Raw genomic sequence first — 57,671 nt, forward strand, 5'->3', positions numbered from 1 at the left:
TATATATGTTGACGGAGGAAAAGATATAGATATTTACGATAACTATGTTGAGAATTGTGATCTTGGAATCGAGATCGCAACAGAGCATAAAGGTGTTGTAGTTGAAGACATCAGAGTGAATAACAATACTGTAGTAAATGGTGGTTTGGCAGGAATAAGCATCGGTGGTTATGACGCTAAGAAGACCGGTGCGGCAAAGAACTGCGTAATCACAAACAATACAATATACAACACGAAGGGTGCATGCTTCCTTGTCCAGTTTGCATGTGATTCTTCAAATAAGTTCCAGAAGAACCTTCTTATTGCAGAGAATAAAGCTGATGCGTACGAAGAGGCTTGCAAGGATAAGAGTCGTGGAAACGATGTTTCAGATAACCTTTCAAACCAGGAATTCAAGGGTGCAAAGGCAGTAAAAGCTGAGTTCGGCTCTGCAGACAGAGAATCAGGAACAGCAACAATAATATCATACAGTGACCTTTCAGGTTACGGATCCGCAAAAACAGTAGTTAAAAATAAATAAATCGTTTATAATAATATTACCCCCGCTTTAAATCAGCGGGGGTATTTTGTGCAAAAATATATGACTCTTCCGATATTTTAACCATATGCGGATTATGGTAAAATATATAGCAATGATTTTTAAAAGCTATGTATATAGCGGAGGAGATGAAAAAGTGAAAGATTTTCTGAAGAAGAAAGACATTGAAATTTCTTTAAAGCGTTACGGAATTGACGCTTTGGGGGCTATGGCGCAGGGACTTTTTTGTTCATTGCTCATAGGAACTATCATAAATACGTTTGGCAAACAGTTTAATATTCCGTTTCTTATGCAGACTGTTGCGACAGTTTCCGATACGGAATATACGGTAGGCGGACTTGCTTCTGCAATGAGCGGTCCTGCAATGTCTGTGGCAATAGGCTACGCGCTTCATTGCCCGCCACTTGTTCTTTTTTCAATGATAACGGTAGGATTTGCCGCAAATGCACTCGGTGGTGCGGGCGGTCCTCTTGCAGTTTTGTTTGTTGCAATACTCGCGGCAGAATTTGGTAAAGCGGTATCAAAAGAGACAAAAGTGGATATTCTGGTAACACCTCTTGTGACAATAGGTGTCGGAGTTTTCTTCTCATGGCTTATAGCTCCCGCTCTCGGAAAAGCAGCTATGGCGTTTGGAAATCTTATCATGTGGGCTACAGAGCTTCAGCCATTCCTTATGGGAATACTGGTATCTGTAACAGTAGGAATCGCACTTACACTTCCTATATCTTCGGCAGCAATTTGTGCGGCACTTTGCCTTACGGGTCTTGCGGGCGGTGCAGCGGTAGCAGGATGCTGTGCGCAGATGGTAGGTTTTGCAGTGATCTCTTTTAAAGAAAATAAATGGGGCGGACTTGTTTCACAGGGTATCGGAACATCAATGCTTCAGATGGGTAACATTATCAAGAATCCGAGAATCTGGATCGCACCCATCGTAACATCGGCTATCACGGGACCTCTTGCTACATGTCTATTCAAGCTCAAGATGAACGGAGCGCCTGTTTCATCAGGAATGGGTACTTGCGGATTTGTCGGACAGATCGGTGTGTACACCGGATGGGTTCAGGATATCGCAGACGGAGCCAAGACAGCAATATCCGGATTTGATTGGGCCGGCCTTATACTTATCTCATTCGTACTTCCTGCAATTATCGCTCCTGTAATTCATGCCGGAGTTGTTAAGCTCGGATGGGTAAAAGAGGGAGATTTGAAGCTTTAATAAGCGGAGATTCCTATGGTGAAAATATATATTTATATAGCGGTGGGAGTGGCAATAATTGCGATTGCGGCTTTCATCGTAAGCTATATTAAGAAATACAGGATGAAGCCTCTTCCAATGGATGAGATGGAAGGGCATGATTTTGAGTATTATTGCGCCGATCTTCTTAAAGCTAACGGTTTTGCCGAAGCAACCGTCACAAAGGGAAGCGGAGATTTCGGAGCGGATATACTTGCCGAGAAGGACGGTATAACTTACGCGGTTCAGTGTAAGTGTTACGACAAGCCGATCGGAGTTAAGGCGGTTCAGGAAATATATGCGGGAAGAGATTACTACAGCAGGATGGTCGGTGTTGTAATGACCAATCAGTATTTTACTCAACCTGCAGTGGAACTTGCCCAGAAACTTAACATTATGTTGTGGGACAGAGGATACCTCGACAGTATGGATAAGACATAATGAAGATAGAAATATTTGATGATTTTGATCTGAAAAAAATTGCAGACAGCGGACAGTGCTTCAGATTTAACGAGCACGGCGACGGGTATGAGGTTACAGCTTCTTCCAAGCATCTTTTCATCAGAAAATGCGGCGAGTATGAATATGAACTTGACTGCGAACCGGATGAATATGAGAGCTTCTGGAAGGATTATTTCGACCTCGGTCTTGATTACAGAAAGATCCGGGAAATGATAGATAAAGATACAGACAGGTATCTGTATGATGCCGCAGAGTATGGCAAGGGTATAAGGATCTTAAAGCAGGATCCGTGGGAAATGCTTATTTCTTTTATAATTTCCCAGAGAAAAAACATTCCGGCCATTAAAGCTTCTATCGAAAAGCTCTGTGCTGCGGTATCGAGGGAAATAACCACAGACGGTGACGGGAAAAAGATCTATGCTTTTCCGACACCTGAAGAATTAGCGGGTTTATCTGATGAAAAACTCGCATCCTGTAGCCTTGGTTACAGGGATAAATATGTCAGGCAGGCTGCGCTTGATGTGGCAAGCGGAGCGGTAGCGCTTGATGAATGGGGAAATGCCTCGGATGAGGAACTGATGACCGGACTTTTGGGGTTGTTCGGCGTTGGGGTTAAGGTGGCAAACTGTGAGATATTATTTGGGTATCACAGACTTGATGCCTTTCCGAAGGATGTTTGGATAAACAGGGTTCTTGAGCTTAAGTATCCAAACGGATTTAGTTTTGATAAATATGCTCCGTACAACGGTATAATGCAGCAGTATCTGTTTTATTATTCCAGAAATAGCGGACTTATTTAATAAAGGGTTACAAATTATATGATAAAAGGAGAAGGAGTTATGAGTGACGCAAAAAAGGCAATTGCCGAAGGCAGTACGTTTCTGGGAATAGAGTTTGGCTCTACCAGAATCAAGGCAGTTCTTACGGACAAAGAGTACAATTCTCTTGCATCAGGGTCATTTAGCTGGGAAAACAAGCTTGTTGACGGTATCTGGACGTATGGACTTGACTACATCCAAGAAGGTGTAAGAGCATGTTATAAAGGCCTTAAAGAGGACGTGAAGAACAAGTATGGCGAGGAACTTACCACAGTCGGTGCTATGGGTGTTTCCGCTATGATGCACGGATACATGCCTTTTGATAAGGATGGAAATCTTCTTGTTCCATTCAGAACCTGGAGAAATACCATAACTGAAGAGGCCTCTGAGAAACTTACAGATGCTTTGGGATTCCACATTCCGCAGAGATGGAGTATTGCACACCTGTATCAGGCAATTCTTAACAAAGAGGAGCACGTTGGAAAGATTGCTTTCTTTACAACTCTTGCAGGTTATATACATCTTTTGCTTACGGGTGAGAAGGTTCTTGGTATTGGTGATGCTTCGGGTATGTTCCCTATAGATTCCGAGACATGCGATTACAACGCAGGAATGCTCGATACTTTTGATAATCTTTCGGAGGTAAAGAGTGCGGGAATCAAGATTCGTGACATCCTTCCTAAGGTGCTTTGTGCAGGTGAGCGTGCCGGTGTTCTTACTAAAGAAGGAGCTCTTTTCCTCGATCCCGAAGGAACGCTCAAAGAGGGCGTGCCGGTATGTCCTCCCGAGGGAGATGCGGGAACGGGTATGGTTGCGACTAATTCTGTTGCAAAGAGAACAGGAAATATTTCTGCAGGAACATCTGTATTTTCAATGGTTGTACTTGAGCATGATCTGTCCAAGGCATATCCTGAGCTTGATATAGTTACAACACCTTCAGGTGAGCAGGTTGCCATGGTACATTGTAACAACTGTACTTCCGATCTTAACGCGTGGGTATCACTTTTTAGAGAGTTTGCAAAGACATTCGGACAGGATATCAGCGATGACGAGCTCTATGGCGGGCTCTATAGAAAAGCTATGGAGGGAGATCCCGATTGCGGCGGACTTCTTGCATACAACTATTTCTCAGGAGAGAGCATCACGGGATTCAATGAAGGAAGACCTCTTTTCGTCAGAAAACCCGACGATGTATTCAATCTTTCAAACTTCATGAGAACACATCTTTATACAGCTCTTGGTGCACTTAAGCTTGGAAATGACATCCTCATAAAAGAAGAGAAAGTTAATGTCGATTTCTTCTTCGGGCAGGGCGGATTCTTCAAGGTAAGAGGCGCAGGAGACAAGACTATGGCCGCAGCTCTGGGAACAACAATAAAGCTTATGGAGACTGCAGGAGAAGGCGGTCCCTGGGGACAGGCAATCCTTGCGGGTTACATGATGCAGAAGCAGGACGGCGAGAGTCTTGAGAAGTATCTGAATGATAAAGTATTTACCAATGTAAGCGTGGAAACATGCGAGCCTGACGAGAAAGATGTCAAAGGCTTTGATGAGTTCATCAAGAACTATTCTGCAGGACTTGCCGTTGAGAAGGCAGCGGTTGATTCACTCAGATAAACAAAGATTACGGGGTATAGAAATGTTAGAAGAACTTAAAAAGAAAGTATATGAAGCAAATATGCTTCTTCCCAAGTATGGACTCGTTCTGTTTACATGGGGAAATGTCAGCGAGATTGACAGAGAAAAAGGACTTTTTGTTATAAAGCCGAGCGGAGTTGAGTACGATAAGATGACTCCCGATGATATGGTTGTAATGGACCTTGACGGAAATAAGGTTGAGGGAGAGCTTTCACCTTCATCGGACACTCCGACACATCTTGAACTTTATAAGGCATTTAAGGAAATCGGCGGTGTGGTACATACACATTCACCTTATGCTACAAGCTGGGCGCAGGCAGGAAGAGGAATTCCCTGCTACGGAACAACGCATGCGGATTATTTCTACGGAGAGATTCCCTGCGTAAGAGCACTCACAAAAGCTGAGATAGAGTCTGAATATGAGAAAAACACAGGACTTGCGATCGCAGCAGAGTTTGAGCGTCGCAGTATAGATCCTATGGCGGTTCCCGGTACACTGTGCCAGAACCATGGTGTCTTTACATGGGGCAAAGATGCGGCAGAAGCGGTTCACAATGCAGCCGTTGAAGAAGAAGTCGCAAAGATGGCATTAAGAAGCGAATTCTTAAATCCTGAGATCAGCGTAATTTCGTCTGACCTTCAAGATAAGCATTATTTTAGAAAACATGGTGCAAATGCCTATTATGGGCAGAAAAAGTGACAATGATAAAACTTAGACAAACTGCGCTGTAGACGAAACAATGTGGCATGTGATACATTGAAAATGCAGTTTGTCTTTGAATATTACGGAAAGGAAATAATTCAATATGGCTATGACCAATCAGGAACTACAAAAGACGGCTAATGAAGTAAGAAAAAGTATAATAACAGCACTTCATGCAGCCGGAGCAGGACATCCGGGCGGATCTTTATCTTCAACAGATATTTTCACATATCTGTATTTTGAGGAAATGAATGTAGATCCCAAAAATGTTTCAGATCCGGACAGAGATCGTTTTGTCCTTTCAAAGGGACATTGTGCACCGGGACTTTACTCTGTAATGGCAGAGAAAGGTTATTTCCCTAAAGAGGAACTGACAACGCTTCGTAAGCTTGGTTCAAGACTTCAGGGACATCCCAGTATGCAGTATCTTCCGGGACTTGATATGTCAAGCGGATCACTTGGACAGGGTATTTCAGCAGCTTGCGGAATGGCACTTTCTGCAAAGCTTGATAAAAAAGATTTTAGAGTATATACACTTCTTGGCGACGGTGAGCTTCAGGAAGGTCAGGTATGGGAAGCAGCTATGTTTGCAGGTTTCCGCAAATTAGATAACCTTGTTGTTATCGTGGATAACAACGGTCTTCAGATTGACGGACCTGTAGATAAGGTATGTTCACCTTATCCTATCGATAAGAAATTTGAAGCATTCAATTTCCATGTTATCAATATAGACGGACATAACTTTGATGAGATCAAGGCAGCTTTTGAAGAGGCTAAGAAAACAAAGGGTATGCCCACAGCGATCATAGCGCACACTGTTAAGGGTAAAGGCGTTTCATTCATGGAGAACCAGGCAGGATGGCACGGAAAAGCTCCTAACGACGACGAGTACAAGCAGGCTATGGAAGAATTGGAAAGGATAGGTGCAGCACTATGAGCGAAGTAAAGAAGATTGCAACAAGAGAAAGTTATGGTAATGCTCTTGCGGAGCTTGGTGATGAGTTTCCAAATCTCGTAGTTTTGGATGCGGATCTTGCAGCATCAACCAAGACTGCTGTTTTTCAGAAAAAATTTCCTGAGAGACATATAGATTGCGGTATCGCAGAGTGTAATATGATGGGAATCGCAGCAGGACTTGCAACAACAGGAAAGATTCCTTTTGTTAGTTCTTTTGCCATGTTCGCTGCAGGACGTGCATTTGAGCAGGTACGTAACTCAGTGGGATATCCCCATCTTAATGTAAAAATTGGCGGAACACATGCCGGAATCACAGTAGGTGAGGACGGAGCCAGCCATCAGTGTAATGAAGATTTCGCTCTTATGAGTGTTATCCCCGGAATGGTTGTTATGTGTCCTGCAGATGATATTGAAGCAAAGGCTTGCGTTCGCGCAGCTCTTGAGCATGAAGGACCTGTTTACATCAGATTCGGACGTGCTGCATGCAGTATCATCAACGACAGACCCGATTACAAGTTTGAAATCGGTAAGGGTTCTGTTATCAAAGAAGGTACCGATGTAACTATTATTGCAACAGGTATCTGCGTTGATTCAGCAATCGGTGCAGCTGAGAAGCTTGCTGCTGACGGAATTTCCGCAGAGGTTATCAATATCTGTACTATCAAACCTCTTGATAAGGAACTTGTTATCGCTTCAGCAAAGAAGACCGGCAAGGTTGTAACTGTTGAAGAGCACTCTGTTATCGGCGGACTCGGAAGCGCGGTTAGTGATGCACTTTCAGAGAGCGCACCTACTCCTGTTAAGAAACTCGGAATGCAGGATAAGTACGGTGAGTCGGGAACAGCAGGTGAACTTGTTCATAAGTATGGACTTGATGCAGATGGAGTATATGCTTCAGTAAAGGAATTTCTTAAATAATGAATATATTGAGTTCTTCAATTCTGTCAGCGGATTTTACACGACTGGGATCGCAGATCGAAGAAGTCGATAAGGCTGGCACCCACTACATACATATTGATGTCATGGATGGAATGTTTGTTCCTTCTATTTCGTATGGAATGCCGATAGTTAAGAGCATAAGAGGGATAACCGATAAGCTTTTTGATGTGCATTTGATGATAGTGGACCCGATACGTTACATAAAGGACTTTGTGGACGTTGGGGCAGACTCCGTAACTTTTCATCAGGAGGCCACCGATGATCCCGAAGCGGTCATTGACGAGATACATAAATATGGGAAAAGAGCCGGCATAGCAATTAAACCGGGAACTCCCATAGAAGCAGTCCTGCCTTATCTTGAGAAGGTTGAGATGGTTCTTGTCATGACGGTTGAACCGGGATTTGGCGGACAAAAGCTGATACCTGAAAGTCTCGATAAAGTCAGGGAGCTCAGAAAGCTCATTGATGAAAGAAAGCTTGATGTTGATATTCAGGTGGACGGCGGAGTATACATCGATAATGTAGAGGAAATATTGGAGGCTGGTGCGAATGTGATTGTATCCGGTTCAGGTATTTTTAAGGGCAATATTTCTGAAAATATTATAAAATTCAGGAAGATATTATCGGAATAACAACCTGCACATTGACAAAAAAACATAAATAAAATACAATTTCAGTATAAGCTGCAAGTGGGCTCATGTGCATAGCGCATGAGCCTTTTTTTCCAAAAAATACCATATTTCTATCATGGTGTGGAGGCGTTATGAGGAAATTTACGTCGTTAGCTGTTGCTGTTTTTTTATGTCTGACTACGTTAGTTGGATGTAGTTGTGCACCGCCGTCACAACGAGCGGAGAAGTCTGTTCAAAGGCTTACTATAGGTTTTGTTAAATCGGTTGATGAGGAAGAAATTCTTGGTTCAAGCGATGCGCTCAAGAACATGTTCAAGAGCGAAATGATAAAGCAGGGCTATTATGTCAGGGATGTAGAAGTGGAAGTAGGATCTTCATATGAAATGATAGGCAGAAAACTCGCTATCGGGGAAGTTGATATAGGCTTTGTTCCCGGAGCAACTTACGTACTATATGAGGAGTATTGCGATGTTATTCTGACGGCACTCAGGAAAGGATTGTCGATCGAAAGCGATGAACCGAGAGTGTGGAATGACAATACACCGACATCTACAACGGATAAAACGGTAACATATTACAGAGCGCTTATTTTGGCAGGTCCATCGGCAAAGGGACAGGCCATGGCGGAAAAAGTAAATAACGGGGAGCCGCTTACATGGGAAGAACTCAATATGCTCAGATGGGGAGTAATGAATTCCACGTCACCCGCCGGATATTTGTATCCGTCTCTTTGGTTAAAAGAGAAATATAATAAAAAGATCACCAACCTCAAATATGTAACTGAAGTTGATACATACAGTACGGCATTTGAGGGACTGGCATCTGAAGTTCTTGATGTTATATGCATATATGCTGATGCAAGGCGCGATTTTGAAGACAGGTGGCGCAGTAAATACGGAAGACCTTTTAATATCTGGGATGAAACGGCTGTTATCGGCGTCACAAGCGGAATTTATAATGATACCGTTTGCGTCAGCAAGACAGCGACTGTAATGGATGAATCGTTAAAGGAAGCCATTCAGCAGGCATTTATAAATATCGGTAACACAGAGGAAGGCAAGAAAGTATTGTCTTTTTACAAACATGAAGGATATGTGGCGGCGGATCCTGAAGATTATGAGCCGATAAGAGCTGCCAGAGAAGTAAATAATTTAAAATAATAATTATAAGACGCCATAGGCACGGGAAGGATAAGTGTCTGTGGCGTTAATTGACATTTGGGAGGCGAAAAGGCATACTATATTTGTTAAATTAAGAAGAGGTAAGAAGGCATAGAATGTATAAAAGACTAGAAAGAAACGATCCGTGTTGGTGCGGAAGCGGCAAAAAATATAAAGCATGTCACGCCGCATTTGATGATAAGCTTATTGCACTTGAACATAAAGGTTTCAGGATTCCTTCCAGAGACCTGTTAAAAACTGAAAAAGATATTGAAGGAATAAAAAAGAGTGCGGTCATAAATATGGCTGTACTTGATGAGATCGGTGATAAGATACGTGCAGGAATGACAACTCAGGAAATCGACGACATCGTATATAAAACAACCACTAAGATGGGAGGAATACCGGCTGATCTTAATTACGAGGGATTCCCTAAGAGCGTATGCACTTCAATAAATGAAGAAGTTTGCCATGGAATCCCGTCTGAGGATGTGATCTTGCAGGACGGAGATATAATAAATGTCGATTGTTCAACAATTCTTGACGGATATTACTCTGATTCTTCGCGAATGTTTTGCATAGGAAATGTATCCCCGGAAAAGAAGAGACTTGTCGATGTTACAAAAGAGTGCCTTGAAGTGGGCCTCAAAGCGGTAATTCCATGGACTCCTATCGGAGATATGGGACACGCCGTACATCAGCATGCTCTTGATAACGGATATACTGTCGTAAAAGAGATTGGCGGACATGGTTGCGGAAATGGTTTCCACGAGGAACCTTTTGTAAGTTATGTCAGCAAACCGGGGACTGGAATGATAATGGTTCCCGGTATGGTATTTACGATAGAGCCTATGGTGAACATGGGAACAGATGAGATCTTTTGTGATGAAGAAAACGAGTGGACAGTTTATACAGCAGACTTAAAGCCTTCGGCACAGTGGGAAGTGGAACTTCTTGTGACCGAAACGGGATATGAGTTGCTCTGTTGGTAATATATCAGGAAGGAATGGATAGAATGCAGAATAAGGGAAAGTACTATATAACTACAGCAATCGCGTATACATCGGGTAAGCCTCATATCGGAAACAGTTATGAGATCGTTCTTGCAGATGCTATAGCAAGATATAAGAGAAGAGACGGATTTGACGTGCATTTTCAGACAGGATCTGATGAGCACGGTCAGAAGATAGAGACAAGAGCTATCGAAGCAGGATGCAATTCTCCTAAAGAGTTCGTTGACGGAGTTTCAGATACTATCAAAGGACTTTGGAACCTCATGGATACATCTTATGACAGATTTATCCGTACAACAGACGAAGACCACGTTAAGCAGGTTCAGAAGATCTTTAAGAGATTCTACGATCAGGGAGATATCTATAAGGGATCTTACAAGGGAATGTACTGTACAGAGTGTGAGGCCTTCTATACAGAGGGACAGCTCGTTGACGGTAAGTGTCCCGAGTGTGGCGGCGAAGTTCATCCTGCAGAGGAAGAAGCATACTTCTTCAAAATGAGCAAATATGCTGACAGACTTATTGAGCATATCAACACACATCCTGAATTCATTCAGCCTGTTTCCAGAAAGAATGAGATGATGAACAACTTCCTTCTTCCCGGACTTCAGGATCTGTGCGTATCAAGAACATCATTTAAGTGGGGAATTCCCGTAGACTTTGATGATAAGCATGTTGTATATGTGTGGCTTGATGCACTTTCAAACTATATAACAGGTATCGGATACGATGCAGAGGGCAACAGCTCAGAAGAGTACAAGAAGTGGTGGCCCGCTGATCTTCATCTTATCGGAAAAGATATTATTCGCTTCCATACAATTTATTGGCCTATTTTCCTTATGGCACTCGGAGAGCCTCTTCCTAAGCAGATTTTTGGCCATCCATGGCTCTTGCAGGGCGGCGAGAAGATGAGCAAGTCAAAAGGAAACGTTATCTACGCCGATGACCTTGTAAGCTTATTCGGAGTCGATCCCGTAAGATACTTCGTCCTTCATGAGATGCCTTTTGAAAACGACGGTGTTATCACATGGGACCTTCTCGTTGAGAGATTTAATTCAGACCTCGCAAACACGCTCGGTAACCTTGTAAACCGTACTATCGCAATGAGTAACAAATATCTTGGCGGAGTATTGGCCGATAAGGGTGTGAAAGAGGCTGTTGACGATGACCTTAAGGCAGTTGTTACAGGCTGCTACGATAAGGTTGAAGCAAAGATGGACGAGCTTCGTGTTGCAGATGCACTTACAGAGATCTTTACACTCTTTAAGAGATGCAACAAATATATAGATGAGACTGAGCCTTGGATCCTCGGAAAGGATGAGAGCAAGAAGGACAGACTTTCAACTGTTCTTTATAACCTTGTTGAGGCTATCTCAATCGGTGCGGCTCTCCTTGATCCGTTTATGCCTGAGACTGCTGCTAAGATCAAGAAGCAGATCAATGCGGCTGACAGAGATTTTGATACTCTTAATAAGTTCGGATTGTACAAGAACGGAACAAAGGTTTCAGAGAATCCTGAAATGCTTTTTGCCCGCAAGGATCTCAAGGATGTTCTTGAGAAAGCTGCAGAGATAACAAAGAAGCAGAAGGCTGAGTATGAAGAAGCTCAGAGAAAGGCTGCAGAGAACCTTGCAAAAGCAGGTCTTGCTCCCGCTCCTGCAAAAACAGCAGGTGATGCTGACGAAGCAGTTATCGATATCCCTGCAAAGGATGAGATTACATACGAACAGTTCGGAGCTATGCAGTTCCAGGTTGGCGAGATCATAAAGTGTGAGGCGGTTGCAAAATCCAAAAAGCTTCTTTGCTCACAGGTTAAGATCGGAAGCCAGGTAAAGCAGATTGTATCAGGTATCAGAAAGTATTATTCTCCTGAGGAGATGGTGGGCAAGAAGGTAATGGTACTTGTGAATCTTAAGCCCGCAAAGCTTGCAGGCGTTATGTCGGAAGGAATGCTCCTTTGTGCGGAGGATGCGGAAGGCAATCTTGCACTTATGACACCTGAAAAAACAATGCCTTCGGGAGCAGAAATCTGTTGATAATTTAATAGGGATTCGTGTTATCATATATATATGATATAGGTGTTTAATAATCGGAAATTCGCATATCATAAAATGTAAAACCACACACGTTGGGAGGGATTTCTTATGGTACGTAAAGAGGAACTGACTTACAAATCACGTGACAGACAGACCATGCTTAACGCAGTAAGATGGATTCCCGAGGGACAGCCGATTGCAATTCTCCAGGTTATTCACGGGATGCAGGAATATACCGACCGCTATGATGAATATGCCCGTTTTATGGCAGAGAACGGCATAATGGTTATAGGTAATGATAATCTGGGCCATGGTAAGTCGGTTAATCCACCCGGCAGTATTTACGGATATTTTTGTAAGAATGATCCCGCAACGGTTTTGGTGCGCGATGCGCATAGATTAAAGAAGATGACACAGGAAGAATTTCCGGGAGTTCCGGTATTTATCCTTGGTCACAGCTTTGGTTCATTTATAGCCAGAGAGTATATGACACGATACGGAACAGGAATAAAAGGTGCGATAATCCAGGGAACAGCGTACACTACAAGAGGTACACTCGGTGCGATGAATTTCTGGGTATCCCTGTTGCAGTTCTTTTTCGGTGAAAAGCATCGCTCGAAGATGATCAATGATATGGCCTTCAAGGGATATCTGAGGAAGATTGAGAAACCTGCCACACCTTTTGACTGGTTATCACATAACGAAGAGAGTATAAAAAAATATATCGCAGATCCTGCGTGCAACTTTATTTTTACACTTAATGGATTTAAGACAATGGCTGAGCTGTTAAAGAGAATACAGGATGAGGACAGGATGGAAGATATTCCGAAAACTCTTCCCGTGCTTATAACCGGCGGAAGCGAAGATCCTGTGTGTGGCTACGGAGAGGCACTCAAGAGACTTTACGATATTTACAGGCTTCAATTACAGATGAAGAATGTTGATATAAAGATTTATGACGGATTCCGCCATGAACTTCAACAGGAAATCGGAAGAGAAAAAGTATTTGCAGATCAGCTGGATTGGATCAAGAAAGTGTTGAGCAGTGATAATTGATACATCAAAAGTGATCGTTAGATGTGCATACAATTCTGATTGGGAAGGGGCGATGAAACTTGCGTGGGAAACTTTCGCCAAGTTTGACGCCCCTGATTATTCAGTAGAGGGTATAGGTAATTTTCGTAACTTTGTGACGGATGAGAATCTTCACAAGATGTTTGTAGCAGGGCATTATCAGTTGTTTGTTGCGGTATATGGCAATAAATGCCTGGGAATGCTCACAATAAGGGAAAAATCACACATATCGCTATTGTTTGTTGATGGGGACTACCATTACAATGGAATTGGTAGTGCCCTTATTAAATTTGTTTCTGATTATGTTTTGACTGAAGAGGGGATAGACAAACTCACAGTCAATGCATCACCGTATGCGATCGATTTTTATCACAGACTGGGATTTAGAGACACGCATAAAGAGACGGTTGCCGACGGAATAAAATTCACACCGATGGAATTGAGGTTATGAAAAATGGGAAAATTTTTTAGTTTAGACAGCCCTTTTGTGGCTGGACTTACAAGACTTGCCGATGTTATGTGGCTCAACATATTGACACTGTTATTTGCTGTTCCGCTTATGATCGAGCAGGTAATGATCTTGGGACCGGCTGTTTCACCGCTTATGACAGAGGGTGGACAGTTTAGTTATGATGTTTTTGTAGCAGCGGTAATGTGGTCGTGGATAATAGGAATTCCGTTGTCTGCAATATGTGGCCCTGCATGCACTGCTATGCATTACGTTCTTTTGAAGATGGTCAGAGAAGAAGACAGCTATGTGACGAAGACATTCTTTAAATCGTTCAAGGAAAACTTTAAACAGGGAATAGTTCTTCAGGTTATAAAGTTTTTTGTGGGCGGAATGCTTATTCTTGATTTCCTTATCCTCAGAAGCAGAGGTGGATTCTACAGATATGTTGTGTTTGCAATGTTCGTCTTTTTGTATATGGTGGGACTTTATGTTTTCCCGCTCCAGTCAAAATTTGAAAACACTATTGTGAAGACGATAAAGAATGCATTCATATTGACGATAATCGCGCTTCCAAGATCTTTGGGAATGGCGTTTGTTTCGCTTCTTCCGATTCTTCTTGCTTATTTCTTTGACATGAAATTTATTCCCATTTATGTACTTGTGGGAATAGCGGGCCCTGCGTATCTTTGTGCGGTTCTTTATAATCCTACTTTCAAGAGATTCGAGCCCAAAGAAGAAGAGGTTTCCGAAGAAGAGGAGATGAATGCCGCTATCAGAAAACTTGACGAGCTTGATGAAGAAGAAAAAGGTGAATAATTAGCAAGTTGCATATGGATTTTTAAAATTATTCGTCAACATTACGGAATTGGAAATGTATTTTGAGGTCAATGAGCACATTGGCCAATGTATTATAAAAATTTTGTGAAATTAGTGAATAGTAAATAAAGTGAGCCAAAGCTATACTAAGTTCTATCATAAGCTATGTAATGAATTAGGAGGAATTTAAGGTTATGGCAAGTTTATCACTTGAGAATGTATGCAAAGTATATCCCAACAAGTTTGAAGCTGTTAAAAACTTCAACCTTCAGATTGAGGATAAAGAATTTATTATTTTCGTAGGACCTTCAGGATGCGGAAAGTCAACAACTCTTCGTATGATTGCAGGACTTGAGGATATCACATCAGGTACTCTTAAGATCGGTGACAGAGTAGTTAATGATGTAGAGCCCAAGGACAGAGATATTGCGATGGTATTCCAGAACTACGCTCTGTATCCTCATATGACAGTATATGATAACATGGCATTCGGACTTAAGCTCAGAAAGGTTCCGAAGCCTGAAATAGATAAGATGGTTAAAGAGGCAGCTAAGATCCTTGATCTTGACAAACTCCTTGATCGTAAGCCTAAGGCTCTTTCCGGTGGACAGAGACAGCGTGTTGCTATGGGACGTGCTATCGTTCGTAATCCTAAGGTATTCCTTATGGACGAGCCTCTTTCAAACCTTGATGCTAAGCTCCGTGTACAGATGAGAACAGAGATCGCTAAGCTTCACCAGAGACTTGGCACAACAATCATCTACGTTACACATGACCAGACAGAGGCTATGACTCTTGGTACAAGAATCGTAGTTATGAAGGACGGTCTCATTCAGCAGGTTGACACACCTCAGAACCTCTATGAGAAGCCCGCTAACCTCTTCGTTGCAGGATTCATGGGATCACCTCAGATGAACTTCATCGATGCTGAAGTTGTAGTTTCAGGTGACACAGCAAGCCTCAGAGTAGCAGATCAGCTTATTGAGCTTCCTCCTGCAAAGGCTAAGAAGGTTATCGAGGGTGGTTACGCAGGAAAGACTGTAACATTCGGTATCCGTCCTGAGGATGTTGATGATTCAGAGGTAGTTGTTAGCACATCTAAGGCTGTATTTGAGTCAACAATCAACGTATACGAGCTTCTTGGTGCAGAAGTTTATCTGTACTTTGATCTTGATCAGTTCCCTATCACTGCAAGAGTTGATTCTCGTACAACAGCAAGACCCGGCGACAAGGTTAAGTTCGCATTTGATGTTGAGAAGATTCACATCTTCGACAAAGAGACAGAAGAGACAATCACAAACTAATATTGTGAATATACTATTAAGGAGCCGTGCAAACGCATGGCTCCTTTTGTGATATACTTAAGGTAGTTTCTTTTGAAAGGAGAAAGCATGATTTCAACGCAGACGATAAAAGGAAGTATAAGTGAACTTGGAGCTATAACCAAAGTAGAATTATGTGTTATGGATCTGGGTGGAGAAGTTGTGGCGTCTACAAGTGATCTTGGATTTTCCGATATTTCTATAATTACAAGTTTTGCTTCATCACCCGTGGATTCACAGGTGATAGGTGACATCCATCTTTTTAAGGTTATGGACGATGGAGATCCCTTGTATATTCTACTTTCAAAAGGCGACAATGAGCAGGCATATATGGTGGGAAAGATTGCGGTGAGCCAGCTTCAGGCTCTTGTTCTTGCCTACAAAGAAAGATTTGACAGGAATAATTTTTTCCAGAATCTGCTTCTTGATAATATGCTGATGATTGATGTGTATAACAGGGCAAGGAAGCTCAAGATTGAAGTGACGGCTCCCAGAACTATAATCCTGGTTGAAACGGGACGAACAAAAGATAACAGCGCAAGAGAGCTTTTGTCCAGCATGTTTTCGTCTACGTCAGGTGACTATGTAACGGCAGTTGATGAGAACAGCATTATCATAGTAAAGTCACTTGGAAAAAATGAGTCATATGATGACATAAACCGCGTGGCAACAACAATAGTGGATATGATGAATACAGAGGCCCTTTTAAATGTAAGAGTTGCGTACGGAACCATAGTTGAAGAGATACGCGATCTCAGTAAATCATTCAAAGAAGCAAAGATGGCGCTCGAAGTCGGAAGAATCTTCAATGCCGAGTGCAGGGCAAACGGATATAATACGCTCGGAATAGGAAGACTTATATATCAGCTTCCCGAGAGCCTTTGTAAGATGTTTATAGATGAGATTTTTGAGGATAAGGAAGTACCCAGTAATCTGGATGAAGAGACTTTGAATACTATTTCGAAGTTTTTTGATAATAACCTCAATGTGTCTGAGACTTCAAGACAGCTTTTTGTTCATAGAAACACTCTTGTGTACAGGATTGAGAAGCTTGAAAAGAGCTGTGGACTTGATGTGAGAAAATTCGATGATGCGCTTACCTTCAAGATCGCACTCATGGTCCTTAATTACATGAAATATCTTAAGGAAAGAGAATAAAAGAAAGCGGTCCTGTGAGGGATACATGCACGTTGACTTCCGACGCAGCGCAGGCAACCTTACAACACATGAAAGGTTCTGCTTAGTGCTGCTTCGTTCCCGACCTGACACGGTTCGCAGATTTTCATTGCATAAGACCCACGCTTGTACAAAAGGACTGCTACATGCACCCTTCACAAGACCGCTTTGATTACTATACTTTTTTTTGACCGTAATGTCAATTTGTTATTGCTGGATAAGATCCTTAAGGGTGTAGCTGTCGATGTATTTGTTTACGACTTCGTCCAGTCCTTTCCAGAAGTTAACAGAATTGCATGAATCGGTTCTGGGGCACATAACCCCGTTTTCATATGCGACGCATTCAACGGGCGTGAGATTTCCTTCAACTGTTCTGAGTACGTCACCGATATTATATTCCTCGGAGGGCTTGGAAAGACGGTATCCGCCGTTACTTCCACGCATGCTGTTGAGGTATCCTGCTCTATTTAAGGTCGAAACAATTTGTTCAAGATATTTTACAGGTATGTTTTGTCTCTGAGAAATGTCTTTAAGTGAAATGAAATTGTCGTTACCGAAGCTGGCAAGATCTATCATTACTCTCAAAGCGTATCTTCCCTTTGTGGATATTCGCATAAAAAACCCCTTTTTATAGATAATTTGGTATAATATAGTGATATAATGTAGAATTGCAAAAATGACTTAAGTCATGAAGTAATTCGTATATCATATATTAACAGAATTACTACCATTTCGCTAGGAAAGAAGTATATTTATGAAAATGCAGCCAAAATCCGCAGGTGTGAACATGGAAAACTGCACTGAGGATGAGCTTAAAGATATCAAGTACATGAGAGCCGCCATTAATCAGGCGAAGAAAGCGTTTGCTCTTGGAGAAGTTCCGATAGGATGCGTAATAGTTTATGAAGACAAGATAATCGGACGAGGATATAACAGGCGCAACACAGACAAAACACCGCTCGCACATGCGGAAATAACCGCTATACGCAAGGCGGGAAAGGTGATAAAAGATTGGAGACTTGAGGGATGTAAGTTGTATGTTACTTTGGAGCCGTGTCAGATGTGCGCGGGAGCCATAGTACAGGCAAGAATACCCGAAATCGTTATGGCAGCGGAGAATCCCAAGGCGGGATGCGCCGGATCGGTCATGAATATTTTGAACAATCCGGATTTCAATCATCAGGTTGTTGTGAAAAAAGGCGTATTGGAAGAGGAATGCAGTAAACTGCTGAAAGATTTTTTTATAGAGCTGAGAGCAAGAAATAAAGCTGAGAAAGAGCAGAAAGGAAATCTTTAAGTGAAAAGGAAGATTCTCGCGCTGGTTATGACAGCGGTAATGACAATTAGTACAGTAGGCTGTGGAAACAGTAGAAAAGTAGTTTCGGATTTTCAATACCGTAATATAGATGTTTCAGGCCCTCCGGTTACAATTACTTATCTGACTATAGGAGATAAGCCCATAAACGGAATGACCGAGAAGGTTTTGGACAGACTTAACGAGCTTCTTTTAAAGAAGGTAAATGCGAAGCTGGATATCTATTATATTGGCTGGAACGATTATCTGGAAAATTATAACAAGACGCTTAGTTTGGGAAACGTTAATGTAGATCTTATCGCTGCGGGAAGCGACTGGCTTGACGCATGGCCTAACGCGGCTAAGGGATATTTTTTACCCCTTTCTGAAGATATGCTTAGAACATATTGTCCGCAGACATATAAATATGTGTCATCCATGGACTGGAGTTGCTGCACTTATGAAGGAAAGATATATTTTATTCCGGAAAATGAGTATACCCAGTGGATAAACTATGGTTTTGTTTACAGATTGGATGATGTAAAAAATGTAGAGAAAGCAAAGAGTAACGATCTCGGAAGAGATTTCAACATAGGTGAGATACAGGACTGGGATACGCTTGATGCATTTTTTACGCTCTATAGAGAGCAGAATCCCGAGAAGCTTTTCTGGGATGCTGACGGAAAAGAAACAAAGCAGGCTCTTGGATATATCATGTCCGAAAGTAATTATATTCCTATATATGAGCTTGGCGAATACGGAGTGTGGGGCATTTTTAAGAATGCGCAGAGTCAGATAGTTTCACCTTATATGTCGGGTAATTATCTTATTAACTATGCCAAGCTCATGAAGAAATGGAATGAAATGGGCGTATGGAGAAGTGATTTTTCGGATTACAAGGATAACTATGAGGCTTTCTATAACGGAGATACCTCGGTTGTTCTTGCGACTACAGAGGACTATTACACTACGATAAAGCCCAATATGGAAATTTATCAGCCTGAGGCAAAGCTTAAGTTCTTCTGGTTTGGAAAAGAAAATCTGTTAAAGACTAGTATTTTGCACGGAGCAATGGCAATCTCATCAAAGTCAAAGAATCCTGAGAGAGCTCTTATGGTGTACGATATCTTAAGAAATGATGTGGAGTGCTACAGACTTATAAGATATGGAATTGAAGGTGTGCAGTACCAGATAAATCCCAAAGACATGCTTGAGAGACCTAACGGATATAATGACGAAAAAGATGGAATAACAACCAACTTCTGGTGGGGAAGAAGAGATTCCTATGAAAAAGCAGACTCGAACTATGCCTGGGATGATTATAACGAACTTAAGTCAGAGTATAACAAGATTGCAATAGACTATCCTTGGGACAGATACCGATTTATGACGACCAATATCAACAATACGATAGAAGCAGTCACCAAGGTGTGCGATAAATATATTCCTGAGATCACGTATGGCAGATATGAAGGAACTCCGGAGGCTGAGGTCAATGAATTCAGGACTGCTCTACAGGCCGCGGGAGTAGATGAGGTAAAAACATATCTGCAGAATATTTATGATGCCGATAAGGATAAGAACGGACATTAATAAATATCATACAAAGAAGACGAAAACTATGATAAAATAACGCCTGTAAATTGTATACATGTATAGCGTAGTAAAAATGGGTAGGAGGAATGGTAATGGTAACAACACTTGAACATGGGTGTTATCTCATAAACGGTAACACTGTAGTGCCTGATAATGCAGAGGCTGCAGCGGTTCTCGCATCTAACGGTGTATCAGAGGATGCGGCAAAGAGTGCGAAAGAGAACACAATAGCATACGGAATACTTAAAGAGCATAATACTTCCGGAAACATGGAAAAGTTATGCGTTAAGTTTGATAAACTTACTTCACATGATATTACATATGTCGGAATCATTCAGACAGCAAGGGCATCGGGACTTGAGAAATTCCCTATTCCTTATGTACTTACAAACTGCCACAATTCACTTTGTGCGGTTGGCGGAACAATTAACGAAGACGATCATGTATTTGGTCTTACAGCTGCTCAGAAGTATGGCGGAATCTATGTACCCCCTCATCAGGCGGTTATCCACCAGTTTGCAAGAGAGATGCTTGCAGCAGGCGGAAGCATGATTCTTGGATCTGATTCACATACAAGATACGGTGCTCTCGGAACAATGGCTATCGGAGAAGGTGGCCCCGAGCTTGTTAAGCAGCTTCTTGGACAGACTTATGATGTTGATATGCCGGGAGTTGTAGCAATTTATCTTGAGGGTGAGCCTAAGAAGGGCGTAGGACCTCAGGACGTTGCACTTGCAATCATCGGAGAAGTATTCGGAAGCGGTTACGTAAAGAATAAAGTAATGGAATTTGTCGGACCCGGTGTTGAGAAGCTCAGTGCTGATTTCAGGATCGGTGTTGATGTTATGACAACAGAGACAACATGTCTTTCATCAATCTGGCAGACAGACGATACGATCAAAGAGTTCTATGAGATCCACGGAAGAGTCGGTGATTACAAAGAACTTAAGCCAGGAAAGGTTGCTTACTATGACGGTCTTGTTAAGGTTGACCTCAGCTCGATCAATCCTATGATCGCTATGCCTTTCCATCCAAGTAACGTATATGAGATCGCAGAGGTTAATCGCAATGCTGCCGATATTCTTGCAGATGTTGAGAAGAGAGCAAGAGTAAGCTTTGGTGACAGCATTGAGTATTCGCTTCAGGATAAGCTCAAAGACGGTAAGTTCATTGTTGAGCAGGGAATAATCGCAGGTTGCGCAGGCGGTGGATTTGAGAACATTTGCGCAGCAGCAGATATCCTTAAGGGACACTATATCGGAAACGACAGATTTACACTCAGTGTATATCCTGCTTCAACACCCATCTTTATGGAAGTTGTTAAGAACGGCGCAGCTGCTGCAATTCTTGAGACAGGAGCAATCCTTAAGACAGCATTCTGCGGACCTTGCTTCGGTGCAGGTGATACTCCCGCAAACAATGCGTTCAGTATCAGACATTCAACAAGAAACTTCCCTAACCGTGAAGGCTCTAAGGTTCAGAACGGCCAGGTTGCTTCAGTTGCACTTATGGATGCAAGATCTATCGCAGCAACAGCAGCTAATCAGGGTGTTCTTACACCTGCAACAGAGTTTGACGGAGAACTCAAGAAATACAAGTATCACTTTGACAGTGAGATCTATAAGAACCGTGTATTTGATTCACACGGAGTTGCAGATCCTTCCGTTGAGCTTCAGCTTGGCCCCAACATCAAGGATTGGCCTAAGATGTCAGAACTTCCTGAGAACATGGTACTCAGAGTTGTATCAGAGATCCATGATCCTGTAACAACAACTGATGAGCTCATCCCTTCAGGAGAGACTTCATCTTACAGATCAAATCCTCTCGGACTTGCTGAGTTTACATTATCAAGAAAAGATCCTGCGTATGTAGGACTTGCAAAAGAAGTTCGTGCGGCACAGGATGCTCTTGTAGAGGGCAAAGATCCCATTGCGGCATGGGGCGAGCTTAAGGGCGTAATGGATGTGATCGGTAAGAAGTTCAGCGGTGTCAATAATGACAACGTTGGATTCGGATCAACAATCTTTGCTGTAAAGCCGGGTGACGGATCTGCCAGAGAGCAGGCTGCATCATGTCAGAAGGTTCTTGGCGGATGGGCTAACATTGCCAATGAATACGCAACAAAGAGATATCGTTCAAACCTTATTAACTGGGGTATGCTTCCTTTTGTTATTGAAGAGGGTGAACTTCCTTTCAAGAACAAAGACTACATCTTCCTTCCCGGAATCAGAGATGCGGTTAAGAATAAGGATGAAGTTATTAAGGCATATGCTGTTGCAGGGGACAGCATGACTGAGTTTGAACTTAAGCTTGGTAATCTCACCGATGACGAAAGACAGATAATTCTTGACGGTTGCCTTATAAACTACAACAGAGTTAAATAAAAGGGACTGGTATTGGTATGTTTTCTGTTATGAGGCGGAAAAACAGGATAATTGCGGCAGTGCTGACACTGTCGCTTATTGGAAGCGTCGCAGGCTGCGGCGCTTCTTCTGCTGAAAAACAGGTTGATATGGTCGAGGCAGGTTCAAAAGGCCCGGAAAACGGAGGAGGCGGTGATTACAGCGTTCCTAATCAGATCCCGAGCGTCCTTGCCGACCAGGTCGGATATAAGACAGACTCGGTTAAAACAGTTATATTACACGGAAAGAAGCTCCCAAAGACATTCAGTATAAAGGAGCTTGGAACAAAAGAAGAAAAATACATTGGAGATGTGGTCAAGTCTGTCTATAACGAAGAGACAAAAGAATTTACCGGCATAGGATACTTTACAGATCTGAAGGAAGAAGGAACCTATTATGCATGCGCGGATATAATCGGAGAATCATATTCTTTTACCGTATCGGAAGATGTGTACGCGAACGTATTTAATGAGGCGTGCAAAAAATACTACATTAACAGGTGCGGAATGTCATTGTCCGAAGAATATGCGGGTGAAAATGCGCACAGTGCCTGTCACACTACACCTGCTCATCTTCAGGAACATCCTGAAACAGAGATAGATGTTACGGGCGGATGGCACATGGACGAGCAGGCTGACAGAGATACGACGGTCGGATGTAAGGTTGCGGAGAATCTTCTTCTTGCTTATGAGATGAACGAAGCGGCTTTTACTGATGAAGCGGGAATTCCCGAGAGCGGAAACGGTATACCTGATATTCTTGATGAGGTTAGGTATGAAGTTGAATGGCTTTTAAAGATGCAGGATGCAAAGACAGGAGGAGAGTACGGTGCGGCGCTTACCGACAGTTCGGGTGGCGGAGATGTAATGACATACCCTGTCACAGTTACACCGGTTTCTATGGATGCGACGATAAATTTTGCATCGGTGCTTGCCAAATTCAGCTATATCTATCAGAAGTATGACGGCGAATTTGCGACAACATGCCTTAAAGCAGCGGACAGAGCGTGGAGCTGCTATTTTAACAACCAGAAGGCGCAGGACAGCACCACGGTATTTAAGGCTGCGGCAGAACTATACAGAGCAACGGGAAACTCAGGGTACGTGACAGTTCTTGAGGATTACTTTGGCAGAACTAATTTTGACCGGATTTTCAATACGGATGAGAATATACTGATCGGTTCGGTGACATATCTTTCTACAAGTCAGCAGGTTGACGTTGCAAGATGTGAGTACCTTATGAAGCTTCTAATGAAGCGTTCTGAGGATATTGCGCAGAAGGCAGGACAATCGGCCTATCTGGTAACAAAGACCGATGAGAAGGCTTTTGATGAGCTTTTGGATGATATGAGATGTCTTACCATAACCGACCATATAATATATAACCATGAGTACACTACTATCATAGAGAACCATGCGCATTTTTTGATGGGTATGAATCCGGGAGCCGTTAATTACGTTACGGATGCAACGGAGAGGACTTATGCAGATGAAGCAGGAGTCGGAATCCTGAACGATCCGCAGGCTGATGCGCTGTTAGTATTTATGCTCAGTGTGCTTGAAAAAAAGGGAGAGGAATAGCACTTCGATATAGAGCATTTTTTGCAATGTTTTTGCAAACTGTGGGATTTGCATGGGCAGAATCATGGTGCTATAGTTAACCAAATGAATGTTAATATAAACGGACTAAATATAAACTACATAGATGAAGGAACAGGACCTTTACTTGTTATGCTTCACGGATGGGGCTCCAACATAGATCTTTTTGCGGGGGTTATTAATTTTGCAAAAAGAGGCTATCATGTTGTTGCAATGGATATGCCCGGCTTTGGAAAAAGCGATGAGCCCAAAGAACCCATGAGCGTTGAAGATTTCATGAATTTCGTGATCGACTTTATAAAGACTCTTTATCCCGATGATAAAGAAGTGATCTTCCTCGGTCATTCCATGGGCGGAAGAATAATAATAAAACTTGCTTCCGGAATAAATGAGGGCAAGCTTTCTCCGGGATTTACGATCCCTAAGATCGTACTTACAGATTCAGCCGGAGTTATTCCCGTTAAGACCAAGGCTCAGTTAAAGAAGTCAAGAAGATACAAGTTCTATAAGAATTTCATCACAAAGAGCGGATTGCTTAAGCTTGATCCGAAAGCACTTGATAAGCTTCAGAAGAAGTTTGGAAGTGCGGATTATGCAGCGGCATCTCCTGTAATGAGAAAGAGCCTTGTAATGGCGGTAAATGAGGATATGGTTCCGAGCATGCCGTCAGTTACGCAGCCGGTTCTTCTTATCTGGGGTGATAAGGATACGGCTACACCGTTATCTGACGGACAGAAGATGGAAGAACTTATGCCTGAGGCGGGACTTGCGGTCATAGAGGGAGCAGGTCATTACTCATTTCTTGATAATCTCTATGTATATAACAAGATTCTGGGAAGCTTTCTTGGAATCAAGAATTAAGGAGAGGGATATTTGGGAGCGATACTTATAATATTTATCATAGTATATCTTTGCGCTGCGGTATTGGGGCTTCGTTACTACACGCACATGCTTCAGTTATCGAGCTATCAGTTTCAGGGGTATTTTAGATTTTTAAAGACCACTGTTACTAAATACGGACTTCATGCAGGTGCGGCTGCGGCTATCTTCGGTGCGGGATTTTTTGAATATGCGGAAGCTCTGGAAGAGACCGATATGAACAAGATAGCGGGAGGGCTGTTTGTTCTTGCTATCGTTTTTCTGGCGCTTATGGCGGTTATGTATATTCCCAAGAAGGCGAAGAAAAAGTTTGTAGTTACACAAAGGGTTCAGAGATTATTTGTAACCTATGCCGTTCTGTTAGTGATCGTGGCACTTATAGCAGGTATCTGCGTGGCTTTCGGTGCTGATTGGAGCGCAGGTAAGCATGCGGTTGCTGCATTTTTTGTTGCGGCTTATATAGGTTGTTTGCCTCTTGTAGTTGCACTTTCAAATCTTATTAACAAACCTGTCGAGAACAGGATAAATCAGTGGTTTATCGATGATGCGAAAAGAATTCTTAAAGAGCATCAGGGACTTAGAATAATCGGTGTTACGGGAAGTTACGGTAAGACAAGCGTTAAATATTATCTGACAACACTTCTTTCAGAAAAATACAGAGTTTTGATGACTCCCGAGAGCTATAACACTCCGATGGGAATTGTCAGGACTATCAGAGAGAAGATGGTTCCCACACATGAGATATTTGTTTGCGAGATGGGAGCAAGACATCTTCATGATATAAAAGAGATAACGGATATTGTTCATCCGGATGATGGTATACTTACATCAATAGGTTATCAGCATCTTGAGACGTTCCATTCACTTGAGAATATCGTCAGCACCAAGTATGAACTTCTTGATGCGGTTGACGAGAAGGAAAAGGCAGAGGGCGCAGCAAAGGGTAAGCACCTTAAGTTTGCAAACGGTGACAATGAGATAGTCATGGCAAACATGAAATATAAGGATGCCATAACTTACGGTGTTTCAGAAGGATGCGATTACAGGGTTTCCGCTATTTCCGTTACGGGAGCGGGAACGACATTTAATGTGACTACACCTGAGGGCGAGACTTCTGAATTCAGTACGAAGCTCGTCGGAAGACATAACGTGGAAAATATTGCGGGTGCTATCGCAGTTGCGGCAAGCTTCGGAGTTCCGATGAATAAGCTTCGCATGGCGGTAAGAAGAATACAGCCCGTTCCACACAGACTTGAACTTGTAAGACACGGCGCTGTTTCAATACTTGATGATGCGTATAACTCCAATCCTAACGGAGCGAAAGTTGCGCTTGAGACACTTGCTCTTTTTGAGAACTCGGTAAAGATACTTGTAACACCCGGAATGGTAGAACTCGGGGCAAAAGAGGATGAGTACAACGAAGAGTTCGGAAGACAGGCTGCAGGCGTTTGCGACTACATCATACTTGTAGGTGAGAAGCAGACTCATGCGATCAAAAAGGGAGCACTTGGTGCAGGATTTGCAGAGGATAAGCTCTTTGTAAAGAGCAGCCTCACGGAAGCTACACAGCTTATGTACGAGCTTGAAGCGGGAAGAGAAAAAGTAATACTTCTTGAGAATGATCTTCCCGATAACTATACATGATCAAAAAAGAAATTATGAAAGAGGGATACTATGAAGCTTAAAGTTGCGGTTTTATTCGGCGGAAAAAGTACAGAGCATGAGATTTCAATTATCTCTGCGATTCAGGCAATAGGACATATCAATAAGGAAAAATACGATGTTGTGCCTGTTTACATCACAAAAAACAACGACTTCTATGTTGGAGATGACATCGATAAGATTGAGGAGTACACTCACATTAACCAGCTCCTTGCCAAGAGCACACAGGTTGTATGGGTAAAAGAGAATGACAAGGTTAATCTTGTAAGATATCCTATGAAGAAATTCGGAAATAACGTTATGACTCAGGTTGACGTTGCATTCCCCATCGTTCACGGAACAAACGTGGAAGACGGAACACTTCAGGGATTCCTTGCAACACTCGGTCTTCCCGTTGTAGGATGTGATGTTCTTTCATCCGCGGTCGGAATGAACAAATATGTAATGAAGACTGTTCTTAAGGACAATGATATTCCTGTTCTTGATTGCAAATGCTATACATGGAAAGACTATGAGGACGTTGACGCGCTTGTAGCAAAGATCGAGGGAACATTTGAGTATCCCGTTATCATAAAGCCTCTTAACCTTGGTTCAAGTATCGGAATCAAGAAAGCATCTGACAGAGCATCTCTTCTTGAAGCTCTAGATCTTGGATTTGAGTTCTCCAAGAAGATTCTTGTTGAGCACGCTATTTCCAAGCTTAAAGAGATCAACTGCTCGGTTCTCGGCGATTATGAGTCAGCTGAGGCATCTGAGTGTGAAGAGCCTATCAACTCAGATGATATTCTTAGTTTTGAAGATAAGTATATCGGCGGTGGATCAAAGGGATCCGCTAAGGGCGCAAAGTCAGGCGGAAGCAAGGGAATGGCTTCTCTTAAGAGAAAGATTCCTGCAGACATTTCTGATGAGATGCGTGACAAGATCAGAAAGATGGCTGTAGATGCGTTCATCGCGCTAGGCTGTTCGGGAGTTTCAAGAATCGACTTCATGATTGATATGGAGACTAATAACGTATATTTCAATGAGATTAATACAATTCCGGGATCGCTTTCATTCTATCTTTGGGAGCCCCTTGGAATGAAATATGAGCATCTTTTGGACAACATGATCCAGCTTGCACTCAAGGCTGACAGAGAGAATCACAAGGTTGTTTATTCTTTCGAGACAAACGTACTTGAGGGCGTAAAGCTTGGCGGAGGTTCCAAGGGAAGCAAAGGCTGATAAATAAAAATAAACCGCTGTAACATGGTAACATGCTACAGCGGTTTTTCTCTAATCAAATATTGATTTATAATAGATTACAGAGGAAGTTTTTCGTTTTTAATGTAAGTTTCTTCGATGATATTTTTCACATAGCTGTCGATATTTCTCTGATCTTCCTTATCAAGTTCACTGATGACAACGGGTTTACAATACTCGATAACAACGTGAGTAGGTTTGATAAAAGGAATGTGATTTTCGAAAATGTCACGCGAGTGGTTGATTACCATAGGAACAATGGGACATCCTGATTTCTGGGCAATCTTAAAGCTTCCTTTGTGGAAATCGAGCATAGGAGCGTCAGTGCTGTTTCTTGTTCCTTCGGGGAAGATACACATTGAAATGCCGCTCTTAACTTTTTCGATAGCTGCAAGTACCATCTCGAGACCTTTTCTGATATCAGATCTGTCGAGGAACAGACAATCGAGGAAGATCATCCAGTAGCCAAGAATGGGAATCTTTTTGATGACATCTTTTGAAATATAACCCGTAGGTCTGGGAACTCTGGGGTAAGTAACTACGATATCAAAGTAGCTTCTGTGATTTCCGACATACAAAACGGAACGATCCTTGGGGACATTTTCTTCGCCGATAACGGTAACTTTTATGCCGCATATCAGCATAACGGTATTAAATGCAAAACCGACGATTTTTAAAGAAGCTGTTTTGACAGCGTAAGGATTGGATTTTTTGATTATCAAAAGAACAAGCTGAATCGGGATACTCACGATCAGGAATATCACGATGAATAGTATTGCAGCGATAAAACGTATCATAAAATGTAAAACCTCGTTTCTATAAATGATTCTCTGATTCAAAACATATTTTACCATATAATTTAATGCCATTATTATTTATTTTGTCGTATAATGGGGCAGAGTAATATGCAAAACAAAAGCAGCCGAGGAGAAATGTAATGCTGATTATTAAGAATGGATACCTTATCGAGCCCGAATCAGGCTATGAAGGATATAAAGATATAATAATAAATGGTACAAAAATTGTGGATATTGTGGATAAAGATTGTGTAAAAGTGGAAAAACTTTTGCAGGATACCGCAAATCAAGTGATAGATGCAGACGGAAAAATAGTAACGGCGGGACTTGTTGACGGACATGTTCACTTCAGGGACCCCGGATTTACGTATAAAGAAGATATAGAGACAGGAGCGAGAGCTTCGGCAAGAGGCGGATTTACATCGGTTGTCATGATGGGAAATACCAATCCGCATATGGATAATGTCGAGACAATAAAGTATGCTCTTGATAAGGGCAAGAAAACGGGAATCAACGTGTATACCTGCGCAAATGTGACCATGAACATGGAGGGAAAAGAGCAGGTGGATATGGAAAAGCTGCTTGATGCAGGAGCAGTTCTTTTTACAGATGACGGAAAACCCATAACCGATGAGAAGATAATGGAGGCTGTTTGTAAAAAAGCTGCGGTACTTGATAAAGTTGTTAGTCTCCACGAAGAAGATCCTAAGTTTATTACAGACAACGGAATCAATGCGGGCGCTGTTGCAGGGAAGCTTGGAATCACAGGCTCACCCAGAGAAGCAGAGATTTCAATGGTGAAAAGAGATATTGAGATAGCTGAGAGGACGGGGGCAAAGATAACCGTGCAGCATATAAGCGCAGCTGAGTCAGTCGATCTTATAAGACAGGCCAAAAAGAGAGGCGTGAAAGTTTATGCCGAGGCAACTCCGCATCATTTCACACTTACGGAGGATGCGGTTTTAAAGCACGGAACTTTGGCAAAAATGAATCCTCCGCTCAGACTTGAGTCTGACAGACTTGCAATAATCGAGGGCCTTAAGGATGGCACGATAGAGATGATCGCTACCGATCATGCGCCTCATTCAAAGGAAGAGAAGGATAAGCCGATAAAAGAGGCTCCGAGTGGAATAACCGGAATAGAAACATCTCTTTTGCTGGGAATAAGAGAAATTGTCGACAAGGGATATATGACGCTTTCTGAGCTGTTAAAGCGCATGACAATCTGCCCTGCCAAGATCTACGGTCTGGATGCGGGAAGTGTGAAAGTCGGAGGAAAGGCAGACCTTGTGATATTTGACAATAAGACAGAGTGGGTGTTTGATAAGACATATTCAAAGGCCTCAAATACACCGTTCTTGGGAGAGAAATTCCCGGCGCGTGTTTTATATACAATATGCTGTGGAAAAGTGGTATATGAAGCAGATTGATAAAGGAATGAAAGAATGAAGAAAAGATTTATTTTAGCACTTATGGTGTCCGTTTTTTTGACAGGATGTCGTACAGAAGCAAGTGCGATCAATGGAAGCAGAGCCGGTGAAGAGATAGCCACAGATGCCGTTGATATTCTTGGTGCAGATGCGAGCTTGGCTTCGAACAGCGAAAATAGCGAATCCGGTGAAGACGGAGCTTCCGAAGAAGTTGATGAAGAGAAGTATGGATCGTACGAGCAGTTTATCGATGACATAAGGTATTGCGTCGAAAAAGGAGATCTCAAAGGGCTGGATGTTTCTTCAAATGTATATAATACATACAGAAGTGAGGCCGAAGATCTGCGATATGGCTATGTGATAAGAGATCTTGACGGTGACGGGATAAAGGAGCTTATCATTGGCGCTAATTCATGTATAAAAGACACCGACATACCGGGAAAAGACAGATATCATACGCTTATTTTTGATATCTTTACATTACAGGAAAGTGTAATGGTACATGTATTAAAAAGCGAAGAAGACGAAACTTATTATTTTGGAACAGACGGAACAATCATCAAGGAAGACAGCAAACCAAGTACAATGCCTTCAAAATCGGTATTGGAGGTTGCTACATTTTATAAATTTGTCAATGATGAGCTTGAAGTTGTCGAAGGACTCCGTGATGAATATCTGGTGAATACAGAGAAAATCAGGTATTTTTATTCTGACGAAAGTCCTTATTGGGATACTACCAATGAGATTTCATATGATAAGTGGATGGAGATTGTCGATAAGCACGGCAATGAGTACGTGAAATTTACAGATTTTGTGGATCCGAAGAGGACAGGAAGAAAAGCCACCGTATACATTCGCGAGAGAGAAGAAGATTATCAGGATTCGAGGATGCAGTATAAGTGGAGAGATTATATTGTATTTTACAGTGACAAAACCGGAATACATAATTCGGGAAATGAAAGTGATTACTGGTTTGTATGGAACGATGAGAGAATACAATATGATAACGATCCTTCACAGGCAATCAAGTATTTCATTAAAGATGACGTGCTTATGCTTGGGGATACAGAGTATACTTTAGCGCAGTAATTTTATATTTGATAGGAGATTCCTATCAAATATAAAGCGCTTCGCTATGGAAGAAATATATAAATGAGGAGAGTTCTTAATGGCTAAAAAAATGAAAAAAGAAGCGAAGGTTCTCAGTCAGAAGCTTCTTGCGGACGGAATATATGATATGTGGCTTGAAACGCCATTTGCTGGCGATGTTAAGCCCGGTCAGTTTGTTGGGGTATATCCTGTAAATAAATCTACATTACTTCCAAGACCTATCAGTATATGCGAAGTTGATGCAGAGAAATCGGCAATTCGACTTGTTTACAGAGTTGTCGGATCCGGAACGGCGGAGTTTGCGCTTTATCAGCCGGGTGATTATATAAATGTCCTCGGACCTTTGGGAAACGGCTTTCCGCTTGAAGCTGCCGAGGGAAAAAAGGTAGTTGTAATGGGCGGAGGAATCGGCGTGCCACCGCTTCTTGAGACAGCAAAGAGGCTTTCTTCCGAAGACGTCAGTGCAGTTATGGGATATAGAAACAGTGAGACATTTTTGTCTGATGAATTTTCTAAGTATGCCAAGATGTACATCGCAACCGAAGACGGTAGTGTCGGAACAAAGGGAAATGTCATTGATGCAATGAAAACAGAGAAAATAGAGTGCGACGTTATTTTTGCATGCGGTCCTATGCCTATGCTCAGAGCAATAAAAGCATATGCATCCGAGGTTGGGGCAAAGGCATATCTTTCTCTTGAAGAAAGAATGGCATGCGGCGTAGGTGCTTGCCTTGGCTGTATCTGTAAGACAAAGGAAATTGATGACCATTCTCACGTTCATAATGCGAGAATTTGTACCGACGGCCCGGTTTTTGATGCTGACGATTTGGAGATGTGATATGAATACAACAGTTGAAATAGCAGGAGTTAAATTTAAAAATCCCGTAATGACAGCTTCGGGAACATTCGGTTCGGGAATGGAATACTCGGACTTTGTAGATCTTAATAAACTTGGCGCAGTAGTAACTAAAGGTGTTGCAAACGTGCCGTGGCCCGGAAATTCGGTTCCCAGAGTTGCTGAAGTGTACGGTGGTATGCTCAATGCAATCGGACTTCAGAACCCCGGAATAGATGTGTTTGTAGAACGAGATCTTGAGTTTTTGAAAAAATATGACACAAAAGTCATTGTAAATGTATGCGGAAAGTCCGTAGAGGATTACCTTGAAGTAGTAGAGAGACTTGGCGATGAGAAGCGCGTAGATATGTTGGAAATCAATGTTTCATGCCCTAACGTTAAGGAGGGAGCTATCGCTTTTGGCCAGAACAAAGATGCTCTTTTTGACATAACAGAGAAGATAAAAAAGGTTGCAAAGCAGCCCATTATCATGAAACTAAGTCCCAATGTCACAAGCATTTCCGAGATGGCTAGGGCGGCAGAAGCAGCCGGAGCGGATGCAATCTCACTTATAAATACGATCACGGGAATGAAGATTGATATTTATAAGAGAAAGTTCGCGCTTGCAAATAAGACCGGAGGAATGTCCGGCCCTGCGATCAAGCCTGTTGCCGTAAGAATGGTATATGAGGCATCTCATGCGGTTGATATTCCCGTTATAGGAATGGGCGGAATTGCCAATGCTGAGGATGCAATCGAGTTCATCATGGCAGGAGCAACAGCGGTTGCAGTCGGAGCAATGAACTTCCACGATCCTTATACTACGGAAAAAGTAGTGGATGGCATCGAAGAGTACATGAAGAAGTACGATGTTAAGGACATAAACGACATACGTAAGATTGTATAAATAGTTCTTTTATCTATATATAATCAATCCTTTAACGTTTTTTAATATTGTGATGATAGAATAAAAAACAAACAGACAAGGGGACGCAGGGAAGCGGTCTGTAAAGGAAAGATTATGATTATAAAGAAGATATTGGAAGCGTTATTATATGCAATAGGTGCGTTGATCGCATTGGTTTTTCTTATTATTTTCATATGCACGGTCAGTCCGTGGGCACATGATATGCTTAGCGGCGTTGCGACAAATGTTTCGGTAATGAGGATTCAGCGGATGGCGGAACTTGAAGAGAGCGCTGCAGCTTCTGTTACTGAGGCGGCAAGTACCGATGCATCGGAAGAACCAAGGTCGGAAGCAAAAATATACGAAGAACATATGAATAACATGAAAAAAGGACTTCACTTAGATGAGTGATCATCTAAAGTGACAGTCCTTTTTTGTTACTAGCAACGTATTATTCAGTCATTGTCTTGCCGGTTAATTCGTCAAAGCCTTTCATAACTGCGTCGAAGGTGTTTTTTGAAATCTCGGGAAGCTCGCCTCCCCAAGTTTTCTCTGCCTGAGCATAACCCTTCTCAAAAGCAGCTCTCATCTTTTCCAGCTTTTCAGGATCGTTTCCGGCCAGTGTGGTGGCAAAATCGAGGATTCGCTCGGATGTCTGCTTGACGCCCCAGTAGCCGTCCTCGGCAATGTCAGCCTCTGCCTGTGCCTTAGTTGCTGCATCCACTGTGAAATCCCCTTTTGCAAGGAACTTCCACATTGAATCCTCATCGTTGTCAGAGTTGGCGATGCCGTAGGCTCTGGCCTGCTTGCCCATCATCTTCTGAACAATGTTCAAAAGTTGCTGCTGGCGCATTGCTACATCTGCCTGCATCTGCTTGATGATCTTGGTCCGGTCCGCTTCTTTGGAAGATACGTTTTTTGTATCACTTTCCTCAGATTTTTCGTACACGGCTGCAGCTTGGGTCTTTTCCTTTACTTCATCGTTTTTACTCTTCTCGTCTACTGACGGATTAACTGATGAAGCATAGGTGGTTGCGATGTTGTTAGTAACCTCGGTAATTCCGTTTACGCCCATATCGAACTCCTTTTCTGCGACAGGGTACTAAATACCGCGCTGAAACGAAACTATGGTTTACCTAATCCTCATATCGGTAATTATACAAAAAACTTTAGCGAAATATCGAAAATTTTTAAAAATTTTATTTTTTCCTTGAGTTTGATCCTTCGGAGTGAGAAGATGAAGAAAAATAATTTCGGAGTATATAATTATGAAGCTTGAGAGAAAAGCATATGCAAAGATTAATCTCGGACTTGATGTTACGGGAGTTCGTGAGGACGGATATCACATTGTAAAGATGATAATGCAGAATGTGGATCTGTACGATACGCTTACATTTGAGGATAATGACAGCGGCGATATCATTTTGACCGCGTCTACGGATAAGATCGAAACTGATGAAAGGAACCTTATCTGCAAGGTGGCCGGGCAGCTTAAGGACAAATTTAATGTGAAAAAAGGTGTTACCATGCACCTTGTAAAGAGAATCCCTGTAGCTGCGGGAATGGCAGGTGGAAGTACAGACGGTGCGGCAGCATATCTGGCTTTGAATGAGTTATGGGGACTTAACCTCAGTAAAAAAGAGCTTTGTGAGCTTGCTGTGTCTCTGGGTGCCGATATCCCGTATTGTATAATCGGAGGAACGGCGCTTGCAGAGGGAATCGGTGAGGAACTGACAACTATAAGCGACATGCCGGATTGTTATCTTGTTATCGCAAAGCCTGCGATAGATGTTTCAACAGGCTGGGTTTATAAAGAGCTGGACAGCAGGGAAGTGATAACACATCCGGATATAGACGGAATCAAGGTTGCAATAGAAGCAGGTAATCTTAAGGAGATGTGCTCTCTTATAGGAAATGTTCTTGAAGATGTCACTGCATCCAAATACAAAGAGGTAGGGCAGATTGAAGAGATACTCAGAAATGAGGGCGCTGTAGGTGCATTCATGACAGGAAGCGGTCCCACAGTATTTGGCGTATTCGACAAAAAAGAAGCGGCAGAAGCGGGGTATAAGGCAGTTGTTGAAAGTAAGCTTGCGCCGGAAGCTTTTTTGTCCGCACCCATTAATCCCGGTAAAGAGGACTGAGATAGTAAAATGAAGAAAAAAGTTGATATAAACGTGGCAGGAATCCACATAAGAGACGGAAACGAAGAAGAGCGCATTGATACAAACTCAAGAGGAATCTACGAGGCGCTTTCGGACGGTTCTGTATGTATAGAATATGATGAAGTGCAGGATGTGGGCGGCCAGAGAATAAAGGTGGCCAACAAAGTCACTGTACCTGCCGATTTAAAGTGCGTAGAGATCGTGCGCACAGGCGCTATGAATTCGAAGATGGTATTTGGCGCCGAAGAATATGTCATGGATTACAAGACACCGTACGGATCGATGCAGATGGAAGTTATCACCAAGAGCCTTGATTTTAAGAATGAAGAAAACGGTGTGATCGGTGAAATTTCTGCGGAATACATAATTAAATCCGGAGATGAGGTTTTATCCGACTCTAAAATGATAATAGAAATAAAAGCAAGATAAGGCAAAAAAAGAGCTCTCATATCGCGTGATATATTATCATCGCTTGCGAGAGCTTTATATTTTGAGCAAATATTATTTAACCATCTTAGCGCCGGCTTTTTCCTGAGCCTTAGCAACAAGGTTCTTAAAGAAGCCTTTCTTTTTCTCAGGAGTAACAGTCTTACCACGAAGGCCTTTAACTTCTGTTACGTAGATACCGCTGACAGAAGCCTTAACTTCCTTCTTAACGGGAACTGAATCGAAAATCTTTTCATCACAGATAAGGCTCATAACCCTGTTTCCGACTCTTACCTTAAGGATTGGAAGCTTGGATCTGCGAAGAAGCTTGGGAGTCTGGTCGATAACGGCCTGCGGAAGACCTGCTTCGTTGATCTTCATTCTCTTTTTGTCAATGATAAGCATAGACATGCTCTGCTTCATGGAATCGAGCTGAACCTGCTGTTCTTCCTGCTTCTTCTGGGCTTTTCTTCCGATTATCATAAGTGCAATGATTATTGCGACTAAAATTACTGCTATTACGATAAATACAATTAAACCGGTACTCAATCTATTATCCTCCGAAAATCAATATACTATATTATAGCAAAAAGTATTGTAGCATTCTTTAGGAAGATAGGCAAATAAAATACTTTAATCATTTTGGAAGGTGTGGTAGTATAAGAAATATTGTTTTGATATGAAATAGCAAGATATTCTATATTCTTGAATATATCAAATTATTTTAAAGGAGAAAGCATTATGAAAAAGAATCTTTCTGTATTGTTGGTCGTGGCAATGGCAGTAACTTCACTTACAGCATGTGGCTCAAAGTCTAAAGAGGCTGCAAGCGATGCGGCATCTGAGAGCTCATCTACAGAAGCAGTTGCAGCAGCTGCTGCAGCAGGCTCAAACGACATTGCATCTTTGCAGAATTTGGACAAACTTGAAGTGAAGACTCTTAATGATATAAATCCTATGGATTACATCACATTGGGCGAGTATAAAGGGTTTACTGTCGAGGTTGCTCCCGTATCTGTGACAGATGAGGATGTTGACGGATATATCAATAATCTTATTGAGTCCAATCCTGCCAAGACAGAGATTACAGACAGACCTATACAGAAGGGTGATATTGCAAATATAGATTACGAAGGAAAATACGCTGACACCGGAGTTGCTTTTGATGGCGGAACAGCGAAGGGATTCGATCTTGATATCGGATCCGGTATGTTTATCCCCGGATTCGAAGACGGACTTGTCGGTGTAAAACTTGGAGATACAGTAGATCTTGACCTTACATTCCCTGAAGAATACGGTTCAAAGGATCTTGCAGGTAAGAAGGTTGTATTTACAGTTAAAGTTAACAAGATAAGTGAAAAGTCAAAAGAGCCTACAGATGAGTGGGCAGCCGGCCTTGGAATGGAAGGTGTTACAAATCTTGAGCAGCTTAAGGAAACATCTAAGCAGCAGCTTACAGAAGAAGCAGAGGCAACACACAAAGCTGATGTTGAGTCTGCAGTTATTGAGAAAGTTATTGAAATCTCAGAGTTTAAGGATTTCCCTCAGGAACTTCTCAATTATTACCTTGTTCAGGAGAATGAGCAGCTTGAGAATTATGCTCAGATGTACACAGCATACGGACAGCCTACAACAGCAAGCGATATTGTTCGCATTATGATGCAGAATACCGCTCCTGATCAGACAGATGCCGATGCATTTTTGAAGAACATGGTAAATGAGGTAGCTCAGCAGTTTATTGCATTCGCAGCAATTGCTAAGAATGAAAATATTGCAATTTCTGATGAGGATGTTGAGAATTATCTTAAGGAAGCTTTTGATGCAGGAACTACAGGATACAGCTCACTTGATGAACTTAAGGGTGATGTTGATCCCAAGACTATTAGGGAAGGCCTTATGGCAGATAAGGTTGTAGCATTCCTTGTTGATAATGCAAATGTGGTTGAGCCTGCTAATTGATAAAGCGTTTTATTTGTTGGGAAATATTTTTAATTGGAGGATGTCATGGAACTTACAGATATAAAAGCATTATTTACAGAACAAGAAAAATATGTCGGACAGAAAGTGACAGTCGGAGGATGGATCAGAAGTATCCGTGATTCTAAGGCTATCGGATTTATAGTTTTGAATGACGGTACATACTTTAAACCACTTCAGATCGTATATTCGGATGCACTTTCAAACTTTGCACAGATCAGTAAGCTCAACGTAGGTGCTGCGGTTATCGCAACAGGAACAATCGTTGCAACACCCGGCGCAAAGCAGCCTTTCGAGATGCAGGCTCAGGAAGTTGAGATTGAGGGAACATCTACTTCAGATTATCCTCTTCAGAAGAAGAGACACACTCTTGAGTTCCTCAGAACAATTCCTCATCTTCGTGCAAGAACAAATACTTTTGAGGCAGTATTCAAGGTTCGTTCAGTTGCTGCATATGCTATTCATTCTTTCTTCCAGGAGAGAAATTTCGTATATGTTCATACTCCTCTTATTACAGGAAGTGACTGTGAAGGTGCCGGAGAGATGTTCCAGGTAACAACTCTCGATCTTAACAACGTTCCCAAGACTGAGGACGGAGCTGTTGATTTCTCAAAGGATTTCTTCGGAAAGCCTGTTAACCTCACTGTTAGCGGACAGCTCAATGTTGAGACTTATGCTTTTGCATTTAAGAACGTATATACATTCGGACCTACATTCCGTGCTGAGAACTCCAATACAACAAGACATGCCGCTGAGTTCTGGATGATCGAGCCTGAGATGTGTTTTGCAGATCTTAAGGATGATTGTGACACAGCAGAAGCTATGCTTAAGTACGTTATCAACTATGTTCTTGAGCATTGCCCTGAAGAGATGGCATTCTTTAACGAGTTCATTGACAAAGGGCTTATCGACAGACTTAACAACGTTGTAGGTAACGAGTTTGGTCGTATCACTTATACAGAAGCTATCGATATTCTTACAAAGAACAATGATAAGTTTGATTACAAGGTATCATGGGGATGCGATCTTCAGACAGAGCATGAGAGATATCTCACTGAAGAAGTATTCAAGAAGCCTGTTTTTGTAACAGATTATCCTAAGGATATCAAGGCGTTCTATATGAAGCTTAATCCCGATGGAAAGACTGTTGCAGCGGCAGATTGTCTTGTTCCCGGAATCGGAGAGATTATTGGCGGAAGCCAGAGAGAAGACGACCTTGAGATTCTCGAGAAGCGTATGGATGAGCTTGGAATGAAGAAGGATGATTACCAGTTCTATCTTGACCTTAGAAAGTACGGAAGTGTAAGACACGCCGGATTTGGTCTCGGATTTGAGCGTTGCGTAATGTACCTCACAGGAATGGGAAATATCAGAGACGTTGAGTCATTCCCGAGAACAGTCGGAAATTGCGATCTTTGATGTGAAGAAACAAGGAATTTCTTGATATCACGTGTTATAATTATATAGAGATACTGAATAATGAGGGACAAGGAGGATGAAATGAAAAAAGGTAAATTTTTTTCTGCTATAGCTCTTTCCTTAGTCCTTAGTATGCTGGTGGTGGACCCTGTCTGGGCTACCACCAGTACTGATTTACAGCAAAAACAGAACAAGCTGGAACAGGAAGAACAGACATTAAAGAATCAGAAAAAAGAGCTTGAGAAGAAAAAGAACGAGAGTCAGAAAAATCTCAATAACGCAAACGGCAAGGTAAATTCGATTGCTGCAGATCAGGGAAAGACAAAAGCAGCCATGGATGAAACTTCAAGTGCAATTGTTTCCATGATGGCTGATATAGATCTTATAAAAGAAGAAATTGAGCGAACCGAAGAGCAGATAAAAATTAAAACAGCTGAGTACGAGGAAGCAAAGAAAAAAGAAGACACTTTGTATGAAGCAATGGTGCAGAGAATAAAGTATTTGTATGAGCAGGGAGAATCATCTTATATACAGATTCTTTTGACCGCTGCAGATTATTCGGATGCACTTAATAAAGCTCAGTACATTGAGCAGATTTATGAATATGACAGAGAAAAGCTTAAGGAATATGTTGAGGTGAAGACGGCTGCTGATAAAGCAAAGACACAGCTCGAAGAGGAGAAGGGACAGCTTGAAACTTCTAAATTTGAGATGGAAGAAGAACAGCAGCAGATGGAAGAAGTCCTTAAGGAGTACAAGGCTAAATACTCGGATTACGAGGTAAAGCTTGCTAAAGCCAAACAGGATGCTGCGTTATATACGGCACAGATCAAGAGCCAGCAGGCTGATATGGCGGCTCTTCAGAAACAGATTGCATCCAAGCAGAATGAGGTCAATGAGACCAAGAAAGCAGCGCAGGCTGCCCGTGAGGCGGAAGAAGCTGAGAGGAAGCGTAAGAGTGAAGAAGCTCAGAGAGCAAGCGCAGATAACGGAGGTGGCTCGGGAGATTCTACATCTTCAGGCGGTTCCAAGAACTCATCTCCTCCACCGGCACCTTCGGGAGGCGGTTCAGGCTCTAATATTGCGAGCTATGCTTGCCAGTTCGTCGGTAATCCATATGTGTCCGGCGGAACAAGTCTTACAAACGGCGCAGATTGTTCAGGATTTGTATATTCTGTTTACAAGGCGTTTGGAATATCGGTGCCCAGAACATCATGGGAGCAGGGAAATTACGGAACGGAAGTTTCATATTCCGATGCACAACCGGGAGATGTTATCTACTACGGTGGGCATGTCGGAATATATATAGGCGGAGGACAGATTGTTCACGCAAGTACGCAGAAGACGGGAATTAAGTATAGTTCAGCGATGTACAGACCGATTATCTGTGTCAGAAGATTTGTGTGATGTGCCAATTGTTAGCCTTTATACCATAGTGTATAATCGAGCATAATTATTGTTGTAAAATTTTTTTCGGGAGGAACCATGACTGCAGAAGAGAAAGTAATAGTTCTTGATTTCGGCGGACAGTACAATCAGCTTGTAGCTCGTCGTGTCAGGGAATGTAATGTCTATTGTGAGATTTATTCATATCGCACTCCGATAGAGCAGATAAAGGCGATGGAGCCTAAGGGAATTATTTTGACGGGAGGTCCCAACTCATGTTATGAGGATGGAGCGCCTACATATACCAAGGAATTGTTCGAGCTTGGCATTCCTGTTTTGGGACTTTGCTACGGAGCACAGCTCATGATGCATGTGCTTGGCGGTAAGGTTGAGAAAGCGCCTGTAAGAGAGTACGGTAAGACACAGACATTTATTGACGGATCTAAGGATAAGTTGTTTGCAGGTGTTGAGGATGACACTATCGTATGGATGAGTCACTTCGACTATATCAGCAAAGTTGCACCGGGATTTGATATCATTGCTCACACAGCGGATTGTCCCGTAGCTGCAGCGGCTTGTGAAGATAAGAAACTGTACGCTATTCAGTTCCATCCCGAAGTATTACATACAGTTAAAGGCAAAGAGATTCTCCATAACTTCGTAAGAAATATCTGCGAGACTGCAGGTACATGGAGAATGGATTCTTTCGTAGAGAATACAATTAAAGATATCAAGGCTAAGGTTGGAGACGGCAAGGTGCTTCTTGCTCTTTCAGGTGGTGTTGATTCATCTGTTCTTGCAGCACTCCTTGCTAAAGCAATCGGTAAGCAGCTTACATGCGTATTCGTAGATCACGGTCTTCTTCGTAAGAATGAAGGTGATGAGGTTGAAGGCGTATTCGGTGAAAAAGGAAACTTCGACATCAACTTTATCCGTGTGAATGCTGCGGACAGATATTACGCAAAGCTTGCAGGTGTAGAAGAGCCTGAGCGCAAGCGTAAGATCATTGGTGAAGAATTTATCCGTGTGTTCGAGGAAGAGGCCAAGAAGATCGGCGCAGTTGACTTCCTTGCACAGGGGACAATATATCCTGACGTTGTAGAATCCGGACTTGGCGGTGAGTCAGCCGTTATCAAGTCACATCACAATGTAGGAGGACTTCCTGATTTCGTTGATTTTAAGGAAATCATTGAGCCCCTTAAGACATTGTTTAAGGACGAGGTTCGTAAGGCGGGACTTGAGCTCGGACTTCCCGAGTATCTTGTTTTCCGTCAGCCCTTCCCCGGTCCCGGACTTGGTATCCGTATCATCGGCGAAGTTACGGCCGATAAGGTTCGTATCGTTCAGGATGCTGACTACATCTACAGAGAAGAGATCGCGGCAGCCGGCTTATCAAAGCTTCCCGATCAGTACTTCGCAGCTCTTTCAAACATGCGCTCTGTAGGCGTTATGGGCGATGAGAGAACTTACGATTACGCAATTGTTCTCCGCGCAGTTGAGACGGTAGACTTCATGACAGCCGAGGCTTCCGAGATTCCTTTCGAAGTTCTCCAGAAAGTCATGAGCAGAATCATCAATGAGGTTAAGGGCGTTAACCGCGTAATGTATGACCTTACTTCTAAGCCGCCGGGAACAGTGGAATTAGAGTGATAACGAGCCGGGCACGAGACAATTTTAAATGAAAAACACGTAGTGTTTTAGCATAAGATAGGAGGTAGGACAAATGCTTGCATTTATGTCCTGCCTCCTATTTTATGCGTGAAATCCCGAAGGGATTTTCATATAAATTGTCGAAGCATCCGGCGACAACTCCTATAATAGAAAACGCTGTATTTCAAGCGATTTCTATTATAGGAGTAAAGGAGCAAAGCCCGCAACCTCTAGTATTTATAGGGGATGCGGGCTCTTTGGCGCGAGGCTGAAAACTTGTAGTTGCTTTTTTGTATGTGTTGGAGTATATTCTTATTCAGTTTCAGGATTTCTATAATTTTTTCTTTGAGTGGTTATATTTGTCTTACCACAAAAATCCTTGATATGTGATGTGTTGTGATTTTAGTGTTGCGTGCTGAGAAGCCGAGATTGAGGGTGCTGTTGGAAAAAGCACATAAGCTTTATATATGGCGGCGGAAAAGCTATTTTTTAATATTCCGCTGTCGGAAATTAAGTAAATAAAACATCTATGACAGCGGAAAAAGTAGGTTTTTATAATCTCGCTGTTAGAAAATGCGAATGATGCTTATATACGGCGGCGAAAAAGCAATTTTTTAAAATTTCGATGTTGGAAACTAGGTAGATAAACAATTTATGACAGCGGATAAGCCAGCTTTCATAATCTCGCTGTTATAAAAAGTAAATGATGATTATCTATTGCAACGAAAATGCCATTTTTCACAATTCCGCTGTCCGAGCATGAAAGGCATGATTGACAAGTGGCAGAAAAAAAGAACAACTTAGCTGCATAGTACAAGCTTTTATAATTTTATTTGCAATTTAGGCTTTTATAATTCAAGTCTTTTTATATTTTTAAGGAGGAATCATTACGAAGAAGCAACGAAATTTATTAACGACTAAATATACCAATCTATATTCTGAAGCAAAGCGGAGGTACAACGAGCTGCTTTTGATCAAGAATTCAAAAGAGGAAGCATTAGAAAAAGCGCCGCCGGGGAAAATACATGTGAGCAGAACTGCGCATGGAGTCCAGTTTTATTTGCGAAGAGAAAGTTCGGAAAAATCCGGAAAATATATTCATAAATCTGAAATTTCTATGATTAAACAATATCTTCAAAAAGCTTATGACGAAAAGATTAATAAGCTTGTCACGGTAGAGGTTCAATGCCTGAAAAAACTCATCGACAAATCGGAAAATACAATAGATAAGATTCAAAAAGCATATTCATCGTTTCCTACTGAAGCGAAAGAATTAATAACACCTATTGATGTCTCGGACGAGGACTATGTGCAACTCTGGTTAAAAGAGCCATATCAAAGAAAACCTATTCCGGAATATCTTCCTTTTTTTGAAACTAAACGAAAAGAAAGGGTTCGATCAAAGTCAGAACTCAATATAGCCAATGCACTTGCGGACAAGGGGATTCCATATAAATATGAATGTCCATTAAAACTAAGTGGCGGGGGAATAATTCATCCTGACTTCACTGTTTTGGATGTCAAAAGAAGAAAAGTATTATATTGGGAACATCGTGGCATGTTAGACGATAAAGAATATGCGAAGAATTCAGTACAAAGGTTAAAATCTTTGATGAAGGAAGATATTTTTATAGGAGTAAATTTGATAATTACAGAGGAAACATCAATCAGTCCCTTAGGAACTAATGAGATTGATGCTATAATAAAAAAGTTCTTTCTCTAAGTATTCGTTAGAATATGCATAAAAATATGGAATAAGCTTGATTAAGGAGCAACGATGGACTTTCAGACGGCATTGAAACAAGAAAAACTTGATGATATCCGCAAATGCCCAAAGGCGGATCTACACAACCACTTTGTACTTGGCGGAAGCAGGCGATTTTTGAAAGAACAGACAGGAAAAGATATACAACCAATCAAAGAGCCACTTAATTCCATGGATGAAATGCATGCTTGGAATGCGCAGAATATAGGAGAATTCTTTAATTCACCTGAAGGGCGTAGAATGTTGATACGGGCTACATTTGTGCAGGCAAAGGAGGACGGTGTCAGCGTACTTGAAATAGGAGAAGATGTCTGGGGGCTGGGTGAGTTTTTTCATGAGAATATAGATGAACTTGTTGAAGCGTTTGAATTATCACATAAAGAAATCGCACCGGAAATTGAGCTTAGGCTTCAGATTGGGTTATCCAGGCATTGTGATGTAGCGTATTTGGAAGATTGCCTTTCTCATTTCTGGGGATGTAAAGCGTTTTATTCAATTGATCTGTATGGAGATGAGTTGGCACAGCCAATAGAGAATTTCAAACCAATCTATCGACGCGCAAAAGCAGAAGGGCTTAGACTTAAGGCGCACGTAGGCGAGTGGGGAACAGCTGAAGATGTGCGTAGAGCGGTTGAGTGCCTTGAACTTGATGAGATACAGCATGGAATTGCGGCGGTGGAAGATCCTTCTGTGATCCGCTTTATAGTGGATAATAACATCAGACTGAACATTACGCCTACAAGTAATTATCTTCTTGGAAGAGTTAAAGACTTTAAAACTCATCCAATTGCGGAACTTTATCGTAGCGGTGTTGATGTGACAATTAATTCCGATGATGTGTTGATCTTTGATTCAGATGTATCTAAGGAGTATCTGAGACTTTATCAGAGCGGTTGCCTGAATGCAGAGGAATTGGACAACATTAGAAAGAACGGATTGAAAAAAGTTATAAATCAATTGCGGGGGAGTTTATGAAAAAAGCATCAGGAATAGATGGTTCCAGAGATTGGGGATCGGAAAAGGTATATTTACATAGTACAAGGCAGAACCTGTGGAATAATGATTATTTTGAGTTCCTTGTAAAATGCGTATGGAAGATAGATAAGCCGGTGAAAATAATTGATTTTGGCTGCGGATATGGATTCTTGGCGCAGATGCTGTTGCCGTTAGTCCCGAAGGAAAGCTTATATAAGGGAGTTGATATATCTGAAAATCTTATCGATGAAGCGCGTGAAATCTTTTCTGGCAGCAAGGAGGTATGCTTTGAAGTTGCAGACTTAAATGAGTATAAGCCTGATGCTGAATATGATATAGCTATATGCCAGGCTGTACTTCGGCATGTTACAAAACCGGAAGATATAATGAAGAAGATGATCGGGGCTGTAAAAGAGAACGGATTGGTAATATGTATCGAACCAAGCAGGCGTATGGAGAATGCAGGGATTTATATAGACAATAGGACATATGATCCGTTTGAAAACGATGATTTTCTAAAACAGAGGTGGCTATCAGAGGAACAATCCGGTGGAAGAGATTATCAAATTGGGATGAAAGCGCCGGTCTTTATGGAGAAACTTGGGCTAAAGAATATCGGAGTGAGAATCAATGATTATGTTGATTTCGTTAGCGCAGGTACTGATGATTTTGAATCAGAGCAAAAGAGATTCATGATTGACCACGGAGTGGATGAAAAATATGCTGGTTCAAACGGATACTTGGCTGCGCGATGTCATGTGATTTCTTATGGTTATAAAAAATGAAATTGTTTTATTTGTGAGGTGACATCCATGAGAACAAAACATGTAGTAGTGCTTCCGTATGATGAGAAGTGGAAGCAAGATTTTATAGATATAAAGAATGAGCTGTCAGCGGTGCTTGGCGAAGTTGCAATTTCTATTGAGCATGTTGGAAGCACATCTGTTGAGGGACTGGCAGCGAAGCCGGTTATTGATATTGACGTGGTTGTAAAGCCAAATGATGTCAAAAAGGCTATCGCGGCGCTTGAAACCATTGGATATACACATGAAGGAAATCTTGGGATTGAAGGACGCGAAGCCTTTGCATATGAGGGAAAAGAGCATTTGCAGACACATCATTTATATGTATGTCCGGAAGATTCTGCAGAGCTTAAAAGACATCTTGCGTTCAGGGATTATTTGAGAAGTCATCCGGACGACAAGGAAAAATATGGAAATATAAAACTTGAGGCAGCAACGCTATACCCTGATGATATAGATAAATACATTGAGCATAAATCGCCGGTAATAGAGAAGATTTATGCTGCTTTAAATTGAATTTTTTCCATCCTTATAAATTCCTTATAATTACCATCTATCCTGTATTCAACAGGAGGATGACGGAAATGTTTAATATCAAGGAAAAAGGTCTTACAGGTTTTGGTTTGAAATATCTTGCGCTGGTGTTTATGGTGCTGGATCATATTCACTACTTTTTTGAATTTACGGGAAAGGTGCCGATCGCGTTTTCGTGGATAGGTCGATTGGCGGCGCCGCTGTTCTTGTTTTGCTTTGTGGAAGGTTTTATTCACACACATGACAGAAAGAAATATTTTTTGAAAATATATCTGATCTCAGTTGTAATGGGAGTGATTCAGTCTGGATTTTATTTCGTCTTGTCGCCTGCGGTCAGAGGCGATGGATTCTTTCCGCAGAACGGGATGTTATCAAGCTTTGCGATACTGTTTGTTGTAATGCAGGGGATAGAGTGGATCAGGGAAAAGAAATGGGTAAAAGGCCTGACAGCTTTGATAGTGCCTTTGATATGGCCGATAATCGCATATTATTGCGTGTTTGTACCATTTATGAATGCGAATAACAGTACCGGATTGGCATTGGCAAATATGTGTGCACTTTCATTTTTGCCAATGCATACGGCAATTGCTGATGGCGGAACTATCACAGTGATTGAGGGAATAATACTTCTTCTTTTCAGCTATTGTAAGAATAAGAAAATTCGCATTTATGCATGGGCTGTTATGTGCCTTTTGATAAATGTGGGCGCTCTTGCGGTAATGGGAATGCAGCTGAATGTGCAGACACTGTTTTTTGATGCATATGAATGGCTCAGCGTTTTTTCAATAATACTCATGTTATGCTACAATGGTGAGCGTGGAAAGGGAAATGCCAAGTTGTTCTACTGGTTTTATCCCGCACATGTCTATGTTTTATATGGACTATCATTTATTCTTTACATGGTGATGCGATGAGAATTTTAGCAATTGATGATGAAAAAGAAATTTTGATTCTTATAGAAAAAGCATTAAGAGGGCAGTATCAGGTAGATACTGTCCTTTCTCCGACTCAGGCTCTTCCGCAGGATCTGTCTGTATATAGTTTGATAATAATGGATGTTATGATGCCCGGCGAAAGCGGATACGATCTGCTGGCGAAGATAAGAGCAGTCGTTGATTGTCCGATTATTTTCCTTAGTGCGAAGGCGCTGGAAGAAGACATAGTATACGGGCTTTCGATAGGAGCGGATGATTATATCAGGAAGCCTTTTTCCATAGCAGAGCTTAGAGCCAGAATTGTGGCTCATATCAGAAGGGACAATAGAGATTCCGCAGGTGTGGTGTTAAGAGATGAAAATGTTTTGCTATATCCAAATGAGTGCCGCTTGAAGGTCAGAGGCGAACTCGTGGAGCTTACGAAAAGTGAGTTTGATATTGTGACACTGTTGTTTAAGAACAAAGGGCAGGTTTTTTCGAAAGGTCAGATTTATGAGATCATATACGGATATGATAAAGACGGCGATGAATCGGCCATCACGGAACATATTAAGAACCTCAGAAGAAAGCTTAAACAGTACGAAATTGAACCTATAGAAACGGTGTGGGGTGTTGGCTATCGATGGAAAAAACAGATGTAAAATTCAGCGGAGTTTTGGGAATATATTTTTTGATAATTTCAAGCTTATTATGTGTTGTGACGGTAGTTGCCGTAATCGTCTTTCAAAATATGACGGCGGTCAGGGCAGACGATACCGAAAAGAAGGTTGAGACATGGATTAAAAATGCTGAAGCTACGGGCAAAATTGATACTAATTCTTTTCCCGAAAATGCGGATTATGTTGCCGAAAAAGACGGCGAAGAAATTGCTTCAGGGATCAATGACGGAAATGAAGAGAAGCTAAGAAAGTACATTTCACAGTATAAATCGAATGGGAAAGAAAAATATCTTGACGGTCAGGAAGCTTATATGGCCAAAAAGATAGGCGATTCTATAATCTATATCCATTACAGCGTTGGCGTTTCGGGAGAGTGGACGGCGTTTGGACTTACGGCTTTGGCATATATTCTGGTTATCCTGGTTCCTTCTGTCGTTCTGATAAACAGGCTAAAAAAGCTTATATATACTTTGGCTGAGGAAAAGTGGCGCAAAGATTATGAGACAAAACAGGAGATGGCGCAGATAGCGCACGACCTTAAAACTCCGCTTACTATCATCAGGGGGAACGCGGATCTTCTTTTGGAAAAAGACCCTGACGAAGACAGCAAAGAGAGTATTGATGCGATAATTAGCAGTGCTGAACGCATTGCAAAAAGCGTTTTGGAAATTCTTGAAAAATAAACGCTTCGCAATATCGCTCGCACGCTAGCATTTAGAGAATAAAAGAGTAAAACTCATTCGTTAGATCTTACATCACTGCGACTAAGATACAGGATAGAAATCATGATAAACACTACAATAAATATCACAGACGAGAGTGTAAATGCGCCGATATTCGCATTTCCCAATTCCCGCTGATTCATGGCAAGGTCGAACAAGGAGAACGGTGTCAGGTAAGGCATATCCTTTGCAATACAGGAAAGACCTGCGAACCCTCCAAGGAATGCGACAGTTATGGGAAGGACAAAGTTTCTTATAACAAGCGAAACAAGAACCTGGAAGGCGCAAATAACCCACGAACTAAGGATTCCCAAGCCAATCCACTGAATGATTCCCGAAGGCAATTCTCCGTCTATGTGAATCATTGATCCGGCAATGAGATACAAGGCAACGACCCAGATCAGTGAAACAGATGTGATAAAGCAAGTGGCCGCATATTTGCCGAGTACTATCATTGCAGGCCTTTGATGAGTCATTAATAGGTTCATATTTGTTCCGCTGTGTTCAACTCGCCAGATACAGACTGTAAAAATCCCAATGATGACAGGCATGAAGAAATAGCACAAGAACAGCGTGTGCTGAGTCCACAGTGAGTACCAGCCTTCTTTTAAGATGCTCAGATTGGCGAGATAGTTCACGGTTCCGATTGCCGCCGATATTGCAGGAACTATGAAAAAGGCAATCCAAGCAGGTGACCCCTTCAATTTCAGAATCTCAACAGGACGTCTGTGTAGCGCTATCTTCGTTGTCTTTCGTTTGCTCTTTATTTTTTCCGCCTCTTCAACACCGGATTTCTTGAGCAGCATAAGTGTGATACAGGTTAAAAGAACTATCCATCCAATGCAGATGATTGTTGATGTGTAGTCGGGGGTTCCAAGCGCGTATTTTACTTCCCTCGTGTTACGATTCCAGTCCATTGTGACAAAGCCCGATGTCACGAAAGTTGCCCAGGGGAGGAACTTCTGTATGATTGATTCAGGAAGGACCAATGAGAAAAATGCAGTGAAACTTCCAAGAATTCCCACTGAAATACTAAGAGCCTGATTCCTGTAAAAAAACGACAAAAGCAAGTGTATGCTTAGCAGAGTCATGCTGGTTATATAAGTGATCAGCCCGTGTATAAGCAGATATTTAAGCGGGAAGTCGCTGTCAAAACCAAGAATTCCGCAGCAGAGTATGATCGAGCCGCATTGCATTGCGACCAGGATAAGTGTGCATATCGCTCCATAAAGATATTTTGTGAAAAAAATCTTTTGCGGTGTGGAGAAGGTGTATAGGCATTTCAGCATCTCGCCCTTGTGCTCAATGTCCATTAGCCTGGAAGCAAATCCAGCGATCGCAACCGGGAAAAACACGCAGTTTATGATGGGAATATTATAAAAGAGGAGCATCCATCCGGCGGAAGTAGCTTCTTTTCCATGGAAATTTCCGTATAAAAATGTCATCTCGGCAACAATCACCGCAATGAATAACAGCAGATTACAGCGGCGTTTATGTTTTTTGAGTTCGATAAAAAGATTTCCTATAATGCCCATTTTTTAAGCTCCTTTTGTCATTTCGAGGAAGACTTCTTCAAGAGAAGCATCTCCGATTTCAAGTTCCGATAAGAGTCCCTGGTAGATTATTTTTCCTTTATTTATAATGCCCACATAATCGGCAATCTGCTCAACTTCAGAGAGAAGGTGACTTGAGATGATAACCGTTGAACCATATTTTTCGGGAATACTTTTTGCCAGATTCCTGATCTCGTTTATTCCTGCGGGATCGAGACCGTTTGTCGGCTCATCCAGAATAATAAGCTCGGGCTTTCCCATAAGAGCCATTGCTATACCAAGCCGCTGCTTCATTCCAAGCGAATAGTTTTTTACCTTATCATCCTTTCTGTCATAGAGACTGACTGTGTAAAGAGCCTCTTTTATGTCGGCGGAACCAAGATTTTTATAACGAGCGATTATCTCAAGGTTTTCCTGTCCGGTGAGATGCCCGTAGAAGCCGGGACTTTCTATAAGGCTTCCTGTTCGCATGTTTATATCGAACCTGCTTCCGGGAGACATCTTTTGACCAAGAATCTCCACAGTTCCGCCATCGGGCTGTATAAGTCCCAGAAGAAGCTTCATTGTTGTGGTTTTACCCGCGCCGTTGGGGCCGAGAAAGCCGTATATACATCCTTTTGGAACCGCCAGATTTACGTCTTTTACCCTGAATTTATGACCGCCTTTTTTGCATAGATCATAGGTTTCGATTATATATTTCTTCATGATTTTTCCTCCGCATATTGTTGATAAATACAGTATAAAAAGGAAAGCTTACCTGAACATGACAGCTACATTACAATTACATTACGCTGTGGGCACGGTTATTTCATTGCAAAAGATATGTGTGTATACTGATTATTGAAAAGAAAAAGAGGAAAAAATATGGTTTTAACAGATTGCAGCATCCTTCTCGTAGATGATGAAAAGCAGATATTGGAGATTAACGACAGGCTCCTGTCAGAGAATGGATTTAAGAATATATTGCGCGCTTCAAACGGGAAAGAAGCAGATGAGATTATGGGAAAAAATCAGGTGGATCTGGTTGTTCTGGATATAATGATGCCTGATATCAGCGGACTTTCGCTCTATGAGCAGTGGACGAAGCAAGGACTTAATGTACCGGTGATTTTTCTTTCCGCGAGGGATGAGGAAACAAGCAGGTTAAAAGGACTCGGACTTGGTGCCGACGATTATGTGACAAAGCCCTATACGCCTGAGGAACTGCTCCTTAGGATAAAAGCGGTTTTGCGAAGGACGTATCACTTAACAGAGAATAAGATTGTCAATCTCGGGGCTGTGAGAGTGGATCTTTACTCGGGAATCGTGATAAGACCTGACGGAGAGGCGGAGCTGACCGCAAAAGAGTTTCAGCTCTTTTCCAAACTATATGATAATCAGGGAAAAATTGTGTCGCTGAATGTCCTGATGGATACACTATGGCCGGATGGGAGCTATGGACTTGAGAATTCGCTTATAGTACACGTCAGAAGGCTTAGGGAAAAAATTGAAGAAGATCCGTCGAAACCTGAGTATCTGCAGACTGTTCGAGGACTGGGATACAGGCTAAACATAAGAGGTAGAAAGTAATGAAAAAATTATCCGGATACATCTTTTCCATGATGCTGGTTCTGGTGTCACTTATAGTGATCGATGTTTTGGTGATGTTCTTTATATGTGTGCAGAAAGAGAAGGAATATCTTGATACGTATCGAATAGAAAAAGTATCGGAGAAGATCGTTAACGAAGGCGGCGTGTATAATGTGGATCAATCCATATATGACCGTTTGGACAGGACAGGCTCTTTTGCCATGATAATTGATGATTCCGGGAACGTGATCTGGAATTATAATAAGCCGGCGGAAATTCCGGATTTCTATGGGATAAAAGAGGTGGCTTCTTTTTCACATTGGTATCTGAATGATTATCCCATTTATAACTGGGCGAGGGACGACGGCATTTTGGTGGTCGGACATCCCAAGGGCAGCATATGGAAGTACATTTTGGAAATAAATATGGAAACTATGGATGGCATGATCAGATTTGGTCCGTATATGCTTATTGCAAATATGCTTATCCTGTTGCTGTTGCCGGTTCTGATAACGCGTAAGTGGATGCTTGCAAGAGAGAAAGCAAGGACTGAGTGGATTGCCGGAGTTTCGCATGATATAAGGACGCCGCTCAGCATAGTTATGGGCTCTGTGGAAAAGGGAAGCATCGAGGAAAAGCAGTGCTTTAAGATAAGAGACCTGATAGGGAATCTCAACACCGAGAACAAGCTGGAGTCGGGAACGGGTAAGTGGAGTAGCGAAAAGATAAATCTCACATCGATCCTGAGAGATATATTGTGCGATTATATAAATACTTATGAAGATTATTCTTTTGACCTGGAAGTGGATGAGCAGCTTGAGAACTACAGTATCCAGGCGGACGTAACGCTGATCAGGCGCATGATCGAGAACCTTATTACAAATTCAATTGTTCATAATGAAAAAGGCTGTGAGATGAAGGTTACGTTATCTGAGCGCGGTAATGGTAAGGCTAAACTTGCTATATGTGACAACGGACAGGGCGCACCGGAGCAGAAAATCAAGGTACTTAACGAAAGAATAAAGAATGCATATCTTCCCGAGCATGGCCTTGGAATCCGCGTTGTTAAGCAGGTGGCAAAAAAATATAAATATGCCGTAAAGTTCTCGGCAGAGGAAAATGAGTACTTTAAATGTGAGATAGATTTGTGAGACTATTATAGGTGACAAAATATTACCGGCATGGGAGGACAAACACATGAAAGAAATCTCGGCAAGACACAGCATCAGGAAATATAAAGCAGATGCGGTTAATAAGGATGATATAAAAAAGATAATTGAAGCGGGAATTCTTGCGCCTTCTGCGAAGAACAGACAACCGTGGAAGTTCATTGTGATGGAAGGCGAGAAGAAAGAAGACGCTCTTAATGTTATGGAGAAGGGACTTGAAAGGTCTCGCGAAGAGCTTAAGGATGTGCCCGGAATCGAACCGCTTATTTCGGATGCCTTCAATACTTTGGGGATAATGAGGCAGGCTCCTGTGGTTATCTTTGTGGAAAACTCCAACGGAAAAATCCCTTTTGTGGATATCAATGTCAATGACAGAATTACGGAGATTTGTGATTCACTTTCCATAGGTGCGGCAATTCAAAATATGCTTCTTGCTGCGACAGAACTTGGATATGGAACGCTTTGGATCGCCAACACATTTTATGCTTATCAGGAGCTTGCAAGCTATCTTGGAATAGCGGGACAGCTAATAAGCGCCGTTATAGTGGGAGTTCCGGATGAGACACCAAATCCCAGACCGAGGAAGAGTTTTGACGAGGTGGTGGAATTTAGATGATAGTACATCCGATACCGCCTCTTTTTGACAAGGATTCGAGAGTGCTTATTCTTGGGAGTTTTCCTTCGGTGAAATCACGAGAAGCGCAGTTTTTCTACGGACATCCGCAAAATAGATTCTGGAAAGTCATTGCGGCGGTTTTTGAGGAGGAAGTTCCGAAGACAATAGATGAGAAGAAAGCGCTACTTAAGCGAAACAACATAGCGCTCTGGGACGTCATTCATTCGTGTGATATAACGGGATCCTCGGATTCCAGCATAAAGAACGTAACGGCGAATGATCTTAAGATAATCCTTGATAACGCTGATATTGAGGCAATATACGTAAACGGTAAGACGGCAGAGAAGTATTACAAGAAATACACCGAAAAAAATATAGAAAGATCCGCAATCTGCCTGCCATCCACAAGCCCAGCCAATGCGGCGTGGAATGTGGATAAGCTGGTTGAGGCATGGAAGATTATAAGGTGAATCAGTTTCCCAGCTCCATTTCTGCATTCATGGGAACAAAGCCATATTTTTCATATAGTGGTCTCCCCATGTCTGTTGCTTCAAGTGATATCTGCGTAATTCCGCGCTTTTTGGCATCCTGAACGAGCATATCCAAGGTTTTAAAGGCAATTCCCTGCCGACGATATGCGGGATTGGTGTACATGTTCATGATATAGGCTTTCTTGCCGCTTGGATTGTGATATGTCGGCATGACTTCATAGTAGCTTACTCCGCCTGCGCCGACAAAAGAGTTGCCTTCCATGACGAGGATAGCCACATGGGTTCCGTTTGCCAGAGCTCTTTTATAATATTCTTTTGAAGAAGTCTCAACCTCAGACATATCTACTGAGTCGTCAAGCTTGTTGGCTGCACGTAATACCTCAATTCGTGAAGTGGTCAAGAGGTCTATATCTTCTAAAGTAGCTATTCTATAATCCATGATGCAAAATCCTTTCAGCTGAATAAATGTAAAAACATTTTATATCACCGTATCATTTGATGTCCATACATCAGAGAATATGAATAGTTGAAGATGATGACTATGGATGTAATGAAAAATCGCGTATAATAAATTATAAACCTTAAGGGAGGACACCATGGTACTACTTGTAATCGACACGCAAAAAGGGATAACGGATGACAGGCTCTATGAGTTTGAAAAGCTAAAATCCAACATCAAGGATCTTATCGCTCTTGCAAGAGAGAACAACAAAGAAGTAATTTTTGTTCGGCATGATGACGGCCCCGGAACGGGATTCAGCGTAGGGGATGAAGATTTTGAGATATTCGATGAATTTGCACCAAACGATGGGGAAAAGATATTTACTAAGAACGTAAACAGTGCACTTCACCCGTCGACAGGTCTTTTGGATTATCTTAAGGGAAAAGGTGTAAAAACTGTGATGATGGTGGGTATCATGACAAACTTTTGCATAGATGCGACGATCAGAACAGGTTTTGACAACGGATTTGAGGTTCTGGTTCCCGAATATACCAATTCGACCTATGACAATGAGTTTATGGACAGGGCATCGTGCTACCGCTACTATAACGAATTCATGTGGCCGAAAAGATATGCAAAATGTATCACTATGGAAGAAGCAAGAAGCCGTATGCAGGGTAAATGAGCGTATTGATACGCCTGAGAGCCTCGAATCTAGCCGCAGAGTATTGTATGATAATGTATAAATATTAAATAACGATAAAGAATACAGCAAGTGTTCGTTGCACAACCTAAAACGTGCTAAAATATTTACGAAAAGTTGATTATTTCAGTTTTTTTATGTTGCATTTTTTTAGGGTGACGAAGTTATGTTGTTTTTTCAGAGTCGAATCTTGCGATTTGTTATATATGATTATGATATGCCAAGAGATGGAGAATGTAAGAAATTTGTTCCATCTTTTGGCATTTTGCGTTTTTTGGAGGTATAGGGGTTGAAAATTACTTTACAAAAAACAAATCATAATAGATTACTTCGCGTGTTGACCATCTTTTTCGGAATCGCAATGAATGTAGCTATGTCATTTGTTGCCCGCAAGTATGATTTGCCTATTTACCTCGATGCAGTCGGAACTATATTTGTATCGCTGATTGGAGGTCTTTTTCCGGGAATAGTAACTGCGGTACTGACGAATGCGGTCAGCACTATATTTAACAGAGAGGCGATTTATTTTGGCTTTATAAGCGCGCTTGTGGCAATTTATACGGCGTGGTTTGTAAGAGAAAAAAAGTTCGATCATATAAAAAAGATACTTATATTTGTATTTACCGTTGGAATAGGAAGCGGTGCTCTTGGCGCGGCTATTCAGTGGGGCGCTATGGGAAGGCCACAGACCCAGTCGTTTGATGCTTTGGTCGAGGCCTTTACAATACAGTTTGGAATCGGCGATTTTTGGTCCTATTTCATCATCGATATTTTGCTGAATATTCTGGATAAGGGCGTGTCAATTTTTGTGGCGCTTCTTCTGCTACATTTTATTCCTGACAGAACATGTGAAAATATTAGGAACAGCGGGTGGAAACAGAGGCCGCTATCGATAAGCGAAGTAAAAAGAATAGGTTCACTTAGTTTTTCTTCGATACATTCTCTTAGGATAAGAATAACAGTGATGCTTGTCGGATGTTCATTGGCACTTACCGTGATAATGGGAATCGTTGGAATAACTCTGTACTTTAAAAATGCAAAAGCGGAAAAGGCAGAAATTGCCTTAAATGTGGCACGTTTCGCAGCTCAAAAAGTCGATCCCAATATCATAGATGAATGTATTGCCAAGGGCATATATGCGGATGCATATGAGGGAACGGAAAGAGAACTTATCAGTATCAAAGAAGCAGTTACGGGAGTTGACCGTATCTATATAAATCAGCTCAGTAGTGACGGCTGGTACATCGTATTTGATATAGTTCCGGATGGCGTAAGAAAGCACATTCCGGGCGAAAAAGAGAAATTTGATGAAAATATGCAGCCGTATGTCGGAGCGCTGTTTAAAGGAGAAGAGGTTGCGCCTGTTGAAATTCTGTCGCATTCCGGTTGGTTTATGAGCGCATATTGTCCGATCATAGACAAAAATGGAATCTGTATGGGTTATGCGGTAGCAGAGACATCACTTGCGTTTCTTTCAGATTATATGCAGGGCTTTTTGCTACGTGTGTTATTCATAATGACATCTTTTTTTATCCTGATAATAGCGTTTGGTCTGTGGAGTACCGGAACAGGTATGGTATACCCGATAAACAGTATAGAAAAGAGTGTTGAGAACTTCATCAAGGCCGGAGATGACCAGGTGGAACTTGATGAGGCGGTAAGACAGATGAGAGCCATTGATATTCAGACAGGCGACGAGATTGAGAAGATGTACAGGATAATATGCGATATGGCGCTCAATCAGACAGAGAAGATCCGTAGTGTAAGAAGATTTTCAGAGGCAACGCTGAAGATGCAGGACGGACTTATCATCACAATGGCGGATCTTGTCGAGAACAGGGATTCCGATACAGGTGCGCATGTCCAGAAAACTTCCGAATATGTAAAGATAATCGTGGAGGGCCTTGAAAAGAAAGGCTACTATCCCGAAAAGATCAGTGCCAAGTTTAAGTCCGATGTTGTCAGAAGTGCTCCTCTTCATGATGTGGGTAAGATCAATATATCCGACAAGATCCTTAATAAACCAGGCAAACTGACACCTGAAGAATTTGAAATAATGAAAACTCACACCACCGCAGGTAGAGAGATTATCGAGAAGGCAATCAATACGGTAAAAGGTGAGGTATATCTTAAAGAAGCAAGGAATATGGCTGCATACCACCATGAGCGCTGGGATGGAAAAGGCTATCCCGAAGGACTACACGGAGAAGTTATACCGCTGTCTGCAAGGATCATGGCTGTTGCGGATGTTTTTGATGCGCTTTCTTCGCCGCGTGTATATAAGGAGGCATTCCCTTTGGATAAAGCGCTGGATATCATAAGCGAGGGTGCGGGAACTCAGTTTGACCCCAAGTGTGTAGAGGTATTTATGGATTCAATCCCTGAGATAAAGGTAATCCTTAATAAATATAATCAGAAGGTTTGATGGAGGTTGCCTGTGAAGAATGTACACAAAAAAATAGCATTCATGGCTATAGTAGCAGGCTGCCTAATGATGCTGATGCATATAAACGTATATGCTAAGTATGATACGGTAGTCGGCACTCATTCTTACTATGGCGGAGGATATGCGGTAACCGGACAGATTCCGGGTGTCTCGTATTCTTATGAAATATATGATGCATCGAATGGTCTTCCGACTTCCGATGCAATGTTTCTTATGGGTGCAAGAAATGGATATATATGGATTGGCGGTTACAGCGGAGTTATTCGCTACGACGGTTCGACTTTTGACAGGATTGATGCGCATTCATATCTTACAAGCGCAAGAGGTTTCTTTGAGGACAGTAAGGGTAGAATCTGGGTCGGAACAAATGATAACGGTGTAGTGGTTCTTGATGGTACGGAGAGTATACACTATTCGTACAAAGAAGGTCTGCCTTCATCATCAATCAGAATATTTGAGGAAGACAACAACGGAAACATCTTTATCGGAACGACATCAGGAGTATGTTATGTTGATCAGACCAATACGCTTCGCGTTCTTAACGATGA

At 42.0% G+C, this 57,671-nt stretch carries 56 protein-coding genes and 1 other RNA gene (2 of these 57 cut by a window edge); 49 read left to right on the forward strand and 8 right to left on the reverse strand.

Features of this window, described 5'->3' with window-relative positions; all coding sequences use genetic code 11:
* The 17 genes from G628_RS16870 to G628_RS0108430 all read left to right on the forward strand — a co-directional run.
* Nucleotides 1–520, forward strand: the 3' portion of a protein-coding gene (locus G628_RS16870) for a right-handed parallel beta-helix repeat-containing protein (RefSeq protein ID WP_034500730.1). The gene continues 800 nt to the left of window position 1, outside the view; 520 of the gene's 1,320 nt are visible here — the last part of the coding sequence; the start codon falls outside the window, past its left edge; its stop codon occupies nucleotides 518–520.
* 112 nt (nucleotides 521–632) lie between these two features.
* Nucleotides 633–1,754, forward strand: coding sequence for a PTS transporter subunit IIC (locus tag G628_RS0108355; protein WP_051199113.1), 1,122 nt, complete (start codon nucleotides 633–635; stop codon nucleotides 1,752–1,754).
* 15 nt (nucleotides 1,755–1,769) lie between these two features.
* The gene (locus tag G628_RS0108360) at nucleotides 1,770–2,213 is read left to right on the forward strand and encodes a restriction endonuclease (RefSeq protein ID WP_026656404.1); all 444 of its coding nucleotides are present in this window, start codon (nucleotides 1,770–1,772) and stop codon (nucleotides 2,211–2,213) included.
* A complete protein-coding gene (locus tag G628_RS0108365; protein ID WP_051199103.1) occupies nucleotides 2,213–3,034 on the forward strand; it encodes a DNA-3-methyladenine glycosylase family protein in 822 nt (273 codons plus the stop codon). The genes G628_RS0108360 and G628_RS0108365 overlap by 1 nt, the downstream gene beginning before the upstream one ends.
* A gap of 39 nt (nucleotides 3,035–3,073) precedes the next feature.
* Nucleotides 3,074–4,669: a xylulokinase gene (locus G628_RS0108370; protein WP_027208922.1), complete on the forward strand. Its 1,596-nt coding sequence runs from the start codon at nucleotides 3,074–3,076 to the stop codon at nucleotides 4,667–4,669.
* Nucleotides 4,670–4,691: 22 nt separating this feature from the next.
* Complete coding sequence (locus G628_RS0108375; protein ID WP_026656407.1) at nucleotides 4,692–5,390, forward strand: L-ribulose-5-phosphate 4-epimerase; 699 nt, start codon at nucleotides 4,692–4,694, stop codon at nucleotides 5,388–5,390.
* A 112-nt stretch (nucleotides 5,391–5,502) separates the two neighbouring features.
* Nucleotides 5,503–6,330 carry a transketolase gene (locus G628_RS0108380; protein ID WP_026656408.1) on the forward strand — a complete coding sequence of 276 codons (828 nt, stop codon included), beginning with the start codon at nucleotides 5,503–5,505 and terminating at the stop codon, nucleotides 6,328–6,330.
* A complete protein-coding gene (locus tag G628_RS0108385) occupies nucleotides 6,327–7,268 on the forward strand; it encodes a transketolase family protein (protein WP_026513993.1) in 942 nt (313 codons plus the stop codon). The genes G628_RS0108380 and G628_RS0108385 overlap by 4 nt, the downstream gene beginning before the upstream one ends.
* Nucleotides 7,265–7,921 (forward strand): ribulose-phosphate 3-epimerase, encoded by a 657-nt coding sequence (gene rpe, locus G628_RS0108390; RefSeq protein ID WP_026656409.1) that lies wholly within the window; start codon nucleotides 7,265–7,267, stop codon nucleotides 7,919–7,921. Before G628_RS0108385 ends, rpe begins: the two co-directional genes overlap by 4 nt.
* A 131-nt stretch (nucleotides 7,922–8,052) precedes the next feature.
* Complete coding sequence (locus G628_RS0108395) at nucleotides 8,053–9,081, forward strand: phosphate/phosphite/phosphonate ABC transporter substrate-binding protein (protein ID WP_034500732.1); 1,029 nt, start codon at nucleotides 8,053–8,055, stop codon at nucleotides 9,079–9,081.
* Between the two features lie 116 nt (nucleotides 9,082–9,197).
* On the forward strand, nucleotides 9,198–10,073 hold the full coding sequence (locus G628_RS0108400) for a methionyl aminopeptidase (protein ID WP_026656411.1): 876 nt from the start codon (nucleotides 9,198–9,200) through the stop codon (nucleotides 10,071–10,073).
* A gap of 23 nt (nucleotides 10,074–10,096) precedes the next feature.
* The gene (metG, locus tag G628_RS0108405) at nucleotides 10,097–12,130 is read left to right on the forward strand and encodes a methionine--tRNA ligase (RefSeq protein ID WP_026668115.1); all 2,034 of its coding nucleotides are present in this window, start codon (nucleotides 10,097–10,099) and stop codon (nucleotides 12,128–12,130) included.
* A gap of 108 nt (nucleotides 12,131–12,238) precedes the next feature.
* A complete protein-coding gene (locus G628_RS0108410; RefSeq protein ID WP_026656413.1) occupies nucleotides 12,239–13,186 on the forward strand; it encodes an alpha/beta fold hydrolase in 948 nt (315 codons plus the stop codon).
* Nucleotides 13,187–13,196: 10 nt separating this feature from the next.
* The gene (locus tag G628_RS0108415; protein ID WP_242827202.1) at nucleotides 13,197–13,655 is read left to right on the forward strand and encodes a GNAT family N-acetyltransferase; all 459 of its coding nucleotides are present in this window, start codon (nucleotides 13,197–13,199) and stop codon (nucleotides 13,653–13,655) included.
* A 3-nt stretch (nucleotides 13,656–13,658) separates the two neighbouring features.
* On the forward strand, nucleotides 13,659–14,471 hold the full coding sequence (locus G628_RS0108420; protein ID WP_026668117.1) for a YesL family protein: 813 nt from the start codon (nucleotides 13,659–13,661) through the stop codon (nucleotides 14,469–14,471).
* A gap of 194 nt (nucleotides 14,472–14,665) precedes the next feature.
* A complete protein-coding gene (locus G628_RS0108425) occupies nucleotides 14,666–15,775 on the forward strand; it encodes an ABC transporter ATP-binding protein (protein WP_026656417.1) in 1,110 nt (369 codons plus the stop codon).
* Between the two features lie 87 nt (nucleotides 15,776–15,862).
* On the forward strand, nucleotides 15,863–16,951 hold the full coding sequence (locus tag G628_RS0108430) for a PucR family transcriptional regulator (protein WP_027208924.1): 1,089 nt from the start codon (nucleotides 15,863–15,865) through the stop codon (nucleotides 16,949–16,951).
* Here G628_RS0108430 and ffs read toward each other — a convergent pair.
* Nucleotides 16,951–17,153: signal recognition particle sRNA large type (ffs, locus tag G628_RS18500), an RNA gene on the reverse strand. The two genes, G628_RS0108430 and ffs, sit on opposite strands and share 1 nt — an antisense overlap.
* Before the next feature lie 23 nt (nucleotides 17,154–17,176).
* On the reverse strand, nucleotides 17,177–17,584 hold the full coding sequence (locus G628_RS0108435; RefSeq protein WP_026656419.1) for an RrF2 family transcriptional regulator: 408 nt from the start codon (nucleotides 17,582–17,584) through the stop codon (nucleotides 17,177–17,179).
* A 145-nt stretch (nucleotides 17,585–17,729) separates the two neighbouring features.
* Between G628_RS0108435 and tadA the strand changes: the two genes are divergently transcribed.
* From tadA to G628_RS0108470, 7 genes are all read left to right on the forward strand, one after another.
* Nucleotides 17,730–18,266 carry a tRNA adenosine(34) deaminase TadA gene (gene tadA, locus G628_RS0108440; protein WP_420354238.1) on the forward strand — a complete coding sequence of 179 codons (537 nt, stop codon included), beginning with the start codon at nucleotides 17,730–17,732 and terminating at the stop codon, nucleotides 18,264–18,266.
* The gene (locus G628_RS0108445) at nucleotides 18,267–19,856 is read left to right on the forward strand and encodes an extracellular solute-binding protein (RefSeq protein ID WP_026667846.1); all 1,590 of its coding nucleotides are present in this window, start codon (nucleotides 18,267–18,269) and stop codon (nucleotides 19,854–19,856) included.
* 95 nt (nucleotides 19,857–19,951) lie between these two features.
* The gene (locus G628_RS0108450) at nucleotides 19,952–22,243 is read left to right on the forward strand and encodes a hydratase (RefSeq protein WP_026656421.1); all 2,292 of its coding nucleotides are present in this window, start codon (nucleotides 19,952–19,954) and stop codon (nucleotides 22,241–22,243) included.
* A gap of 29 nt (nucleotides 22,244–22,272) precedes the next feature.
* On the forward strand, nucleotides 22,273–23,841 hold the full coding sequence (locus G628_RS18130) for a glycoside hydrolase family 9 protein (protein ID WP_196803736.1): 1,569 nt from the start codon (nucleotides 22,273–22,275) through the stop codon (nucleotides 23,839–23,841).
* An 84-nt stretch (nucleotides 23,842–23,925) separates the two neighbouring features.
* Nucleotides 23,926–24,720, forward strand: a complete 795-nt coding sequence (locus tag G628_RS0108460; protein WP_027208925.1) for an alpha/beta fold hydrolase — start codon at nucleotides 23,926–23,928, stop codon at nucleotides 24,718–24,720.
* 12 nt (nucleotides 24,721–24,732) lie between these two features.
* Nucleotides 24,733–26,382, forward strand: coding sequence for a Mur ligase family protein (locus G628_RS0108465; protein ID WP_051199104.1), 1,650 nt, complete (start codon nucleotides 24,733–24,735; stop codon nucleotides 26,380–26,382).
* A gap of 30 nt (nucleotides 26,383–26,412) precedes the next feature.
* A complete protein-coding gene (locus G628_RS0108470; RefSeq protein WP_026656425.1) occupies nucleotides 26,413–27,621 on the forward strand; it encodes a D-alanine--D-alanine ligase family protein in 1,209 nt (402 codons plus the stop codon).
* Between the two features lie 77 nt (nucleotides 27,622–27,698).
* On the opposite strand, the gene G628_RS0108475 is transcribed toward G628_RS0108470, so the two are convergent.
* Nucleotides 27,699–28,508 carry a lysophospholipid acyltransferase family protein gene (locus G628_RS0108475; RefSeq protein ID WP_330365455.1) on the reverse strand — a complete coding sequence of 270 codons (810 nt, stop codon included), beginning with the start codon at nucleotides 28,506–28,508 and terminating at the stop codon, nucleotides 27,699–27,701.
* Between the two features lie 68 nt (nucleotides 28,509–28,576).
* Between G628_RS0108475 and G628_RS0108480 the strand changes: the two genes are divergently transcribed.
* The 5 genes from G628_RS0108480 (at nucleotide 28,577) to G628_RS0108500 (ending at nucleotide 33,129) form a co-directional block, all read left to right on the forward strand.
* Complete coding sequence (locus tag G628_RS0108480) at nucleotides 28,577–29,866, forward strand: dihydroorotase (RefSeq protein ID WP_027208927.1); 1,290 nt, start codon at nucleotides 28,577–28,579, stop codon at nucleotides 29,864–29,866.
* A gap of 15 nt (nucleotides 29,867–29,881) precedes the next feature.
* The gene (locus G628_RS0108485) at nucleotides 29,882–30,955 is read left to right on the forward strand and encodes a hypothetical protein (protein ID WP_026667842.1); all 1,074 of its coding nucleotides are present in this window, start codon (nucleotides 29,882–29,884) and stop codon (nucleotides 30,953–30,955) included.
* A gap of 79 nt (nucleotides 30,956–31,034) precedes the next feature.
* Nucleotides 31,035–31,814, forward strand: coding sequence for a dihydroorotate dehydrogenase electron transfer subunit (locus G628_RS0108490; protein WP_027208928.1), 780 nt, complete (start codon nucleotides 31,035–31,037; stop codon nucleotides 31,812–31,814).
* Nucleotide 31,815: 1 nt separating this feature from the next.
* Nucleotides 31,816–32,718, forward strand: coding sequence for a dihydroorotate dehydrogenase (locus G628_RS0108495; RefSeq protein ID WP_027208929.1), 903 nt, complete (start codon nucleotides 31,816–31,818; stop codon nucleotides 32,716–32,718).
* A gap of 114 nt (nucleotides 32,719–32,832) precedes the next feature.
* Nucleotides 32,833–33,129, forward strand: coding sequence for a hypothetical protein (locus G628_RS0108500; RefSeq protein WP_026656430.1), 297 nt, complete (start codon nucleotides 32,833–32,835; stop codon nucleotides 33,127–33,129).
* Between the two features lie 40 nt (nucleotides 33,130–33,169).
* Here the strand turns inward: G628_RS0108500 and G628_RS0108505 are convergent, their stop codons facing one another.
* The gene (locus G628_RS0108505) at nucleotides 33,170–33,793 is read right to left on the reverse strand and encodes a hypothetical protein (protein WP_026656431.1); all 624 of its coding nucleotides are present in this window, start codon (nucleotides 33,791–33,793) and stop codon (nucleotides 33,170–33,172) included.
* 193 nt (nucleotides 33,794–33,986) lie between these two features.
* Here G628_RS0108505 and ispE point away from each other — a divergent pair, with 193 nt between their 5' ends.
* Nucleotides 33,987–34,862, forward strand: a complete 876-nt coding sequence (gene ispE / locus G628_RS0108510; protein ID WP_051199105.1) for a 4-(cytidine 5'-diphospho)-2-C-methyl-D-erythritol kinase — start codon at nucleotides 33,987–33,989, stop codon at nucleotides 34,860–34,862.
* 9 nt (nucleotides 34,863–34,871) lie between these two features.
* Entirely contained in the window at nucleotides 34,872–35,312 is a 441-nt protein-coding gene (locus tag G628_RS16880) for a DUF1934 domain-containing protein (protein ID WP_034462145.1), read from the forward strand.
* Nucleotides 35,313–35,384: 72 nt separating this feature from the next.
* Here the strand turns inward: G628_RS16880 and G628_RS0108520 are convergent, their stop codons facing one another.
* Nucleotides 35,385–35,858 (reverse strand): hypothetical protein, encoded by a 474-nt coding sequence (locus G628_RS0108520; RefSeq protein ID WP_026656433.1) that lies wholly within the window; start codon nucleotides 35,856–35,858, stop codon nucleotides 35,385–35,387.
* A gap of 192 nt (nucleotides 35,859–36,050) precedes the next feature.
* Here G628_RS0108520 and tig point away from each other — a divergent pair, with 192 nt between their 5' ends.
* From tig to G628_RS0108580, 11 genes are all read left to right on the forward strand, one after another.
* Complete coding sequence (gene tig, locus G628_RS0108525) at nucleotides 36,051–37,268, forward strand: trigger factor (protein ID WP_027208931.1); 1,218 nt, start codon at nucleotides 36,051–36,053, stop codon at nucleotides 37,266–37,268.
* Nucleotides 37,269–37,313: 45 nt separating this feature from the next.
* Complete coding sequence (asnS, locus tag G628_RS0108530) at nucleotides 37,314–38,705, forward strand: asparagine--tRNA ligase (RefSeq protein ID WP_027208932.1); 1,392 nt, start codon at nucleotides 37,314–37,316, stop codon at nucleotides 38,703–38,705.
* An 81-nt stretch (nucleotides 38,706–38,786) separates the two neighbouring features.
* Nucleotides 38,787–40,112, forward strand: a complete 1,326-nt coding sequence (locus tag G628_RS0108535) for a C40 family peptidase (protein WP_027208933.1) — start codon at nucleotides 38,787–38,789, stop codon at nucleotides 40,110–40,112.
* Between the two features lie 78 nt (nucleotides 40,113–40,190).
* Nucleotides 40,191–41,741, forward strand: coding sequence for a glutamine-hydrolyzing GMP synthase (gene guaA / locus G628_RS0108540; protein WP_026656437.1), 1,551 nt, complete (start codon nucleotides 40,191–40,193; stop codon nucleotides 41,739–41,741).
* A gap of 970 nt (nucleotides 41,742–42,711) precedes the next feature.
* Nucleotides 42,712–43,464 (forward strand): hypothetical protein, encoded by a 753-nt coding sequence (locus G628_RS16885; protein WP_051199106.1) that lies wholly within the window; start codon nucleotides 42,712–42,714, stop codon nucleotides 43,462–43,464.
* 54 nt (nucleotides 43,465–43,518) lie between these two features.
* Nucleotides 43,519–44,481 carry an adenosine deaminase family protein gene (locus G628_RS0108555; protein ID WP_027208935.1) on the forward strand — a complete coding sequence of 321 codons (963 nt, stop codon included), beginning with the start codon at nucleotides 43,519–43,521 and terminating at the stop codon, nucleotides 44,479–44,481.
* Nucleotides 44,478–45,266 carry a class I SAM-dependent methyltransferase gene (locus G628_RS16890; protein WP_051199107.1) on the forward strand — a complete coding sequence of 263 codons (789 nt, stop codon included), beginning with the start codon at nucleotides 44,478–44,480 and terminating at the stop codon, nucleotides 45,264–45,266. Before G628_RS0108555 ends, G628_RS16890 begins: the two co-directional genes overlap by 4 nt.
* A 27-nt stretch (nucleotides 45,267–45,293) precedes the next feature.
* Nucleotides 45,294–45,800: a GrpB family protein gene (locus G628_RS0108565; protein ID WP_027208936.1), complete on the forward strand. Its 507-nt coding sequence runs from the start codon at nucleotides 45,294–45,296 to the stop codon at nucleotides 45,798–45,800.
* Nucleotides 45,801–45,868: 68 nt separating this feature from the next.
* Complete coding sequence (locus G628_RS0108570; protein WP_155833791.1) at nucleotides 45,869–46,732, forward strand: TraX family protein; 864 nt, start codon at nucleotides 45,869–45,871, stop codon at nucleotides 46,730–46,732.
* Nucleotides 46,729–47,394 carry a response regulator transcription factor gene (locus tag G628_RS0108575; RefSeq protein WP_034469034.1) on the forward strand — a complete coding sequence of 222 codons (666 nt, stop codon included), beginning with the start codon at nucleotides 46,729–46,731 and terminating at the stop codon, nucleotides 47,392–47,394. The genes G628_RS0108570 and G628_RS0108575 overlap by 4 nt, the downstream gene beginning before the upstream one ends.
* On the forward strand, nucleotides 47,376–48,095 hold the full coding sequence (locus G628_RS0108580) for a histidine kinase dimerization/phospho-acceptor domain-containing protein (RefSeq protein ID WP_027208938.1): 720 nt from the start codon (nucleotides 47,376–47,378) through the stop codon (nucleotides 48,093–48,095). Before G628_RS0108575 ends, G628_RS0108580 begins: the two co-directional genes overlap by 19 nt.
* A 53-nt stretch (nucleotides 48,096–48,148) precedes the next feature.
* Here G628_RS0108580 and G628_RS18135 read toward each other — a convergent pair whose 3' ends face one another.
* Both G628_RS18135 and G628_RS0108590 read right to left on the reverse strand, forming a co-directional pair.
* Complete coding sequence (locus tag G628_RS18135; protein ID WP_051199108.1) at nucleotides 48,149–49,669, reverse strand: ABC transporter permease; 1,521 nt, start codon at nucleotides 49,667–49,669, stop codon at nucleotides 48,149–48,151.
* Between the two features lie 3 nt (nucleotides 49,670–49,672).
* A complete protein-coding gene (locus G628_RS0108590; RefSeq protein WP_027208940.1) occupies nucleotides 49,673–50,392 on the reverse strand; it encodes an ABC transporter ATP-binding protein in 720 nt (239 codons plus the stop codon).
* A 159-nt stretch (nucleotides 50,393–50,551) separates the two neighbouring features.
* On the opposite strand from G628_RS0108590, the gene G628_RS0108595 reads away from it, so the two are divergent.
* Genes G628_RS0108595 through G628_RS0108610 form a run of 4 tightly spaced genes read left to right on the forward strand, consistent with a single transcriptional unit; the run spans nucleotide 50,552 to nucleotide 53,511 of the window.
* Complete coding sequence (locus G628_RS0108595; protein WP_026667825.1) at nucleotides 50,552–51,256, forward strand: response regulator transcription factor; 705 nt, start codon at nucleotides 50,552–50,554, stop codon at nucleotides 51,254–51,256.
* Nucleotides 51,256–52,407, forward strand: coding sequence for a sensor histidine kinase (locus G628_RS0108600; protein WP_026667824.1), 1,152 nt, complete (start codon nucleotides 51,256–51,258; stop codon nucleotides 52,405–52,407). The genes G628_RS0108595 and G628_RS0108600 overlap by 1 nt, the downstream gene beginning before the upstream one ends.
* A 46-nt stretch (nucleotides 52,408–52,453) precedes the next feature.
* The gene (locus G628_RS0108605) at nucleotides 52,454–53,041 is read left to right on the forward strand and encodes a nitroreductase family protein (protein WP_026667822.1); all 588 of its coding nucleotides are present in this window, start codon (nucleotides 52,454–52,456) and stop codon (nucleotides 53,039–53,041) included.
* Complete coding sequence (locus tag G628_RS0108610; protein WP_026656459.1) at nucleotides 53,038–53,511, forward strand: DNA-deoxyinosine glycosylase; 474 nt, start codon at nucleotides 53,038–53,040, stop codon at nucleotides 53,509–53,511. The genes G628_RS0108605 and G628_RS0108610 overlap by 4 nt, the downstream gene beginning before the upstream one ends.
* A gap of 1 nt (nucleotide 53,512) precedes the next feature.
* Here G628_RS0108610 and G628_RS0108615 read toward each other — a convergent pair whose 3' ends face one another.
* Complete coding sequence (locus G628_RS0108615) at nucleotides 53,513–53,971, reverse strand: GNAT family N-acetyltransferase (protein ID WP_026656460.1); 459 nt, start codon at nucleotides 53,969–53,971, stop codon at nucleotides 53,513–53,515.
* Nucleotides 53,972–54,128: 157 nt separating this feature from the next.
* Here G628_RS0108615 and G628_RS0108620 point away from each other — a divergent pair, with 157 nt between their 5' ends.
* The 3 genes from G628_RS0108620 to G628_RS16895 all read left to right on the forward strand — a co-directional run.
* Nucleotides 54,129–54,659 carry a cysteine hydrolase family protein gene (locus G628_RS0108620; protein ID WP_027208941.1) on the forward strand — a complete coding sequence of 177 codons (531 nt, stop codon included), beginning with the start codon at nucleotides 54,129–54,131 and terminating at the stop codon, nucleotides 54,657–54,659.
* 307 nt (nucleotides 54,660–54,966) lie between these two features.
* Nucleotides 54,967–57,102: an HD-GYP domain-containing protein gene (locus G628_RS0108625; protein WP_051199109.1), complete on the forward strand. Its 2,136-nt coding sequence runs from the start codon at nucleotides 54,967–54,969 to the stop codon at nucleotides 57,100–57,102.
* Nucleotides 57,103–57,114: 12 nt separating this feature from the next.
* Nucleotides 57,115–57,671 carry the start of an ATP-binding protein gene (locus tag G628_RS16895; RefSeq protein ID WP_242827203.1) on the forward strand. 3,673 nt of this gene lie beyond the right edge of the window, so the window shows 557 of its 4,230 coding nt (coding positions 1–557); its start codon is at nucleotides 57,115–57,117; the stop codon falls past the right edge of the window.

This window comes from Butyrivibrio hungatei NK4A153 (assembly GCF_000424465.1).
Lineage (GTDB): Bacteria > Bacillota > Clostridia > Lachnospirales > Lachnospiraceae > Butyrivibrio > Butyrivibrio hungatei_A.

Bases quoted from the DNA above. Each gene is read 5' to 3' on its own strand.
- G628_RS0108460 (WP_027208925.1), top strand. From the start codon at position 23,926: ATGAATGTTAATATAAACGGACTAAATATAAACTACATAGATGAAGGA.
- G628_RS16880 (WP_034462145.1), top strand. From the start codon at position 34,872: ATGAAGAAAAAAGTTGATATAAACGTGGCAGGAATCCACATAAGAGAC.
- G628_RS0108595 (WP_026667825.1), top strand. From the start codon at position 50,552: ATGGTTTTAACAGATTGCAGCATCCTTCTCGTAGATGATGAAAAGCAG.
- G628_RS0108590 (WP_027208940.1), bottom strand. From the start codon at position 50,392: ATGAAGAAATATATAATCGAAACCTATGATCTATGCAAAAAAGGCGGT.
- G628_RS0108505 (WP_026656431.1), bottom strand. From the start codon at position 33,793: ATGGGCGTAAACGGAATTACCGAGGTTACTAACAACATCGCAACCACC.
- G628_RS0108575 (WP_034469034.1), top strand. From the start codon at position 46,729: ATGAGAATTTTAGCAATTGATGATGAAAAAGAAATTTTGATTCTTATA.
- G628_RS18130 (WP_196803736.1), top strand. From the start codon at position 22,273: ATGAGGCGGAAAAACAGGATAATTGCGGCAGTGCTGACACTGTCGCTT.
- G628_RS0108580 (WP_027208938.1), top strand. From the start codon at position 47,376: ATGGAAAAAACAGATGTAAAATTCAGCGGAGTTTTGGGAATATATTTT.
- G628_RS0108605 (WP_026667822.1), top strand. From the start codon at position 52,454: ATGAAAGAAATCTCGGCAAGACACAGCATCAGGAAATATAAAGCAGAT.
- ispE (WP_051199105.1), top strand. From the start codon at position 33,987: ATGAAGCTTGAGAGAAAAGCATATGCAAAGATTAATCTCGGACTTGAT.
- G628_RS0108500 (WP_026656430.1), top strand. From the start codon at position 32,833: ATGATTATAAAGAAGATATTGGAAGCGTTATTATATGCAATAGGTGCG.
- G628_RS0108435 (WP_026656419.1), bottom strand. From the start codon at position 17,584: ATGCGAATATCCACAAAGGGAAGATACGCTTTGAGAGTAATGATAGAT.
- G628_RS0108475 (WP_330365455.1), bottom strand. From the start codon at position 28,508: ATGGCATTAAATTATATGGTAAAATATGTTTTGAATCAGAGAATCATT.
- G628_RS0108470 (WP_026656425.1), top strand. From the start codon at position 26,413: ATGAAGCTTAAAGTTGCGGTTTTATTCGGCGGAAAAAGTACAGAGCAT.
- tig (WP_027208931.1), top strand. From the start codon at position 36,051: ATGAAAAAGAATCTTTCTGTATTGTTGGTCGTGGCAATGGCAGTAACT.
- G628_RS18135 (WP_051199108.1), bottom strand. From the start codon at position 49,669: ATGGGCATTATAGGAAATCTTTTTATCGAACTCAAAAAACATAAACGC.
- G628_RS0108365 (WP_051199103.1), top strand. From the start codon at position 2,213: ATGAAGATAGAAATATTTGATGATTTTGATCTGAAAAAAATTGCAGAC.
- G628_RS0108355 (WP_051199113.1), top strand. From the start codon at position 633: ATGATTTTTAAAAGCTATGTATATAGCGGAGGAGATGAAAAAGTGAAA.
- G628_RS0108395 (WP_034500732.1), top strand. From the start codon at position 8,053: ATGAGGAAATTTACGTCGTTAGCTGTTGCTGTTTTTTTATGTCTGACT.
- G628_RS0108385 (WP_026513993.1), top strand. From the start codon at position 6,327: ATGAGCGAAGTAAAGAAGATTGCAACAAGAGAAAGTTATGGTAATGCT.
- G628_RS0108450 (WP_026656421.1), top strand. From the start codon at position 19,952: ATGGTAACAACACTTGAACATGGGTGTTATCTCATAAACGGTAACACT.
- G628_RS0108400 (WP_026656411.1), top strand. From the start codon at position 9,198: ATGTATAAAAGACTAGAAAGAAACGATCCGTGTTGGTGCGGAAGCGGC.
- G628_RS0108425 (WP_026656417.1), top strand. From the start codon at position 14,666: ATGGCAAGTTTATCACTTGAGAATGTATGCAAAGTATATCCCAACAAG.
- G628_RS0108370 (WP_027208922.1), top strand. From the start codon at position 3,074: ATGAGTGACGCAAAAAAGGCAATTGCCGAAGGCAGTACGTTTCTGGGA.
- G628_RS0108485 (WP_026667842.1), top strand. From the start codon at position 29,882: ATGAAGAAAAGATTTATTTTAGCACTTATGGTGTCCGTTTTTTTGACA.
- tadA (WP_420354238.1), top strand. From the start codon at position 17,730: ATGCAGCCAAAATCCGCAGGTGTGAACATGGAAAACTGCACTGAGGAT.
- G628_RS0108420 (WP_026668117.1), top strand. From the start codon at position 13,659: ATGGGAAAATTTTTTAGTTTAGACAGCCCTTTTGTGGCTGGACTTACA.
- G628_RS0108490 (WP_027208928.1), top strand. From the start codon at position 31,035: ATGGCTAAAAAAATGAAAAAAGAAGCGAAGGTTCTCAGTCAGAAGCTT.
- asnS (WP_027208932.1), top strand. From the start codon at position 37,314: ATGGAACTTACAGATATAAAAGCATTATTTACAGAACAAGAAAAATAT.
- metG (WP_026668115.1), top strand. From the start codon at position 10,097: ATGCAGAATAAGGGAAAGTACTATATAACTACAGCAATCGCGTATACA.
- G628_RS0108480 (WP_027208927.1), top strand. From the start codon at position 28,577: ATGCTGATTATTAAGAATGGATACCTTATCGAGCCCGAATCAGGCTAT.
- G628_RS0108555 (WP_027208935.1), top strand. From the start codon at position 43,519: ATGGACTTTCAGACGGCATTGAAACAAGAAAAACTTGATGATATCCGC.
- G628_RS0108600 (WP_026667824.1), top strand. From the start codon at position 51,256: ATGAAAAAATTATCCGGATACATCTTTTCCATGATGCTGGTTCTGGTG.
- G628_RS0108430 (WP_027208924.1), top strand. From the start codon at position 15,863: ATGATTTCAACGCAGACGATAAAAGGAAGTATAAGTGAACTTGGAGCT.
- G628_RS0108570 (WP_155833791.1), top strand. From the start codon at position 45,869: ATGTTTAATATCAAGGAAAAAGGTCTTACAGGTTTTGGTTTGAAATAT.
- guaA (WP_026656437.1), top strand. From the start codon at position 40,191: ATGACTGCAGAAGAGAAAGTAATAGTTCTTGATTTCGGCGGACAGTAC.
- G628_RS0108410 (WP_026656413.1), top strand. From the start codon at position 12,239: ATGGTACGTAAAGAGGAACTGACTTACAAATCACGTGACAGACAGACC.
- G628_RS0108360 (WP_026656404.1), top strand. From the start codon at position 1,770: ATGGTGAAAATATATATTTATATAGCGGTGGGAGTGGCAATAATTGCG.
- G628_RS0108565 (WP_027208936.1), top strand. From the start codon at position 45,294: ATGAGAACAAAACATGTAGTAGTGCTTCCGTATGATGAGAAGTGGAAG.
- G628_RS0108380 (WP_026656408.1), top strand. From the start codon at position 5,503: ATGACCAATCAGGAACTACAAAAGACGGCTAATGAAGTAAGAAAAAGT.
- G628_RS16890 (WP_051199107.1), top strand. From the start codon at position 44,478: ATGAAAAAAGCATCAGGAATAGATGGTTCCAGAGATTGGGGATCGGAA.
- G628_RS0108610 (WP_026656459.1), top strand. From the start codon at position 53,038: ATGATAGTACATCCGATACCGCCTCTTTTTGACAAGGATTCGAGAGTG.
- G628_RS0108615 (WP_026656460.1), bottom strand. From the start codon at position 53,971: ATGGATTATAGAATAGCTACTTTAGAAGATATAGACCTCTTGACCACT.
- G628_RS0108375 (WP_026656407.1), top strand. From the start codon at position 4,692: ATGTTAGAAGAACTTAAAAAGAAAGTATATGAAGCAAATATGCTTCTT.
- G628_RS0108495 (WP_027208929.1), top strand. From the start codon at position 31,816: ATGAATACAACAGTTGAAATAGCAGGAGTTAAATTTAAAAATCCCGTA.
- G628_RS0108620 (WP_027208941.1), top strand. From the start codon at position 54,129: ATGGTACTACTTGTAATCGACACGCAAAAAGGGATAACGGATGACAGG.
- G628_RS0108535 (WP_027208933.1), top strand. From the start codon at position 38,787: ATGAAAAAAGGTAAATTTTTTTCTGCTATAGCTCTTTCCTTAGTCCTT.